Annotated in this window: 54 protein-coding genes, 1 tRNA gene and 1 pseudogene (2 of these 56 only partly in view); 29 read left to right on the plus strand and 27 right to left on the minus strand. The window is 63.6% G+C overall.

What is annotated here, in order from left to right:
- Window positions 1-260, plus strand: partial view of a tetratricopeptide repeat protein gene (locus QUH67_RS07180; RefSeq protein WP_300945983.1) — the final stretch only. It extends 841 nt beyond the left edge of the window; the window shows 260 of its 1,101 coding nt (coding positions 842-1,101); its start codon lies beyond the left edge, outside the window; it ends in the stop codon at window positions 258-260.
- Between the two features lie 233 nt (window positions 261-493).
- Here the strand turns inward: QUH67_RS07180 and QUH67_RS07185 are convergent.
- The 3 genes from QUH67_RS07185 to QUH67_RS07195 all read right to left on the minus strand — a co-directional run bounded on the left by QUH67_RS07185 (window position 494) and on the right by QUH67_RS07195 (window position 2,743).
- Window positions 494-568: transfer RNA gene (locus QUH67_RS07185), tRNA-Val, on the minus strand.
- 80 nt (window positions 569-648) lie between these two features.
- The gene (locus tag QUH67_RS07190; RefSeq protein ID WP_300945984.1) at window positions 649-1,926 is read right to left on the minus strand and encodes a coiled-coil domain-containing protein; all 1,278 of its coding nucleotides are present in this window, start codon (window positions 1,924-1,926) and stop codon (window positions 649-651) included.
- Window positions 1,927-2,059: 133 nt separating this feature from the next.
- Entirely contained in the window at window positions 2,060-2,743 is a 684-nt protein-coding gene (locus QUH67_RS07195) for a DUF1134 domain-containing protein (protein WP_300945985.1), read from the minus strand.
- 111 nt (window positions 2,744-2,854) lie between these two features.
- Here QUH67_RS07195 and QUH67_RS07200 point away from each other — a divergent pair, with 111 nt between their 5' ends.
- Window positions 2,855-3,361 carry a YHS domain-containing (seleno)protein gene (locus tag QUH67_RS07200; protein ID WP_300945986.1) on the plus strand — a complete coding sequence of 169 codons (507 nt, stop codon included), beginning with the start codon at window positions 2,855-2,857 and terminating at the stop codon, window positions 3,359-3,361.
- A 26-nt stretch (window positions 3,362-3,387) separates the two neighbouring features.
- On the opposite strand, the gene QUH67_RS07205 is transcribed toward QUH67_RS07200, so the two are convergent.
- Window positions 3,388-4,197 (minus strand): 3'(2'),5'-bisphosphate nucleotidase CysQ family protein, encoded by an 810-nt coding sequence (locus QUH67_RS07205; protein WP_300945987.1) that lies wholly within the window; start codon window positions 4,195-4,197, stop codon window positions 3,388-3,390.
- Between the two features lie 149 nt (window positions 4,198-4,346).
- Between QUH67_RS07205 and chpT the strand changes: the two genes are divergently transcribed.
- From chpT to QUH67_RS07235, 6 genes are all read left to right on the plus strand, one after another.
- Complete coding sequence (gene chpT / locus QUH67_RS07210) at window positions 4,347-4,994, plus strand: histidine phosphotransferase ChpT (protein ID WP_300945988.1); 648 nt, start codon at window positions 4,347-4,349, stop codon at window positions 4,992-4,994.
- A gap of 193 nt (window positions 4,995-5,187) precedes the next feature.
- A complete protein-coding gene (locus QUH67_RS07215; protein ID WP_300945989.1) occupies window positions 5,188-7,953 on the plus strand; it encodes a hybrid sensor histidine kinase/response regulator in 2,766 nt (921 codons plus the stop codon).
- Window positions 7,954-7,986: 33 nt separating this feature from the next.
- A complete protein-coding gene (locus QUH67_RS07220) occupies window positions 7,987-8,460 on the plus strand; it encodes a chemotaxis protein CheW (protein WP_300945990.1) in 474 nt (157 codons plus the stop codon).
- Window positions 8,461-8,517: 57 nt separating this feature from the next.
- Complete coding sequence (locus QUH67_RS07225) at window positions 8,518-8,883, plus strand: response regulator (protein ID WP_300945991.1); 366 nt, start codon at window positions 8,518-8,520, stop codon at window positions 8,881-8,883.
- Window positions 8,884-8,965: 82 nt separating this feature from the next.
- Window positions 8,966-10,141 (plus strand): protein-glutamate methylesterase/protein-glutamine glutaminase, encoded by a 1,176-nt coding sequence (locus QUH67_RS07230; RefSeq protein ID WP_300945992.1) that lies wholly within the window; start codon window positions 8,966-8,968, stop codon window positions 10,139-10,141.
- On the plus strand, window positions 10,138-11,028 hold the full coding sequence (locus tag QUH67_RS07235) for a CheR family methyltransferase (protein ID WP_300945993.1): 891 nt from the start codon (window positions 10,138-10,140) through the stop codon (window positions 11,026-11,028). The genes QUH67_RS07230 and QUH67_RS07235 overlap by 4 nt, the downstream gene beginning before the upstream one ends.
- 28 nt (window positions 11,029-11,056) lie before the next feature.
- Here the strand turns inward: QUH67_RS07235 and QUH67_RS07240 are convergent, their stop codons facing one another.
- From QUH67_RS07240 to ctrA, 5 genes are all read right to left on the minus strand, one after another.
- On the minus strand, window positions 11,057-12,214 hold the full coding sequence (locus QUH67_RS07240) for a glutathionylspermidine synthase family protein (RefSeq protein ID WP_300945994.1): 1,158 nt from the start codon (window positions 12,212-12,214) through the stop codon (window positions 11,057-11,059).
- Window positions 12,215-12,217: 3 nt separating this feature from the next.
- A complete protein-coding gene (locus QUH67_RS07245; RefSeq protein WP_300945995.1) occupies window positions 12,218-12,631 on the minus strand; it encodes a hypothetical protein in 414 nt (137 codons plus the stop codon).
- Window positions 12,632-12,633: 2 nt separating this feature from the next.
- Window positions 12,634-13,038, minus strand: a complete 405-nt coding sequence (locus QUH67_RS07250; protein ID WP_300945996.1) for a DUF350 domain-containing protein — start codon at window positions 13,036-13,038, stop codon at window positions 12,634-12,636.
- Between the two features lie 143 nt (window positions 13,039-13,181).
- Complete coding sequence (locus QUH67_RS07255; RefSeq protein ID WP_300945997.1) at window positions 13,182-13,988, minus strand: cytochrome P460 family protein; 807 nt, start codon at window positions 13,986-13,988, stop codon at window positions 13,182-13,184.
- A gap of 175 nt (window positions 13,989-14,163) precedes the next feature.
- Window positions 14,164-14,865: a response regulator transcription factor CtrA gene (gene ctrA / locus QUH67_RS07260; protein ID WP_008138878.1), complete on the minus strand. Its 702-nt coding sequence runs from the start codon at window positions 14,863-14,865 to the stop codon at window positions 14,164-14,166.
- 364 nt (window positions 14,866-15,229) lie between these two features.
- Here ctrA and fliI point away from each other — a divergent pair, with 364 nt between their 5' ends.
- The 4 genes from fliI (at window position 15,230) to QUH67_RS07280 (ending at window position 18,734) form a co-directional block, all read left to right on the plus strand.
- Window positions 15,230-16,555, plus strand: coding sequence for a flagellar protein export ATPase FliI (fliI, locus tag QUH67_RS07265; protein ID WP_300945998.1), 1,326 nt, complete (start codon window positions 15,230-15,232; stop codon window positions 16,553-16,555).
- Window positions 16,556-16,664: 109 nt separating this feature from the next.
- Window positions 16,665-17,081 (plus strand): flagellar export protein FliJ, encoded by a 417-nt coding sequence (fliJ, locus tag QUH67_RS07270; RefSeq protein WP_300945999.1) that lies wholly within the window; start codon window positions 16,665-16,667, stop codon window positions 17,079-17,081.
- A 184-nt stretch (window positions 17,082-17,265) separates the two neighbouring features.
- On the plus strand, window positions 17,266-17,811 hold the full coding sequence (locus tag QUH67_RS07275; RefSeq protein WP_300946000.1) for a sigma-70 family RNA polymerase sigma factor: 546 nt from the start codon (window positions 17,266-17,268) through the stop codon (window positions 17,809-17,811).
- 17 nt (window positions 17,812-17,828) lie between these two features.
- Window positions 17,829-18,734 carry an anti-sigma factor gene (locus QUH67_RS07280; RefSeq protein WP_300946001.1) on the plus strand — a complete coding sequence of 302 codons (906 nt, stop codon included), beginning with the start codon at window positions 17,829-17,831 and terminating at the stop codon, window positions 18,732-18,734.
- 104 nt (window positions 18,735-18,838) lie between these two features.
- On the opposite strand, the gene QUH67_RS07285 is transcribed toward QUH67_RS07280, so the two are convergent.
- On the minus strand, window positions 18,839-19,777 hold the full coding sequence (locus tag QUH67_RS07285; RefSeq protein WP_300946002.1) for an acetamidase/formamidase family protein: 939 nt from the start codon (window positions 19,775-19,777) through the stop codon (window positions 18,839-18,841).
- A gap of 139 nt (window positions 19,778-19,916) precedes the next feature.
- Between QUH67_RS07285 and QUH67_RS07290 the strand changes: the two genes are divergently transcribed.
- From QUH67_RS07290 to QUH67_RS07315, 6 genes are all read left to right on the plus strand, one after another.
- The gene (locus tag QUH67_RS07290) at window positions 19,917-20,330 is read left to right on the plus strand and encodes a transposase (protein ID WP_300946003.1); all 414 of its coding nucleotides are present in this window, start codon (window positions 19,917-19,919) and stop codon (window positions 20,328-20,330) included.
- Window positions 20,331-20,613: 283 nt separating this feature from the next.
- On the plus strand, window positions 20,614-21,657 hold the full coding sequence (locus tag QUH67_RS07295) for an ABC transporter substrate-binding protein (RefSeq protein ID WP_300946004.1): 1,044 nt from the start codon (window positions 20,614-20,616) through the stop codon (window positions 21,655-21,657).
- The gene (locus QUH67_RS07300; protein WP_300946005.1) at window positions 21,654-22,487 is read left to right on the plus strand and encodes an ABC transporter ATP-binding protein; all 834 of its coding nucleotides are present in this window, start codon (window positions 21,654-21,656) and stop codon (window positions 22,485-22,487) included. The genes QUH67_RS07295 and QUH67_RS07300 overlap by 4 nt, the downstream gene beginning before the upstream one ends.
- Window positions 22,484-23,335, plus strand: coding sequence for an ABC transporter permease (locus QUH67_RS07305; RefSeq protein ID WP_300946006.1), 852 nt, complete (start codon window positions 22,484-22,486; stop codon window positions 23,333-23,335). The genes QUH67_RS07300 and QUH67_RS07305 overlap by 4 nt, the downstream gene beginning before the upstream one ends.
- Window positions 23,336-23,433: 98 nt before the next feature.
- Window positions 23,434-24,357 carry an acetamidase/formamidase family protein gene (locus QUH67_RS07310; RefSeq protein WP_300946007.1) on the plus strand — a complete coding sequence of 308 codons (924 nt, stop codon included), beginning with the start codon at window positions 23,434-23,436 and terminating at the stop codon, window positions 24,355-24,357.
- A gap of 48 nt (window positions 24,358-24,405) precedes the next feature.
- Window positions 24,406-25,161, plus strand: a complete 756-nt coding sequence (locus QUH67_RS07315) for an SDR family NAD(P)-dependent oxidoreductase (RefSeq protein WP_300946008.1) — start codon at window positions 24,406-24,408, stop codon at window positions 25,159-25,161.
- 149 nt (window positions 25,162-25,310) lie between these two features.
- On the opposite strand, the gene QUH67_RS07320 is transcribed toward QUH67_RS07315, so the two are convergent.
- Together QUH67_RS07320 and flhA are read right to left on the minus strand one after the other, a co-directional pair.
- A complete protein-coding gene (locus QUH67_RS07320) occupies window positions 25,311-25,517 on the minus strand; it encodes a hypothetical protein (protein ID WP_300946009.1) in 207 nt (68 codons plus the stop codon).
- Window positions 25,518-25,846: 329 nt separating this feature from the next.
- Window positions 25,847-28,084: a flagellar biosynthesis protein FlhA gene (flhA, locus tag QUH67_RS07325; protein WP_300946010.1), complete on the minus strand. Its 2,238-nt coding sequence runs from the start codon at window positions 28,082-28,084 to the stop codon at window positions 25,847-25,849.
- Window positions 28,085-28,776: 692 nt separating this feature from the next.
- On the opposite strand from flhA, the gene QUH67_RS07330 reads away from it, so the two are divergent.
- Window positions 28,777-29,073: a hypothetical protein gene (locus QUH67_RS07330; RefSeq protein ID WP_300946011.1), complete on the plus strand. Its 297-nt coding sequence runs from the start codon at window positions 28,777-28,779 to the stop codon at window positions 29,071-29,073.
- A 398-nt stretch (window positions 29,074-29,471) separates the two neighbouring features.
- Here the strand turns inward: QUH67_RS07330 and QUH67_RS07335 are convergent, their stop codons facing one another.
- Window positions 29,472-29,921: a hypothetical protein gene (locus QUH67_RS07335; protein WP_300946012.1), complete on the minus strand. Its 450-nt coding sequence runs from the start codon at window positions 29,919-29,921 to the stop codon at window positions 29,472-29,474.
- A gap of 207 nt (window positions 29,922-30,128) precedes the next feature.
- Between QUH67_RS07335 and QUH67_RS07340 the strand changes: the two are divergent.
- A pseudogene (locus QUH67_RS07340) lies at window positions 30,129-30,419 on the plus strand (GNAT family N-acetyltransferase); the annotation flags it as partial.
- Between the two features lie 95 nt (window positions 30,420-30,514).
- Here the strand turns inward: QUH67_RS07340 and QUH67_RS07345 are convergent.
- Together QUH67_RS07345 and QUH67_RS07350 are read right to left on the minus strand one after the other, a co-directional pair.
- Complete coding sequence (locus tag QUH67_RS07345) at window positions 30,515-31,576, minus strand: AI-2E family transporter (protein ID WP_300946013.1); 1,062 nt, start codon at window positions 31,574-31,576, stop codon at window positions 30,515-30,517.
- Between the two features lie 240 nt (window positions 31,577-31,816).
- Window positions 31,817-32,266 (minus strand): cupredoxin domain-containing protein, encoded by a 450-nt coding sequence (locus QUH67_RS07350; protein WP_300946014.1) that lies wholly within the window; start codon window positions 32,264-32,266, stop codon window positions 31,817-31,819.
- Window positions 32,267-32,404: 138 nt separating this feature from the next.
- Between QUH67_RS07350 and QUH67_RS07355 the strand changes: the two genes are divergently transcribed.
- The gene (locus tag QUH67_RS07355) at window positions 32,405-33,640 is read left to right on the plus strand and encodes an MFS transporter (RefSeq protein ID WP_300946015.1); all 1,236 of its coding nucleotides are present in this window, start codon (window positions 32,405-32,407) and stop codon (window positions 33,638-33,640) included.
- Between the two features lie 142 nt (window positions 33,641-33,782).
- A complete protein-coding gene (locus tag QUH67_RS07360; RefSeq protein WP_300946016.1) occupies window positions 33,783-35,516 on the plus strand; it encodes a patatin-like phospholipase domain-containing protein in 1,734 nt (577 codons plus the stop codon).
- 111 nt (window positions 35,517-35,627) lie between these two features.
- Here QUH67_RS07360 and QUH67_RS07365 read toward each other — a convergent pair whose 3' ends face one another.
- The 4 genes from QUH67_RS07365 to QUH67_RS07380 form a co-directional block, all read right to left on the minus strand.
- Window positions 35,628-36,032, minus strand: coding sequence for a DUF4864 domain-containing protein (locus QUH67_RS07365; protein WP_300946017.1), 405 nt, complete (start codon window positions 36,030-36,032; stop codon window positions 35,628-35,630).
- 123 nt (window positions 36,033-36,155) lie between these two features.
- Window positions 36,156-36,383 carry a hypothetical protein gene (locus QUH67_RS07370; RefSeq protein WP_300946018.1) on the minus strand — a complete coding sequence of 76 codons (228 nt, stop codon included), beginning with the start codon at window positions 36,381-36,383 and terminating at the stop codon, window positions 36,156-36,158.
- 115 nt (window positions 36,384-36,498) lie between these two features.
- Window positions 36,499-37,377: a BKACE family enzyme gene (locus QUH67_RS07375; protein WP_300946020.1), complete on the minus strand. Its 879-nt coding sequence runs from the start codon at window positions 37,375-37,377 to the stop codon at window positions 36,499-36,501.
- 12 nt (window positions 37,378-37,389) lie between these two features.
- A complete protein-coding gene (locus tag QUH67_RS07380; protein WP_214492342.1) occupies window positions 37,390-37,938 on the minus strand; it encodes a cupin domain-containing protein in 549 nt (182 codons plus the stop codon).
- Between the two features lie 153 nt (window positions 37,939-38,091).
- Here QUH67_RS07380 and QUH67_RS07385 point away from each other — a divergent pair, with 153 nt between their 5' ends.
- Entirely contained in the window at window positions 38,092-39,420 is a 1,329-nt protein-coding gene (locus QUH67_RS07385) for an aspartate aminotransferase family protein (RefSeq protein ID WP_300946021.1), read from the plus strand.
- 156 nt (window positions 39,421-39,576) lie between these two features.
- Window positions 39,577-40,842, plus strand: a complete 1,266-nt coding sequence (locus QUH67_RS07390) for a D-amino acid dehydrogenase (RefSeq protein WP_300946022.1) — start codon at window positions 39,577-39,579, stop codon at window positions 40,840-40,842.
- A gap of 204 nt (window positions 40,843-41,046) precedes the next feature.
- Here the strand turns inward: QUH67_RS07390 and QUH67_RS07395 are convergent, their stop codons facing one another.
- The 5 genes from QUH67_RS07395 to QUH67_RS07415 all read right to left on the minus strand — a co-directional run bounded on the left by QUH67_RS07395 (window position 41,047) and on the right by QUH67_RS07415 (window position 47,465).
- Window positions 41,047-41,613, minus strand: a complete 567-nt coding sequence (locus tag QUH67_RS07395; RefSeq protein WP_300946023.1) for an SMI1/KNR4 family protein — start codon at window positions 41,611-41,613, stop codon at window positions 41,047-41,049.
- Between the two features lie 52 nt (window positions 41,614-41,665).
- Window positions 41,666-42,703, minus strand: a complete 1,038-nt coding sequence (locus QUH67_RS07400; protein ID WP_300946024.1) for a sugar ABC transporter substrate-binding protein — start codon at window positions 42,701-42,703, stop codon at window positions 41,666-41,668.
- Window positions 42,704-42,884: 181 nt separating this feature from the next.
- A complete protein-coding gene (locus QUH67_RS07405; protein ID WP_300946026.1) occupies window positions 42,885-44,384 on the minus strand; it encodes a sensor histidine kinase in 1,500 nt (499 codons plus the stop codon).
- An 85-nt stretch (window positions 44,385-44,469) separates the two neighbouring features.
- The gene (locus tag QUH67_RS07410; protein WP_300946028.1) at window positions 44,470-46,788 is read right to left on the minus strand and encodes a molybdopterin-dependent oxidoreductase; all 2,319 of its coding nucleotides are present in this window, start codon (window positions 46,786-46,788) and stop codon (window positions 44,470-44,472) included.
- Window positions 46,785-47,465 carry a cupin domain-containing protein gene (locus QUH67_RS07415; protein ID WP_300946029.1) on the minus strand — a complete coding sequence of 227 codons (681 nt, stop codon included), beginning with the start codon at window positions 47,463-47,465 and terminating at the stop codon, window positions 46,785-46,787. The genes QUH67_RS07410 and QUH67_RS07415 overlap by 4 nt, the downstream gene beginning before the upstream one ends.
- A gap of 164 nt (window positions 47,466-47,629) precedes the next feature.
- On the opposite strand from QUH67_RS07415, the gene QUH67_RS07420 reads away from it, so the two are divergent.
- Genes QUH67_RS07420 through QUH67_RS07435 form a run of 4 tightly spaced genes read left to right on the plus strand, consistent with a single transcriptional unit; the run spans window position 47,630 to window position 51,133 of the window.
- Complete coding sequence (locus tag QUH67_RS07420) at window positions 47,630-48,397, plus strand: ABC transporter substrate-binding protein (protein ID WP_300946030.1); 768 nt, start codon at window positions 47,630-47,632, stop codon at window positions 48,395-48,397.
- Window positions 48,398-48,448: 51 nt separating this feature from the next.
- A complete protein-coding gene (locus QUH67_RS07425) occupies window positions 48,449-49,102 on the plus strand; it encodes an amino acid ABC transporter permease (RefSeq protein WP_300946031.1) in 654 nt (217 codons plus the stop codon).
- Complete coding sequence (locus tag QUH67_RS07430) at window positions 49,099-49,830, plus strand: amino acid ABC transporter ATP-binding protein (protein WP_300946032.1); 732 nt, start codon at window positions 49,099-49,101, stop codon at window positions 49,828-49,830. The genes QUH67_RS07425 and QUH67_RS07430 overlap by 4 nt, the downstream gene beginning before the upstream one ends.
- Before the next feature lie 10 nt (window positions 49,831-49,840).
- A complete protein-coding gene (locus tag QUH67_RS07435) occupies window positions 49,841-51,133 on the plus strand; it encodes an NAD(P)/FAD-dependent oxidoreductase (RefSeq protein WP_300946033.1) in 1,293 nt (430 codons plus the stop codon).
- Here QUH67_RS07435 and QUH67_RS07440 read toward each other — a convergent pair whose 3' ends face one another.
- Together QUH67_RS07440 and QUH67_RS07445 are read right to left on the minus strand one after the other, a co-directional pair.
- Window positions 51,134-52,723: a gamma-glutamyltransferase gene (locus QUH67_RS07440; protein WP_300946034.1), complete on the minus strand. Its 1,590-nt coding sequence runs from the start codon at window positions 52,721-52,723 to the stop codon at window positions 51,134-51,136.
- Window positions 52,724-52,777: 54 nt separating this feature from the next.
- Window positions 52,778-53,629, minus strand: a complete 852-nt coding sequence (locus QUH67_RS07445) for an enoyl-CoA hydratase-related protein (RefSeq protein ID WP_300946035.1) — start codon at window positions 53,627-53,629, stop codon at window positions 52,778-52,780.
- 272 nt (window positions 53,630-53,901) lie between these two features.
- Here QUH67_RS07445 and QUH67_RS07450 point away from each other — a divergent pair, with 272 nt between their 5' ends.
- Window positions 53,902-55,554: a flavin-containing monooxygenase gene (locus QUH67_RS07450; protein WP_300946036.1), complete on the plus strand. Its 1,653-nt coding sequence runs from the start codon at window positions 53,902-53,904 to the stop codon at window positions 55,552-55,554.
- 4 nt (window positions 55,555-55,558) lie between these two features.
- Here the strand turns inward: QUH67_RS07450 and QUH67_RS07455 are convergent, their stop codons facing one another.
- A protein-coding gene (locus QUH67_RS07455) for an L-2-amino-thiazoline-4-carboxylic acid hydrolase (protein WP_300946037.1) crosses the window boundary here: on the minus strand, window positions 55,559-55,712 show its final stretch. Its footprint extends 200 nt past the window's final position; the window shows 154 of its 354 coding nt (coding positions 201-354); its start codon lies beyond the right edge, outside the window; its stop codon occupies window positions 55,559-55,561.

Raw genomic sequence — 55,712 nt, forward strand, 5'->3', positions numbered from 1 at the left:
ATCTCTCCAAGGGCGATTTCCGCCGCGCGATCGCGGACTTTGGCCAGGGACGGGTCCTATTGTGGTTCGTTACCATTGTGTTGCTGGCTGTGATTGGCTGGCTTTGGAGCCGAACAAGCGTGCGTGCGCGCGGACGGTGGTCCGGGCGGACAATGGTGGAGGTTTGCGAACAACAGATTGCCGACATGCAGCACAGGAACGCCGCCCTGGAGAGGATCGCGCTGGCTCTAGAGAAGCATTCGTTGGGTCAGCTGGGCTGACGAAGTGGTGCGAGGCCTTCTGGCCAAGGGCATGACGAGACCACGCTCGGCCCGATGATGACATCATGCGCCTGATTTGCCCGACGTTTCAAGGTCGTTTCGGAGAACGCCGGTCTCTACATCGGCACTTGATGGCTACTGTGCATGGGGTTGTTCCGCGGATTTTGATTTTGGACCGTCGGAAGAGCCCAACCGGGCGCTTGACGTCGATGATTGTCCGTTAGCGGGATGAATGGTGGACGCACAAGGGATCGAACCTTGGACCTCTCCCGTGTGAAGGGAACGCTCTCCCGCTGAGCTATGCGTCCGGGAACGGCGAACAATGCGGCCGTCAGAGCCCGCGATTTACGAAGTGCAGGCCGTCAGTGTCAAGCGATAAGGGCCGGAATCACGCCCCTTGCTGTCGGGCCCGCGAGGCGTGCGACTGAAGCGCGCGGATGCGTTCGGCGAGCGTCCCGCCGCCTTCGGGAATCGGCGCGCCGGCAATGTCGTTGGCGGGCTTGGCCGGGGTCTTTGGCACGGCCGGTTCCGCGGCCAGCATGGCCTCGATCGCGGAATTCGGGCCTTCGAGCTGCATCGCCAGCTTGGCGACCTCGGCGGCAATGTCGTTGATGCGCTCGCGCAGCAGCGCGTTTTCCATCCGCTCGGTCTGCCAGGAGCTTTCGGCCTGCTGCTGGATCGCGTTGATGTCGCGCTGCAGTTTGGCACGCTCGTCGCGGGCGATGCGAAGCTGCTCCTCGACGGCGGCCTTCTCGGCGCGCAATTTCTCGACGATCGGCGCTTTGCCGCCGTTCGTCGCCGTCAACTCCGCGTGCAGTTCGCGCACCGCGCGTTCGGCCTTTTCGTTGGTCTGCCTGAGCTGATTGTTTTCGTATTCGCGCTCGGCGAGGATCTTGCCTTGCGTCGCCAGCCGCGCCTCGAGGTCGTTGACGCGGCTGCCGAGCATCTCGGCTTCCTTGACCTGGACGATCAATTGCCGGTCGAGATCGGTGACGCGCTGGCTCAGGTTTTCGACGCGGCTGCGCGCCTCCGTCAGTTCCTGCGTCGCGCGCTCGGAATCGGCGCGCTCCTGGGCGAGGCGAGCCTGCGTCGTCGAAAATTCCTTTTCGGCGTCGCCGACGCGGCCCTTCAATTCCTCGATCTGCGTGCGCACCGCGACCAGCTCGACTTGCCGGCTGTCCGCCGTCATCGCGCGATCGTTCAGTTCCTGATTGATGCGGGCGAGTTCGCTCTGCTTGTCGGTCAGCGCCGCTTCCGCGTTGCGCAGCAGTTCGGTCTTGGCGGCAAATTCCTCCTCGGTGGCGCGCAGTTGCTCCTTCACCGCCTTCTCGCGCGCCTCCAGCGAAAAGATCGTGGCGTTCTTTTCGCCGAGTTCGATCTTCATGCGGTTGATCGCATCGCTCTTCTTGCCGAGTTCGGCGAGCTGGCTGGTGGTCTTGTTCCTGAGCTGCTCGACGTTCATTTCGAGCCGTCGCGCCGACATCGCGAATTCCGCGCGCAACTGGTCCTTGTCGGCCTGGATCTCGGCCATCGACAGCGGGGTGGCCGCCTCGAGCCGCCGCGTCGTCAGCCGCACCGCGCGGTTATGCACCAGCGGCACGATCATCAGACCGAACAGCATGGAGACCAGAAAACCGATCGCCAGGTACATGATCGGTTCGATCATGATTGGTCACTCCGCACGAGATGAGGATTCGTTAATCACAATGCCACGCCCGATCAGGCTTACGCCAGCCCATTGCCGCGTTAACCTGAATCGGGGCGGGAAGTGTTGCGCGCTGGTATCCGGCAACAGGAGTTCAGAACGGGTTCCAGGTCGCGCGCGGGGTATATTTGAGATAGCCGACATTGGCGCCGAGTCGCAGCCCGATGCCGGAGCGGATCGGGACCAGCACGATGTTGTTGGAGGTCAGCGCGGTCATGCCGAAGCCGCCGACGATGTAGGCGGATCCGTCGATGCCGACGAAGCGCTGATAGATCGCGTTGGTGGCAGGCAGGTTATAGACCAGCGTCATGGTGCGCGCGCCGTCGCCGCCCCAGTCGAAGCCGACTGACGGTCCCTGCCAGTAGACCCGCAGATCTCCGGCGTTCTTGGTGTAGAGCGTGCCTTCGCCATACCGCAGGCCTGCTACGAAAGCGCCCGAGCCTTCCTCGCCGAGCACATAGCCGTTGGGCAGACCCCATTGGCTGACCGCGCGCTCGATGATGGAGGCAAGGCCGCGCGAGACGTTGCCGAAGAATTTGTGCCCGGCCGAAACCAGTTCGCCGGGTTCGAAGGTGTCCGGGCCTGCCGGGCGCTGCGGCGGCGGATAGGCCCCAGGCGGCGGCGCCGGCTGGACGGGATACGCCGGCGGTTGGGCCGGGTAACCCGGTGGCGGCTGCTGCGCCGGATAGCCCGGCGACGGCTGCTGCGCCGAGGCCGGCACGGTCCAGCACATCAGCGCGGCAAACGTCACCGCGGCAAGGCGTGAAGCAAACGTCATGAAAGAACCCCTGGCATCGAATTCTGGCCGCCGCCTTAACCTGACGCCAACAAGCATGGCTCTAGGTTGCGCCCAGTGTCCCCTCGACTCGCAATGTTATCGGCACCAACTATGACGGTACAACGGCAGGAAAGATACGGCTGGTGCCCCGGAATAGCCGTTTTTGGCTTATTGGCAGGCTTTTTTCTCGCGCTCTGCCTCGATTCTGCCGTGTGGGCTGCGACCACCGAGCGGGTCGTGGTGAACCGCTATTCCGGCCTGGCCATCGAGGGTTTCGATCCCGTCGCCTACTTCACGGATTCCATCGCGGCCCAGGGGTCGCCCGATTTCGAGGCCCGCGAGGCCGGAGCCGTCTGGCGCTTCCGCAATCATGGAAACCGCGCCTCCTTCGTGGCGCATCCTGAAATCTATGGGCCGCAGTTCGGCGGCTACGATCCGGTCGATCTGGGGCGGGGGGTAACTTATGCGGGCAATCCGCGGTTCTGGCTGGTCGTGGCCCAGCGGCTCTATCTGTTCGGCCGCGAGGACAACCGCGATGCGTTCGCCGCCGAGCCGGCCCGTTTCCTGAAGGAGGCCACCGAGCGTTGGCCGGCCCTGGAGCGGGGATTGGCGCAGTAGCTTGCAGGCAACCGACCCTCTTAAATCTAAATCGCTTTCGGATCGCCCCAGGCGATGAATTCCGGAACCAGGAAGCCGTTGCGTCCGGAACCAAAAACCAGTGCCGCGCCGCTCGAATCCGTGATCCTGCCGCCGGCGGCGGTGACGACCGCATGGCCGGCAGCCACGTCCCATTCCGACGTGGGCGACAGCCGCGGGTAGATATCGACCGCTCCCTCGGCCACCCGGCCGAATTTCACCGCCGAGCCGAGTTCGCGGCGGACCGCGCCGGGTCTAGCCGCGATGAAGGCCTCGGTCCTAGCGTCGCCGTGCAGACGGCTGACAGCCACCATCCATGGCTGACCGCGCGGTGGGCAGGTTCGGGTGCGGATCGGCTCGATCTGCGGTTTACCCGTGCCGAGCGTCAACCGTTCCGCGCCGCGCCCGACAATGCCGCGCCAGATCAGGCCGAGCGCCGGCGCGCTGACGATGCCGAGCAGCGGCGCGCCCTCGGTCACCAGCGCCAGATTGACGGTGAATTCATCGCGGCCGGCGACGAACTCCTTGGTCCCGTCCAGCGGGTCGATCAGGAAGAAGCTTTCCGTATAGGGCAGGGGGGTCTGCGCGGCGCGCTCTTCCGACAGCGAAGGTATGTCGGGGGCAACCGTTGCAAGGCCTTCCGCGATGATCCGGTCGGCCGTCAGATCGGCCTCCGTGACCGGCGATCCATCGGTCTTGCCATCGACCTTCATGGCGGAGCGGTCGACGGCAAGGATGGCGGCGCCGGCCCTGATCACGATCTCGGTCAGCGGGTCGATCAGTGCGGCGGCGCGGTCGCCTGGACGTGCCTCATTCATGGGCTTGGCCTATTTGCTGTTCGTCCTGCCTTACCATTGCCGCCCCGTGCTGGCAGCAGGGGGCTGCGCAGTGTATCAAACCGATAAGCACGCATGATTCGTAACTGCCGCCAGCCATTGCGATCTCGGCGGCTTTCCAGGAACCCATGATGTCTGGCACTTCGTCTCCCGGTCCGGCTCCCGATGCCCTCGAACTCGCGGCGCTGTTGTGTTCGCGCGTCTGTCACGATCTCATCAGCCCGGTTGGCGCGATCGTCAATGGGCTTGAGGTCCTTGACGACAACCCGAAGCCTGAAGACCGCGATTTCGCGCTCGATCTGATCCGCAAGAGCGCCAAGACCGCTTCCGCCAGGTTGCAGTTCTGCCGCCTCGCGTTCGGCGCCGCGGGCTCGGCGGGTGCGCAGATCGATCTTGGCGACGCTCAGAACATGGCGCGCGGCCACATCGAGGACGGCAAGATCACCATTACCTGGAACCTGCCGCGCCTGCTGCTGCCGAAGAACCGCGTCAAGCTGCTGTTGAACATGCTGATCATCGCGCAGCAAACCATCCCGCGCGGCGGCACGCTGACGATCGATCCGATCGGCGACGGCGAGGCGATGAGTTTCCGCGTGACGTCGGCCGGCCTCAATGCCCGCGTGCCGCAGAACATCGCCGATCTCCTGAGCGTGAGCTCGACGGCCTCCGTCGATGCGCACGCGGTACAGCCTTACTATACGCGGCTGTTGGCGCAGGCCTGCGGGCTTACCGTGACGCTGGCGCCCGACGGAGAAAAGATAGTGGTTACCGCGGCATAGCGGCGCGGCAGCGCGTAGATATGGTTAACAATTGGTTGAAAACAGGCGGCAAAATCCATTTTCGCCCTTTATCTCTTTGTTGATCCCGTTCTTTTCCATTTGCGCAACCAATATTAAACGGTTTGCATAGAAGCTGGCTTCGTTCCGTAAGGCGCGTCGATGTCGCGTGCCACTGCGTGCGAAGGCCAGTTTCATGGATGACTTGTTGCGGGAATTCCTGACCGAGACCAGCGAGAGCCTGGATACGGTGGACAATCAGCTGGTGCGGTTCGAGCAGGACCCGAGCGACGCGAAGATTCTGGATAACATCTTCCGCCTGGTCCACACCATCAAGGGCACCTGCGGCTTCCTGGGACTGCCGCGGCTGGAAGCGCTGGCGCATGCCGGCGAGACGCTGATGGGTAAATTCCGCGACGGCATGCCGGTCAAGGCCGAAGCCGTGACGCTGATCCTGTCGAGCATCGACCGCATCAAGGAAATCCTCGCCGGCCTCGAAGCCACCGAGACCGAGCCCGAGGGGACCGACGAAGACCTGATCGAGAAGCTGCACGAGATGGCCGAAGGCGGCCACCATGAGGAAGCCGAGCCGGTTGCCGCGCCGGTCCCCGTCGTCGCCGCTCCGCCGGTGCAGCCCGTTGCTACGCCGGAAGTCGCCAAGGGCACGCTGGTGGACCAGGTTCTGGAACGCCCGCTGCGTCCGGGCGAAGTCTCGCTCGACGACCTCGAACGCGCCTTCCGCGAAACCGAGACCGAAGCCGCTCCGGCTCCCGCGCCCAAACCTGCGCCGGCGCCCGTCGCCAAACAGCCCGAGCCGGAAAGTGCCAAGCCGGCGGCGCCCGCCGCCAAGCCGGATGCGAAGACCAAGCCGGTCAAGCGCGCCGCCGCCGCCGATGCCGATGTGCAGGAAGCCGACAAGATTGCGAACCAGTCGATCCGCGTCAACGTCGACACGCTCGAACACCTGATGACCATGGTGTCCGAGCTGGTGCTGACGCGCAACCAGCTGCTGGAAATCTCCCGCCGCAACGAGGACACCGAGTTCAAGGTGCCGCTGCAGCGGCTCTCCAACGTCACCGCCGAGTTGCAGGAAGGCGTCATGAAGACGCGCATGCAGCCGATCGGCAATGCCTGGCAGAAGCTGCCGCGCATCGTCCGCGACCTCTCCGGCGAACTCGGCAAGCAGATCGAGCTCGAGATGCACGGCGCCGACACCGAACTCGATCGGCAGGTGCTCGACCTGATCAAGGATCCCCTGACGCACATGGTGCGCAACTCTGCCGACCACGGCCTGGAAACCCCGGCCGAGCGGCTGGCCTCCGGCAAGGGCGAGCAGGGCACCATCCGCCTGTCCGCCTATCACGAGGGCGGACACATCATCATCTGCATCGCCGACAACGGCCGCGGCCTCAACACCGAGCGGATCAAGGCCAAGGCCCTCCAGAACGGTCTCGTCAGCGAGGCTGAACTGGAGAAGATGACCGAGGCGCAGATCCACAAGTTCATCTTCGCGCCGGGCTTCTCCACCGCCGCCACCGTCACCTCGGTCTCCGGCCGCGGCGTCGGCATGGACGTGGTGCGCACCAATATCGACCAGATCGGCGGCACCATCGACATCAAGTCGGTGGCCGGCGAGGGGTCATCCGTCACCATCAAGATCCCGCTGACGCTCGCCATCGTCTCGGCGCTGATCGTGGAAGCCGCCGGCGACCGCTTTGCGATCCCGCAGCTCTCCGTGGTCGAACTGGTGCGGGCCCGCGCCAACTCCGAACACCGCATCGAGCGCATCAAGGACACCGCCGTATTGCGCCTGCGCAACAAGCTGCTGCCGCTGATGCACCTGAAGAAGCTCTTGAAGATCGACGATGGTTCTTCCAGCGATCCCGAGAACGGTTTCATCGTGGTGACGCAGGTCGGCAGCCAGACTTTCGGCATCGTGGTGGACGGCGTGTTCCACACCGAGGAAATCGTGGTCAAGCCGATGTCCACGAAGCTGCGGCACATCGACATGTTCTCCGGCAACACCATTCTGGGCGATGGCGCCGTGATCATGATCATCGATCCCAACGGCATTGCGAAAGCGCTCGGCGCCTCCGGCTCCTCGGCCCATGAGCTGGCCGATGACGCCTCCGCCGCGCATGCGATCGGCGGCGAACAGCTCACCTCGCTGCTGGTGTTCCGCGCCGGTTCGAACCAGCCCAAGGCGGTGCCGCTCGGTCTCGTCACCCGGTTGGAAGAGGTCGCCGCCGACAAGATCGAACTCAGCAACGGCCGCCACATGGTGCAGTACCGCGACCAGCTGATGCCGCTGGTGCAGATCGCCGGGGTCACCATCCAGACCCAGGGCTCGCAGCCGATCCTGGTGTTCGCCGATGACGGTCGTTCGATGGGGCTGGTGGTCGACGAGATCATCGACATCGTCGAGGAGCGGCTGCACATCGAGGTCGCCGGCCAGGCCGACGGCATTCTGGGTTCGGCCGTGATCAAGGGCCAGGCCACAGAAGTGATCGACGTCGGCCACTTCCTGCCGATGGCGTTCGCGGACTGGTTCTCGCGCAAGGAGATGCGGGCCTCGTCGACGGCGCAATCGGTGCTGCTGGTCGACGACTCGGCGTTCTTCCGCAACATGCTGGCGCCGGTGCTGAAGGCCGCCGGCTACAAGGTGCGGACGGCCGTCAACGCGCAGGAGGGCCTTGCTGCGCTGCGCTCGAACCACACCTTCGACGTGGTGCTGACCGACATCGAGATGCCCGACATGAACGGCTTCGAGTTCGCCGAGACCATTCGCACCGACCACAATCTGAGCAAGATGCCGATCATCGCGTTGTCCTCGCTGGTGTCGCCGGCGGCGATCGAGCGCGGCCGGCAGGCCGGCTTCCACGATTTTGTCGCCAAGTTCGACCGTCCCGGCCTGATCGCGGCGCTGAAGGAACAGACCGCCGAAACCAGGGAAGCGGCATAAGCGAGCTTGGCCACGGCATAAGGGTAGCATCACATGACAACAACGAAGACCGAGACCATCGAGGGCAGCGTGGCCGAATACGTCACCGCCATGATCGGCGGGCAATTGTTCGGCCTGCCGATCTCGCGGGTGCAGGACGTGTTCATGCCGGAGCGGCTGACGCGGGTGCCGCTGTCGTCGGCCGAGATCGCCGGCGTGCTCAATCTGCGCGGTCGCATCGTCACCGTCGTCGACATGCGCGCCCGGCTTGGTCTGCCGAAGAACGACGATGGCAAGCCGCCGATGGCGGTCGGCGTCGATCTGCGTGGCGAGTCCTATGGCCTGCTGATTGACCAGATCGGCGAGGTGCTGCGGTTGCCCGACGACGGCCGCGAGGAAAACCCCGTCAATCTCGATCCCCGCATGGCCAAGCTCGCCGGAGGCGTTCACCGTCTCGACGGCCAGCTCATGGTCATCCTCGACGTCGACCGCGTGCTCGAAATCGTGCCGGACCTGATGGCGGCGTAAGATCGAACCTGGAACGAAAACATCCCGCTTGGGATCTGGTGCAATTGGAGACCTGAAATGAGAACATGTCTGGTTGTCGATGACTCGAGCGTCATCAGGAAAGTCGCGCGCCGCATCCTCGAAGGCCTCGACTTTCAGATCGTGGAAGCCGAGGACGGCCAAAAGGCGCTTGAAGTCTGCAAGCGCGCCATGCCCGAGGCGGTTCTGCTCGACTGGAACATGCCGGTCATGGACGGCTACGAATTCCTTGGCAATCTGCGCCGCATGCCCGGCGGGGACGCGCCCAAGGTGGTGTTCTGCACCACCGAGAACGACGTCGCGCACATCGCGCGCGCGCTGCATGCCGGCGCCAACGAGTACATCATGAAGCCGTTCGACAAGGACATCGTCGCAGCGAAGTTCCAGGAAGTCGGCCTGCTCTGATATCGCGCAGGTGATCCCGGTGGCTCAACGGCCTTCGGCGTTGTCTTGTAGGTGTGCCGCTTGAGTCGGGTCGGGTGAACGAATGAGTGTTGCGTTAACGAAGTCGCCGCCGCCAGCCTCGACACGGCAAGACAAGCTGCGCGTCATGGTGGTCGACGACTCCGTCGTGATCCGCGGGATGATCTCGCGCTGGATCGATGCCGAGCCCGACATGGAGGTCTCGGCCTCCCTCCGTACCGGTCTCGACGCCGTCAACCAGCTTGACCGCGTCAAACCCGACGTTGCCGTGCTCGATATCGAAATGCCGGAACTGGACGGGATTTCGGCGCTGCCGCAATTGCTGGCGAAAAAGCGCGACCTCGTCATCATCATGGCGTCGACGCTGACCCGCCGCAATGCGGAGATCAGCTTCAAGGCGCTATCGCTCGGCGCATCCGACTACATCCCGAAGCCGGAAAGCACGCGCGAGGCGACTGCCGCCGAGACTTTCCACCACGATCTCATTCAGAAGATCCGTCATCTGGGTGCCAGGGCCCGCCGGCGCACGTCGCCGGCCCCGAGCCCGCCCGTTGCGCCGGCCCCAGAGCGGGCACGGGGAGTATCCGTGCCGGTCCAGCCGGCCGCCGTGCCGGTCGCGCATCTGCCGCTCGCGCGCCGGCCCTTTGGTGTCCTGGCGCCGCGCGTGCTGCTGATCGGCTCGTCGACCGGTGGCCCGCAGGCGCTGATGACGCTGGTTGCCGACATCGGTCCGGTGATCGATCGTTTCCCGGTGCTGATCACCCAGCACATGCCGCCGACCTTCACCACTATTCTCGCCGAGCATCTGGCGCGCGCCAGCCGCCGTCCGGCGCATGAGGCCGTCGATGGCGAGATCGTCAAGCCCGGCCGGATCTATCTCGCGCCCGGCGGTCGCCACATGCGCGTGGTGCGCCATGGCGCCGAAACCGCAATCGCTCTCGACGACGGGCCGCCGGTGAATTTCTGCAAGCCGGCGGTGGACCCGCTGTTCAATTCCGCCATCGACGTCTGGCAGGGCAGCATCATGTCGGTGATTCTGACCGGCATGGGCTCGGACGGCATGCGCGGCGGCAAGGAAATCGTGGCCGCCGGCGGTAGCGTGATTGCCCAGGACGAAGCCACGAGCGTGGTCTGGGGCATGCCGGGCGCCGCCGCCAACGCAGGGATTTGCGCGGCCGTGCTGCCGCTCAATCAGATCGCGCCAAAACTGGTTCGGTTGTTTTCGGGAGATCGTTCGTGACGCCGTCAGACTATGAGTATCTGCGTAAGCTTCTGAAAGAGCGCTCCGGCCTCGATCTTTCCGCCGACAAGCAATATCTGGTCGAAAGCCGGCTGCTGCCGCTCGCGCGCAAGTCCAGCCTGGCGGGGATTCCCGAACTCGTCGCCAAGATGAAGGGCAGCGCCGAGGCGCTGACCGCGGAGGTGGTCGAGGCGATGACCACCAATGAGACATTCTTCTTCCGCGACAAGATTCCGTTCGACCATCTGCGCGAGGCGGTGCTTCCGGCGCTGGCGCAGGCGCGCGCCGCCCGCCGCGCCCTGCGAATCTGGTGCGCGGCCTCCTCCACCGGACAGGAGCCGTACTCGATCGCGATGTGTCTGAAGGAAGCCGGGCCCCTGCTGTCGGGCTGGCGTACCGAGATCGTTGCCACCGATCTATCGCAGGCGGTGCTCGAGAAATCGAAGGCCGGCGTCTTCAGCCAGTTCGAGGTGCAGCGCGGGTTGCCGATCGGCCTTCTGGTGAAATATTTCACCCAGATCGGTGAACTCTGGCAGATCAATTCCGAAATCCGCAGCATGGTGCAGCACCGTCAGCTGAATCTGCTGCAGGACTTCTCCCATCTCGGCGTGTTCGACATCATCTTCTGCCGCAACGTGCTGATCTATTTTGACCAGAATGCCAAGGTCAACATCTTCGAGCGGCTGTCCCGGATGCTGGAGCCCGACGGTGTGCTGGCGCTGGGCGCTGCCGAATCCGTGGTCGGCATCACCAACACCTTCAAGCCCTATCCGGAGCGTCGCGGACTGTATCGTCCGAACATCGCGCCGGTGATACGGGTGGGAGCCGGGGTGGGTGCGTCGACGCTGGTGCCGCAAACGCTGAGGGCCGCTGCCGCGGCGCGCTGAGCGCGATCTTTGCCGCAAGCGGCTCGATCTACACGATCGCGTGCGGCAGGAAGCGCGAGGTGTTGCCGGTGATCGGGTTCTCGTCCTCGCGGATCGACAGGCCGCATGGCGTGTGATCGACCAGCCAGCTTCCGATCACTGCGTACTGATCGGAATTGCTGGGCAGCGGGGCGAGCGCCTGCCGGATATATCCTTCCGCCCCATAGGGCCCTTGCTGTTCCACCAGCGTGGTGCCGGCGCTGACCAGCGTAACGTTGGCGCCTTCGCGCGAATAAAGCGGCTTGCGCACGAAGGAGGAGCCGAGCGAAGCCGCCTTCGGATCGTCCTCGAAATAGGCCGGCAGCAGATTCGGATGTTTTGGAAACATCTCCCATAGCAGCGGTAGGATGCCCTTGTTGGAAAGGATCGCCTTCCAGGGCGGCTCGATCCAGCGTGTCGGCGCAGCCGCGAGCTTTGCGCCGAACGTATCCTGGAACATCCATTCCCATGGATAGAGCTTGAAGGCGAACTCGATCGCGCGGTCTTCGAGATCGACGAAGCGGCCATCGCCGGCGAGCCCGATGTCCTTGATATGCATCAGCGTGGTCTGCAGTCCAGCCTGGCTCGCCGTGTCCTGCAGATAGGCGAGCGTGCCGCCATCCTCGACATTGTCGGTCATCCCCGTGAGATGAAGGTGCTTGCCGCGGCCAAGTTTCTTCCAGGCCTCGATCAGCCGTTCATGGATTGAATTGAACTGATCGCCGCGCTTGGGGACGATCGCGCGCTCCATCGCCTGTTCGAGCCAGGTCCACTGGAACACCGCCGCTTCGAACAGCGAGGTCGGCGTGTCGGCGTTGTATTCAAGGAGCTTTGCCGGGCTCCAGCCGTCGTAGCTCAGGTCGAGCCGGCCGTAGAGACTGGGATCGCGGCGGCGCCAGCTCTCTGATATCAGCGGCCAGAATTGTTCGGGTATCTTCAGCCGGCGCAGATATTTTTCGTCGCGGACCGCCCGGCCGACCAGTTCGAGGCACATCGCTTCGATCTCGGCGGTGGGCGTCTCGAATCGCCGTTCGATCTCGTTGAGCGTGAAGGCATAGTAGGCCTGCTCGTCCCAATAGCGCTCGCCACCGATGGTGTGAAAACTGAAGCCCATGCTTTCGGCGGTAGCGCGCCAGTCATCGCGTTCGGGGCAGGGAATGCGCTGCATGAATCAGCCGCCGGAAAAGCCGACCGCGTGCCCGAACGAACCGAATCCGCCGCGCTGCGCGCTGTGCGAGGCGGAATCGGAAGTACCCGAGGATGAGTGGCCCGAGGACGAATCGCTCGAGTAGTAGCTGCTGCGCGACGAACTGCCGCCAGAGCCGCTGCTGTGGCTGCTCGAGGACGAACTGCGCGAGGAGCACTCGGTGCTGGTTTGCTGGTACGACGGTGCGCCCGGATTCGGCGACGGTTCGCAACTGCGGCTCGGCATCAGCACGTAGGCGGTGCTGCCGACCGCAACCGTCCCCATCAGCAGCAGCGCGACGTGGCCCGAGCGCTTGGCCGGCGGCGGGGCAGGGCGCGGCGATGCGGGTCCCGACACCGGCTTGCGCTTGCCGAACTCGTTGTTGGATTTGTCGGCCATGGTCAGTAGATCATGCTGGCGGCGTTGAGGGCGCCGGCGGCGAGCGATGAGAGCCCGAGCCAGATCGCGGCGGCCAGTTCGCCGGCGGCAATCCGCTCCGACAGTTTCGGCACCGGCACCCGGACCAGGAAGTAGACGATGATCTGTACGATCAGCGCGATGGCGGCCCAGATCAGGCAATCCCAGACATTGGCGGAATGGGCGATGGCCGAGACCAGCGGCAGCACGAAGCCGAGCAGGCTCAGGCCGAGAGCGATGGCCGCCGCCGGCTCGTTGGCGCGGATCAGGTCGAATTCATTATGCGCGGTGACGCGGGTATAGACGAAGAGATAGGCCACCACGGCGACAATTGCCGTGCAGAAATAGACCAGGAACGCCGGCAGCCCGGCGAGCGATTGCAGGATCATGGACGACGCCCCAACTCATGCGATCCGATGAGGTTCGCACGATTGATCAGTCGGCGGATAGGCGCGGGCGGTTCAATCCCAGACAAAAACCCCGCCATTTCGGGCGGGGTTCGCAATCTTAAATGGTCACCTGACGCGGTCTTCTATTCCTTGACCTCGATCTTGCCCTTCATCGCCGGGTGCAGGCCGCAGATGTAATCGTAGATCCCGGCATCGGCGAGGGTGAGCTTCGTGGTCTGGCCCTTCAGCGCGATCGAGGAGCGCTGTGCCTTGGCGCCCGTGATCGTCACCTGATGCGGCGAGGAATCGGTGTTGTGCCAGGTGATAGTCTGGCCCTTGCTGACGACGACGGTCTCGAGGCCGAACTTGAAGTCGGAAATCGAAACCACGCCGGGGCCGGGTGCCGGCTTCGCCATGGCGCCCTCGGACGTGCCTTTCAGGCCCGCCAGCGAAATTACAAAATCCTGCCCGGCATGGGGCTTGTGGCAGGTGAAGCAGGCGGTCAGGTTGGCCTTGTCGTTGACCTTCTTGTCCGGGCCGAACGCCTGGTATTCCCACTCGCCGTTCCGAATATCGTCCTTGTACTCGGTGCCCCAGCCCTCGCGCTTTTCCATCACGGTGTAGGCGACGAGGTCACCCTTCTGAAAGCGGCCGTTGCCGTCCTTGAGCGGCTCGCCGGCAGCATCGAGTTGCGCCTTGTATTGCACCAGCGTCAGCACCGTTCCGCTTGGGATCGGTTGACCCTTGCGCACCGCGTCGATCGCCGCCGGCGTCGCGTAGAGCTCGCGATACTGCTTGTTGTCGTAGCGGTCGACCGTGGCGTACAGCGCGCCCTTCTCGAAACCTTCCGGGAAGGCGACCTTGTCGCCGCCGGCGAGCGCCGAATAGCCGATCAGCGCGCCCGTTGCCGATCCGAGCGCAACAGCGGCAACCATGCTGACATTTCTCATGACTTCCCCCTCGTTTACAGACAATCCGGTCAGCTACGGAACCCCGCGGGGCGGGTTTCAGTCCGGGGGGACGCGAATTTATCGTGGATCAGGGTAGCCCAAACAAAAACCCCGCCATTTGCGGCGGGGTCCAGTCGGGAGGAGGAGCCTTTCGGCTCGCCGTAAAACCCTGGTGTCAGGCGGGAATGCGCTCTTCGTGCTCATGTGGCTCGCGCAGCACATAGCCGCGGCCCCACACGGTTTCGATGAAGTTGCGGCCTTCGGAGGCGTTCGCCAGCTTCTTGCGCAGCTTGCAGATGAAGACGTCGATGATCTTCAGCTCGGGCTCGTCCATGCCGCCATAGAGATGGTTGAGGAACATTTCCTTGGTCAAGGTCGTGCCCTTGCGGAGCGAGAGCAGCTCCAGCATCTGGTATTCCTTGCCGGTCAGATGTACCCGCTGGCCGCCGACTTCGACCGTCTTGGTGTCGAGGTTGACGACGAGGTCGCCAGTCTGGATGACCGACTGGGCATGACCCTTGGAACGGCGCACGATCGCGTGGATGCGGGCAACCAGTTCGTCCTTGTGGAAAGGCTTGGTCATGTAGTCATCGGCGCCGACGCCGAGGCCCTTGACCTTGTCCTCGATGCCGGCGAGGCCGGAGAGGATCAGGATCGGGGTCTTGATCTTGGAAACCCGGAGCTGCTTGAGCACGTCGTAACCGGACATGTCGGGCAGGTTAAGGTCGAGAAGGATAATATCGTAATCATAGAGCTTACCGAGGTCGACGCCCTCTTCCCCGAGGTCCGTCGTATAGACGTTGAAACTCTCGGATTTAAGCATCAACTCGATCGACTGCGCGACTGCGCTGTCATCTTCAATCAGCAAAACGCGCATGCCAGTCCCCTATAGTCCGCCGCTCGGGCGTCAGGTCGGCCGCACCTGCGGCACTCAAAACGCCTTTAACAACTGATTCGGATCCTGACAGACACATGGTTAACAAATCCTGATTCCCGATCGCAAGCTCTTTAAGTGCAATTTCTAACGAATCGCCCTAAGATGTTGCTCAGAAGCAGCTTTTCTCGACCGTGCCTACTCATGCTCCAGATTAAGAGCCGGGCCTAACCGACTCCAGCGTTCACCCTTCTTCTGACGGGCGCGCGCTCTCAGTCACCAAAGACAGTGACGCAATGATTAATGATGCGGGTAAACACGAGGTTAAGCGGCGGCGGCTAATGCGTGGAAACTTAAGGTTTTCGCAATGAAGGCCCTGGCGGAGCAGATCGGCGACATCGACGGCGTCAATATATATGGCCGTGTTGTGGGCGTACGCGGGTTGATGGTTGAGATCGCGGGGCCGATTCATGCGATGTCGGTCGGGGCCCGCATCGTGATCGATACCGGGGGCAATCGATTCATTCCGGCCGAGGTGATCGGTTTTTCCGGCAGCAATGCTGTCGTAATGCCGTTCGGCGGGCTGGACGGTGTCAGGCGCGGCTGCCGCGCGGTCATCGCCACCGCGGCCAGCCAGGTGCGGCCGTCGCCGGCCTGGCTCGGCCGTGTCATCAACGCGATGGGGGAGCCGATCGACGGCAAGGGGCCGCTGGCGCAGGGGCCATCGCCGATGCCCTACCGGGCCTCGCCGCCGCCGGCGCATTCGCGCAAGCGCGTCGGCGCTCCGCTCGATCTCGGCGTCCGCGCGCTCAACACGTTCCTGACCTGCTGCCGCGGCCAGCGGCTCGGCATCTTCGCCGGTTCCGGCGTCGGTAAATCGGTGCTGCTGTCGATGCTGGCGCGCAACGTCGATGCCGACATCACCGTCATCGGCCTGATCGGCGAACGCGGCCGCGAGGTGCAGGAATTCCTCCAGGAGGATCTCGGCGACGAAGGTCTGGCGCGTTCCGTGGTGGTGGTGGCGACCTCGGATGAGCCCGCCCTGATGCGGCGGCAGGCGGCCTACCTGACGCTGGCGATATCAGAGTATTTCCGCGACGAGGACAAGGACGTGCTGTGCCTGATGGATTCGGTCACGCGCTTTGCGATGGCGCAGCGCGAGATCGGGCTGTCGGCGGGCGAGCCGCCGACAGCCAAGGGGTATACGCCGACCGTCTTCACCGAATTGCCGAAACTGCTGGAGCGGGCCGGGCCGGGCACCGGGGTGGGCACCATCACCGGGATTTTCACGGTGCTGGTCGATGGCGACGACCACAACGAGCCGATTGCGGATGCGGTGCGCGGCATCCTCGACGGCCACGTCGTGATGCAGCGCTCGATCGCAGAGCGCGGCCGTTTCCCTGCCATCAACATCCTCAAATCGGTCTCCCGCACCATGCCGCGGGCGGCCAATCCTCAATTCTTGCCCGTGATCATGCGGGGCCGCCAAGTGATGGCGACCTACGCCGACATGGAGGAACTGATCCGGCTCGGCGCCTATCGGGCGGGGTCGAGCCCGGAGGTCGACGAAGCGATCCGGCTGCACGAGCCGCTGGAGGCCTTCCTGCGCCAGGCCAAGGATGAAAAATCGACCCTGAATGACGGTTACGGCCAGTTGGCCCATATCCTCGGTAATTTGGAAACGGAACGCTAACTTTGTCAGGCCATCATCCTCGGCACATGATTAATGATGCCGGCGGGGTCCCCCCGGGGAGCCGGTACTGTCCCGCGTTCAGATTGGGACTTCTGGGGAGTATGAGTCGATGAAGTCACGAGAAACGCTGATCCGCCTGAAGAAATTTCAGGTCGACGAGAAGCGCCGCAGGGTTACCCAGATCGAAGGCATGATCGCCGACTTCCAGCGCATGTCGGTCGATCTCGAGCGCGAAATCCAGACCGAGCAGGACAGGGCCGGGATCAACGATCCCTCCCATTTCGCCTACCCGACCTACGCCAAGGCCGCAATCCAGCGCCGCGAAAACCTGACCCGTTCCGCGGACGAACTGCGTATCCAGCTCGAAGACGCCAAGGGCCTGTTGGGCGAAGCGTTCGAGGAGCTGAAGAAGGTGGAATTGCTCGACGAACGCGACCAGGCGCGCGAACGCGCCGAGGAAAGCGCCCGCGAACAGGCGGACATGGATTCAATCGGCCTGATGCGCGCCCGTCTCGGCGTTGCCTGAGACCTCAAGCATCCATCGGTCGCAATAATCGAAATCCCGGGCCGCAAGGTTCGGGATTTTTTTCCTTTCCGGGTCGTCTGGAACCGGCGACTTGGTGGCCCCTTTGACGCAGGGTATGCTACGAAACTTCCCGATTGCTCCGGCGTAAGCACGCGATGGAGGATCGCGATTTGAGGGACTCTGAATGCTGACGCCAGCGGAGCTGGTCTGGCTGATTGCCGCGGTTGCGAAGGGGGACGAGGCCGCTTTCGAGCGGCTTTACGCTGCCACGCGCGCGAAACTCTTCGGCGTCGTTCTCCGTATCTTGCGCCGTCAGGACCTCGCGGAGGAGGTCATTCAGGAGGCTTACGTCAAGATCTGGAACAGCGCCGGACAGTTCAATCCGGCGCTTGCTTCACCGATCACATGGATGGCATCGATCGCGCGCAACCGGGCGATCGATGTCGTGCGCAAGAAGAGCGAAGTCTCGATCGAGGAGGAGCCGTCCGCAATGGAAGTCGCGGCCGATTCACCCGATCCGCTGGCACGGCGCGAGATGACGGAAGAGTTGAAGCGGTTGCTGGAATGCGTCGGCCGGCTCGAACCGGATCGGCAGAAGCTGGTGCTCCTGGCCTACTACAACGGCTGGAGCCGCGAGCAGCTTGCCGCCAAGTTCGAGACGCCGGTGAACACGGTGAAGACATGGCTGCGCCGCAGCATGATGGAAATCAGGGAGTGTCTCGGGCTTTGATGCCCGGATCTTGAACGATGGCCCATAGCGAAGACCATATCGCGCTCGCCGCGGAATATGCGCTCGGTACCCTCGATGCCGATGAGCGCACACAGGTCGAAACCATGATGGCCGTCGATACCGAATTCGCTGCGATCGTGCAGGCCTGGGAATACCGGCTCGGTGCCTTGAACCAGATGGTCGGCTCGATCGAGCCGCGGCCGGTCGTGTGGGAAAACATCAAGGCCGCGATCGGGCAATCCGCCGGACAGCAGGTGCCATTGGTGTTGCCCAAAGCGCCGCCGGCCGAACCCGTGGTCGAGCCCGTGACGGCAGAACCCGCGGCGCAGCCCGCGGCAGCGTCCCCGGTGACCGTGGACACTGCGAACGACAATTTTAACATCATCCAGCTGACCGGTCGGGTGCGCCGTTTGCGCAGCATCGCGACGGTCGCCACCGCGCTTGCCGCGGCTCTGGTCGGAATGCTGGCGGTGCAGGTCTATCGGCCGGAAGCGTTGCCGGAAGCCCTGCGGCCGAAGCCGCGTATCCAGACGGTCGAGGTCAGGGTTCCCGCGCCATCGCCGGTACCGTCGGCGCAATATGTCGCGCTGCTGCAGGGAAGCCCCGGTGCACCCGCTTTCATCCTGACCGTCGATGCCGCCACCAAGAATTTCACCGTTCGCAAGGTCGGTGCCGATGCCGAGCGCGGCAAGAGTTTTGAACTGTGGCTGATCTCCGACCGCCTGCCGCAGCCGCGCTCGCTCGGCGTGATCGGCGGCAGCGATTTCACCGCGCGCCCGGTGCTCGCCGGTTTCGACGCCGGCACGATCAACACCGCGACCTACGCGGTGACCGTGGAGCCTGCCGGCGGATCGCCGACCGGTCAGCCCACCTCGGCGCCGGTCTATACCGGCAAGCTGATCGAGACGGTGCCGGCGCGCTGATCCAGGCTGGCCACCGCTTCCAGGGCGTTTGTGTTCCGCGCTGACTCAGAATCGGGCGCCAATATCTCGTTAAACGCCTTCTCGATGTGACGCGGCGTCCGTTCTCACAAATGAGATTTTGCCAACAGCATGTGAATGCCCTTGTTGCCGTCAACCAATTGGGTCACGCGCAAATTGCCCGCGAGCGAGCAGAGCATATAGGCCTCATTGCGTGTCAGATTGGTTCGCGCGCAGACATGCTTCACCATTTCGCGCACGGCCTGTTTGGCGGCATCATCGAGATCCTCGTCCAGGCCGATCGACATCAGATGCGTTGCGCTTTCGGCAAACGGCCACTTGATATCCATGTCCTTGCGAACCGTCAGGCGAAACGTACCCGTGACGCCGGTCTCGAGCGCGGTGATGCAGACTTCACCGTCGCCCTGAACGGCGTGGCCGTCGCCTGCGAAGAACAGCGCGCCCTCGTTGAAGACGGGCAGATATAACGTTGAGCCGGCGCGCAGTTCCTTGTTGTCCATGTTGCCGCCGAACGCCCGCGGTACCGGCGAGCCGCATCGGCCCCAGGCGGGCGGCGGCGCGGTCGCTACAATTCCAAAGAACGGATCGAGCGGAATTTCGGTCCCCCATGGCATCGTGCAAACATTGCGTGAGCGGTCGATTGCGGGATGAATGGTCTCATAGTCGGTAAACTCGTCCGGAAGTGTCCCGAGCAGAGGGAGTATGGAAACGAATCCCCAATCCTGCCGAACCTTCACATCGAGAATGTCGATCTGAAGTGCATCGCCGATCTGCGCGCCTTTGACGTAAACCGGGCCGGTGATGAAGTGGGGACCGGGTCCGGGAGGGAGCGTTTCCAGCGCTTTCAGATAATCGGCGGGCACACGGCTCAGGTCCTCGGGAAGGGTTTCTCTTCCGCCGGCGGGAAAACTGTGTAGCGTGACGGTGTCGCCGGAATTTACGGTCAGGATAGGCGGGGTCGCGCTGTCAAGATATCCCCAAACCATGTTTTCGGGGGCGGAAGAGATTTCGTGTCGTCTGGCCATGCAGCACTCCAACCCGGCGGGCCAGAGCAGACCAGAGGTCGCGGGCGACGGCAAGGGAAGATGCGGACGGATTGCGGCGTCAACAATCGTTCTTGTGGGCCTCAATTGCGCTGAATTCGCTCGCGCTCAGATTTGAAGTTTGGCAGGCTGGCTTCACGTCGCGAAATCCGTTCAGGAGGCTTGGATGAGACGTTCTCGTTTCACTGAAAGCGAAATTCTTCATCTGCTTTATGAGGCCAGCGCTGGCGTGCCGATTGCGGAAATCTGCGACACCGCTGGCGTATCGCTGCGCACATTTTACCGATGGAAGCGGAGCTTCGGAGGACTGAGTACCGCGGATGTGCCGAAGATAAAGGAACTGGAGTTCGAAAACGCCCGGCTGCGGGGATTGGTGCGAAATCTCACGGAGCGGCTTCGGCAGGAGCAGGAGGCCCGAAAGGCGGCTCCCGTTCACGACAAGGAACGTGAGCGGCGGCGTGCGATCGGGATTGCCGCCGAGAAGTGCGGCGGCGCCGTGACCGGGCGGTTTGCGTCCGTGCGCGTCAATCCCTGATCGCTGCGTCACTCTTTGATCGCTTTTTGTTTGGGCAGCATAACGTCAAAAATGACATTATGCTTTTGCAGATGATGCCGGTTTGCTCACTTCGCCTTTAAAGCGGGCACCTAATTCTCAACAACGATGCAGGGCGATGGATCTATGCGTCGCAGCTGTGACGCAATTGAACACGGTGCACCGAACGCGAACATCCGCTGATCGCTATTGTTTCTTGCCGATTGTTGGCCGGGCCGCCTAGCTTTACGCGTCGCCGTCCATTCATTCAGTGAGGAACCGGAGCATGACAGATCACGTCCGCCACTTTGTCGACATCGGCTCCCGCGTCAGCCGCCGTCATTTCCTTTCCGCGTCCGCGACGATCGCAGCGGGTGTTGCGCTGGGACCGCTCGCTGCGTCCAGGACAGCGGCCGCTGCAGGTTTGAAGGATGTTCGGTTCAGCGAAGCCGTTCATAACCTCGGCTACATCAACCTGTATGTCGGCATGCATGCCAAGATATTCGAGAAGAACGGCCTCAACATGAAAGTGAGCGCCGCCGGCGGCGACACGCAGACATTCGCCGCTGTACTCGGTGGATCGGCGGATTTCGCGATCGGCGATGCCACCATGGCGCAGATTTCGCGCGAGAACGGTGGGCCGGGCGTCGTCGTCGGGACCGTCGTGCAGCGGGCGCATTATTTCGGCGTGTCGAAAACACTGAAGCCGATCACGGATCCCAAGGAGTTCAAAGGGCTGAAGATCGTTACCTCGCCCGAGCCGAACACGAATTATAGCGTTGCCAAGCGGCTGCTGGAGAAGGCCGGGCTCAAGGTCGGCGTCGATGCGACGATCATTCCGGTCAATCCCGGAACCGAAATCGCCGCCATGCTGGCCGGGCAGGCGGACATTGCCATCGCCTACCAGCCCAGCGTCGCGGCGGCCGAAGCGCAGGGCGCCAAGGTGGTTTTCGATTTTTCGACCTATATCGGGCCGTTCTGCAACACCGGCATCATGGTGCTCCCGAGCACGATCCAGAAGAGCCCTGACATGGTGCAGGCGCTGGTGACCTCGTTTGAAGAGGCGTCCCGCAAGACCTACGCGGATCCGGCGTTCGCCAAGGAAGTCGCCCGCAAGGAGTTTCCGGATTTGCCGGGCGATGTCGTCGACAAGGCGATCGATGCCCAACTGAAATACCTGATCCCGGCCCAGTCCGTCGTGACCAAGCAGGATCAATGGAAGAATCTGATGGAGATGCAGGTCTATCTGGGCAATGCGAAGGGATCGGTTCCGTTCGATCAGATCATCGATAACTCGTTTGCCGACAAGGCGGTCGCCAGCCTGAAATGATGTCGGAGGCAAGCCGTGATGCCGCCTCGACGGTTGTTGGCACCGGGGCGAGACCGTCCGAGGTCTTTCCGCTGGTCGTCGACCGGGTGTCCAAGAGCTATGACGTCGATGGCAAGATCGTGCCTGTCATCGGCGATCTCAGCCTGTCGCTGGACAAGGGCGAGATCGTCAGCATCGTCGGTCCGTCGGGTTGCGGAAAAACCACGCTGCTGAACACGCTGTGCGGATTGATCGCGCCGGATGCCGGTCGTATCAGATGGTACGGCCGCGAGCTGTCCGGTCAGCCGCAGAACGTCGGCTACATGCTGCAGAAGGACCTGCTGCTGCCGTGGCGTACCGCGCTCGACAACGTCATGCTGGGCCTGGAAATACGCGGTGTCGCCGCCAGCGAAGCGCACGATCGCAGCCGGGCGATGCTGGATCGACTGGGGCTTCATGGTTTTGCGGATCATTATCCTTCCACGCTGTCCGGCGGCATGCGTCAGCGCGTGGCGCTGGCGCGCACGCTGGTGAATGAGCCCGCTGTTCTGCTGTTCGACGAGCCGTTCGCGTCGCTGGATTTCCAGAACAAGTTGCTGATCGAAGGCGATACGGCAAAGCTGGTGCGCGAAGGTGGCCGGTCGCTGCTGCTGATCACGCACGATATCGAGGAAGCCGTATCGCTGGCCGACCGCGTCATCGTTCTTTCGAAGCGCCCGACCCGGGTCAAGGCTGTCTACGACATCGATCTCGGCGGCGACCGAACCGACATGATGGCGGCACGCGATAGCGATAATTTCAGCAGTTACGTTCGGCAGATATGGGCCGATCTCGATGTCGTGCTGCAATGAAGGCGGACACGAGGGACGAGATCAGGCCGGACATTCGGGCTGGCGCCAATCCGGAAAAGCCACGGGGCAGTTCCCGATGGACGAAGCTGCGTGCGACATTGCTGATCCTGGCGACGCAGGTCGTGCTGCTGGCCTTGCTGCTCGGCTTCTGGGAACGCGCCACGGCCACCGACAAGCAGGCCGCCTTCATGTTCGGATCGCCGTCGGCGATCCTGGGCTTTCTCGCCCAGATGTCTCGCGACGGGAGCCTGTGGCGCGATACCTATGTCACCGGGCTCGAGACGCTGCTTGGATTTGCCATCGGGAATTTTTTTGGCACGTTGATCGGGTTGCTGCTCTGGTATTCCCGCTTCGTGTCACGTGTCGTCGAACCGTTCGTCATCGCGCTCGGATCGATTCCGATCATCGCGCTCGCGCCCATCATCATCATCTGGTTCGGGACCGGGCTCATCTCCAAAGTCGCGATGTCAACGTTGTCGGTGATCATCGTCGCGCTGGTGACGTCCTACAAGGGCGCGACCGGCGTGGACCCCGACCAGATCAACCTCATGAGGACGCTGGGCGCGTCCAAGTTTCAGATTTTTCGAAAGCTCGTCGTGCCGGCATCGCTCACCGACATCTTCGCCGGACTGAAGTTGACGGTCGGCTTTGCGCTGATCGGGGCGATCGTCGGCGAATTCATGTCGTCCTCCGAGGGGTTGGGGCACGCCATCTTCAAGGCCGGCTCGCTTTACGTCATTCCGAAGGTGTTCGCAGCGCTGGTCGCGACCATCGCGCTGGCGTTGCTGTTGACGTTCCTCGTCGGACGGATCGAGCGCCTTTTGATGCCCTGGCGCCGGATTCGGTAGAGCATGATCCGGAAAAGTGGGTACCGGTTTCTCCGAAAAGTTCATGCTCACATCAAAGAAATAGAGCCGCATCAGTATTCAAGCAGGAGAGGATGAACATGTCGAAGCGTGTCAGCAAGGCCGGAAACATCAAGTACGCGCTCTCCGGGAACGACAAGTTCGTGGCGAGCGTCGAGCCTGGCGAGACATTCGTCGTCGAATGCGCGATCAACGCCAACGACGGTACGATCCGTCATCTCGGCCAGCAGTTGACGGAAGCGGACGTCACCATGCCCTTCGTCAACGGGGCAACGGGACCGATCGAAGTCCGCGGTGCAAAGGCCGGCGACATGCTCAAGGTCGAGATCCTCAAAATGGAGCTCGACAATCTTGGCTTCACGGCACTCTGGCCGGGTATCGGCATGTTTCCGGATTGGGTGCGGCGCAAGGAATTCGGCATCCAGACCCGTGTCGTCGAGGTCAAGGACGATCTCGTTCACTGGAACGAGCATGTCAAGCTGCCCGTGAAGCCGATGATCGGCGTCATCGGCGTTGCGCCGGTTCATGGCGCGGTTCTGACCGTCGACAACGGCACGCACGGCGGCAATCTCGATGTTCAGGAGATCACCACCGGAAACACCGTGATGCTGCGCGTCAACGCGGAGGGCGCCCATCTGTTTCTCGGCGATTGCCATGCGATCCAGGGGGACGGAGAGGCCAATGGCATGGGCGCGATCGAGATCGCGGCAACGCTCACCGTCAAGGTCTCCTTGCAGAAGGCGCCGTCGCGGCTGAATCATCCGCGCATCGAAACGCCGACGCATATCTGCACGCTGGGTTGCGCCAAGCCCCTGGAAGACGCGATGCGGCTGGCCTTCGAGGAGATGATCTACTGGCTTGAGGAAGAATACAAAATACCGGCATCGGAAGGCTACATGCTGCTGGGGCAGATTGCGGAGGCGAGATGCACCCAGGTGGTCAATCCGAAGTACACCTACATCTGCAAGGTCAACAAGAGCGTCATTGCGAAGTATTTCGGCTGACGGTTTCGCTTGTGATAACTGCGCGTCGACCAACGAGGGGAGTAAGACATGGATCTCGGGCTGAAGGGAAAGAACATTCTTGTCACCGGCGGAAGCAAGGGGATCGGACTGGCGGTTGCTTCCCTGTTTGCGCAGGAAGGCGCCAACGTCGCCATCTGTGCGCGGAATGCCGATGAGGTCGCCGCGGTCGTGGCGTCGCTGGCGGAAAAGGGCGTCAAGGCCTGGGGAAGTGCGGTCGATGTCGCGGATCCGGCAGCGCTGAAAGCGTGGGTTGACGACGCTGCCGGGCAACTCGGCGGGATCGACGCGCTGGTCTGCAATGTCAGCGCATTGGCGGTCGGCGACAGTGCGGAGACCTGGGAAAAGTCATTTCGCGTCGACATGATGCACACGGTCAACTCGGTTGCCGCAGCGCTTCCGTACATCGAGCGCTCGAAGTCCGGTTCGGTCGTCATCATTTCCAGTGTTTCGGGCTTTGAAATCGACTTTGCAGCGGGGTCGTACGGCGCCTTCAAGGCGGCGTTGATTCACTACAGCAAGGGATTGAGCCATCAGCTCATCGGCAAGGGCATTCGCGTCAACACGGTGTCTCCCGGAAATACCTATTTCGACGGTGGCATCTGGCAGAATATCGAGCGCAACATGCCCGAGCTGTTCAAGACGGCGATGTCGCTGAACCCGACGGCGCGAATGGGAACGGCGGAAGAGGTTGCTGCGGGCGTGGTTTTCCTGACCAGTCCAGTGGCCAGCCGTATCTCGGGAACCAATCTGATTATCGACGGTGCGCTGACGAAAGCTGTCTAGCCCGCGCAGCGGGCGACACCCCCAAAAAGAAAACGCCCGTGGGGAGCGGGCGTTTCCGTAGTCAACTTGGGGGTAGTTGGGGTCTTAAATATCCACGTGGCGACTTTGGGGGGCTTTAAAGGGGCCGCGTGAATTCCGTAAATTCTTCTTTAGCGTACGACAGAATTGCCTGAACTGGTAATCACGACCGGCTTACCGGCCTTCACGACAGGCGTGCTGGCGGTCTGCATCAAACCGTCATCCGAGCTGGTGCGCGCGGAGATGCCGAAGCCGGCGACCACGATAGCCGCCACCAACGCCACCACGACGATCTTGAGATGGGTGGTGCGATCTGCGCTGTAGATCGAATGGTTCATGGAAGCCTCCTGCCGCCTTCCGCCCTGCAAATTAGTGAATGTCGTTTGCAGGCTGGTTCAATGTCTCGCGTCAGGAAACGTGGGATTCCCGGCTTTCGTTCCCAATAGGCGATCACAAGGCGGTGAAAAGACTTGAACGGCCGCGAGCAGAAGGGCTCGATCTATCCCGAAAAATGGATAATTCGTAAGATATTACAGTGCGTTAATTTGTCTTTGAGCGCGCGGTCCGGAAGCCGCACCCAATTGATGCGATGTTAACAAATCGGTTGCCTGTGGCGAAAAGGCTGCGGCGTCTCGTCGCTGATTTGCCGGCGGGGCGGCGCCCGGGCCTAGACGCTGCCGACCGTCTTCAGCCGCGCGCGGGGATGGATTTCGGCCTGCGACAGAACGGTGGTCTGGGAACGGAATCGTTCGACGAGCGAGCGGACGAACGGGCGGATCGCGGCAGAGGTGACCAGCACCGGCGCTTCGCCCTCGCGGGCGGCCTGTTCGAAGGCATTGCGCACCGAGGTCATGAACTCCGAAAGCTTTGAAGGCTGCATGGCGAGGCTGCGGTCCTCGCCGGTACCGATGATCGATTCGGCAAACGCCTGCTCCCAGCGCGCCGACAACGCGATCAGCGGCAGATAGCCGTTGTAGGTGGTGTTCTGCGCGCAGATCTGCCGCGCCAGCCGGGCGCGGACGTGCTCGACCATGGTGGCAGGGTGGCGTGAGAAGGCGAGCGCGTCGGCGATGCCTTCGAGAATGGTGGAGAGATCCCGGATCGAGATCCGCTCGGCCAGCAGCAACTGCAGCACGCGCTGGATGCCGGAGACCGTAACCGAACTCGGCACGATGTCCTTGACCAGTTCGCCCTGTTCCTTCGGCAGGTCCTTCAGGAGCTTCTGTACCTCGCCATAGGACAGCAGGTCGCTCATGTTGTTCTTGAGCAACTCGGTCAGATGCGTCGACAGCACGGTCGCGGCATCCACCACCGTGTAGCCCTTCAGCGACGCCTCTTCCTTCAGCGCGGCGTCGACCCAGGTCGCAGGGAGGCCGAACGTCGGCTCGATGGTATGGATGCCGGGCACGCCGACCTGGTTGCCGGCGGGGTCCATGACCATGAACTGGTTCGGCCAGATCTTGCCCGAGCCGGCGTCCACTTCCTTGATCTTGATGACGTAAGTGTTGGCCTCGAGCTGGACGTTGTCGAGGATACGCACGGCCGGCATCACAAAGCCCATTTCGATCGCGAGCGAGCGGCGCAGCGCCTTGATCTGCTCGGTCAGGCGGTCGGTGCCGTCCGGGCCGTTGACCAGCGGCAGCAGCGCATAGCCAAGTTCGATCTTGAGGTCGTCGATTTTCAGCGCGGCGGCGATCGGCTCTTCGGCCGCTGCGGCGGCGGCGGCCGCGGCAACGTCCGGCGCGGCGGCTTCGGCAGCTTCCGCCGCCTTGGTGACGCGGTTGTGGTTGCGCGCCTTGAAGGCCAGCGCAGCGGCGCCGCCGCCTAGCGCCAGGAAGGGAAGCATCGGAATACCCGGCAGCAGCGCCAGCACCAGCATGACGCCGGCCGACATGCCGAGCGCCTGCGGATAACCCGACAACTGCTTCATCATCGCCTTGTCGGCCGAACCGGTAATGCCGGCCTTCGACACCAGCAGGCCCGCCGCGGTGGAGACGATCAGCGCCGGCACCTGGGTGACCAGGCCGTCGCCGACCGTCAGGATGGTGTAGCTGCGGGCGGCGTCGGCAAAGCTCATGCCTTGCTGGGCAACGCCGATGATGATGCCGCCGATGACGTTGATGAAAACGATCAAAAGGCCCGCGATGGCGTCGCCGCGGACGAATTTCGAGGCGCCGTCCATGGCGCCGAAGAAGCCGCTTTCGTCTTCCAGTTCCTTGCGGCGCGCCTTTGCGGTCTTTTCGTCGATCAGGCCGGCGGAGAGATCGGCGTCGATCGCCATCTGCTTGCCGGGCATCGAGTCCAGCTGGAAGCGGGCGGCGACTTCGGCGATGCGGCCCGAACCCTTGGTGATGACGACGAAGTTCACGATCACCAGGATCGCGAAAACGATGATGCCGATGACAAAATTGCCGGACATCACGAAGTTGCCGAAAGCCTCGATGACGTGGCCGGCGGCGGCCGTGCCCTCATGGCCGTGCGACAGGATCAGCCGGGTCGAGGCCATGTTCAGCGACAGCCGCAGCATGGTCGAGATCAGCAGCACGGTCGGAAACGCCGAGAATTCGAGCGGCGCCTGGATGAACAGTGACGTCATCAGGATCAGGATCGAGACCGTGATCGAGATCGCCAGAAACAGGTCGAGCACGATTGCGGGCAGCGGCAGGATCAGCACCACCAGGATGGTGAGGACGCCGAAGGCGAGGAACAGATCGCCGCGCTTTAAGATATCGCCGATTTCGCTGAGGCTCGGAAACTTGTTGCCGGCGCCTGCGCCGCCTTGACCCGCCGTGACATCGACCATGGTAGCCGCTTCCCCCCGCGATCGACGCCCGCGGGCGCCAAACGTCTGCGCGGCGGCCGAAGGGCCACCGGTCCGAAAGTGAGGCACCGCACTTGCGTCCACGGGGTTCCTCCCGTTCTAACGCGGCCGACGACACTCGACTTCACCCGGCAATTCTTGCCGGGTGTATGGTTAGCAAAGGGTTAACGGGGGTGGTTTGGGGCAAATAAGCCGCATATCGACGTGCTAGCGGCCGGTTTTGGCGTCAGTCCGGGCGGCACGCCCCCATCGGTAAAGTTCCATTGGCGTTCCGCTCATCGCTGCCAATAACCTTGTGAACAAGCTGTGGACAATTGCCCTAGTTTCGACCCATTTTAAACTCTAAGCTCATGAAGTTACGTAGTTTTTTTGTTCCCTTTAGTTTTGCGTAGGGTGCTTCTGTGAAAAGATTTCGGCCGATCCTGGCGGGGGCTGACGTCGTTTGTGTTCTAGCAATTGCGTTGTCCTGCGCCGCGGCTCCGGCGGAGGCGAAGCAATGCTTCACTGAGCGGCCATCGAATGCGCAATCCCATTGGTCCTATCGCCTGATCGACGGCCGAAAGTGCTGGTACGAGGGCAGGCCGGGATTCTCAAAATCATTGCTGCATTGGCCGGCGGCTCAAACCGCCCAGAAGAGCCCCCGCCGCGAGTCGGAATCGAGCCCCGCGAGCAAGTTCAATCCGCTGGATGCGCAGGCATCCATTTCAGAAAATTCCGATACGCAGCCGAAGGCAAAGCCTGAAATCGCCGGGCGTGCGCCGGCGTCCAACGGCACCTTGACCGCGGATGATCTGCGTGCGTGGGGAAGCAACAAGACCGCGATGCTGGCTGAGCCGGTCCTGACGATCATGGATCGCTGGCCTGATCAAGAATTGCAGCAACAACGCGCCGTGCCGGCGCCGGCGGCGCAGTCGTCATCCACGAACGGTGGCCGGACGGCCTTGATGGTGATCATCCTGATCATGGCATTGTCGGCGGTGCTGATGACGACCTTGAGGAAGAAGGCCGGCACGTGGCGACTGCCCTTCTGGCCGACCAGGACGTCCCGAAAAGGGACCGCAGCCTGGTACTGACGCAGCAGACCTGATTCGCCGCCCGGTCTGCCTTGCGGCGCTTCGCGAAGTTCATGCCGCAGATATATCCGAAGGTCATGGCTCGGCCCGAGCGTGGCGCCGGGATAGCTGCCGCCGAACGTGGGTTCGTTCTCCACCACAAGAACGTCGGCGCCAAAATGATGCGCCGTGATCGCTGTCTTCAGCCCCGCTGCGCCCGGAGCCGATGACCAGCACGTCGCATGATATGGCTTCCATTTGTCCCCGCTCCCCCTGGGTAGCGTGAAAGCGAAACCCACCATCCTGTCGAATGGAATAGATGATGGGTCTCCATTTCTCGAATCCCGTGTGCGGAGGCATGAAGGTATCGCTTTCGCTCCACCCCTCCGACGGGAGGCGGGCTGCCGCTGTCGGCGGCCTCAATCGCAGTAGGACCACCCGCCATAGCCATCGTCGCAGCGTGCCCGCGCGCGAGCACGATAGGGCACGGGCAGCGGCGGCCGCGGCGCATATTCGTAGTCATAGTCCTGCGCGTAGCGTTCACGGGGGTAATAGGATTCCTGAGCGTAGTAACGCTCGGAATAGGCGGGCGCCCGGTTGACATAGACAGGCCGTGCGGCGTAGCCGGCTCCGTAGTCGCCATACACGGCCGCCGGCGCGCGGTAGGCAGGATCCACGCCGTACGTTGGCTGACGATATCCATAGCCGGGTTCCGCGTGCGGCCGATGAGTCTGGCCGGAGCGCACATAGACGTTCGCGGCTGGCGCATAGATTCCGCCGGGCGCGACGTAAACGGATGACAGGTCGCTGGCGGCGCCGGCCGCCGAGTACAGGATACAGCAAGCCAGCGTGAGCGATGTTCGGTACATGAGTGACGCCTCCAACTATGCAGCCCCGCAGCCAGCATGGGTTAATTTTCGCTAAACAATGCACAGCACGCAATGATATTTTGCGCGAGGAAGTGTGCCATTTCTGGACTGTGCATATCGTCACGTTGCGAATTTCACTCACGCGATTTGTTCATAATCGCAATTCGCAAGGTGGCGGCCGAAGCGATGCATTCGAGGATCGTCGTCATGAACACCTTCACGATACGATCGATGCGGCCGGAGGAAATTTCACTGGCCGTCGGCTGGCTGCAGCGGAAGGCTGGAATCCCGGCGTCGCGGATGCTTCGCGCTTTGCGTCCGTCGATCCCTAAGGTTTTCTGATCGGCGAACTTGGCGGCGCGCCGGCCGCGACCCGTCTCCTGCGTCAACTACGATGCGCGCTTTGCCTTTCTCGGCTTCTACACCGTGCGCGCGGATCTGAGCGGCAGCAGCCTTGGTGTGCGGATATCGAACGCGGCGATCGCGCATGCCGGCGCGCTGTTCGAGACCGCGCGGATGTACACCGGCGCGATTGCGCCGCTGCGGCTGGATCGGGTGTTCGGCGTGACGACTTTTGAACGGGGTTAGATGTGCTACGGGCCGGTGACGTCCGGCTCCTGCCGCGACGTTACGAAAATTTGCCAGCTCACCATGAACATCGCGGCGATGACCGGACCGATGACAAAGCCGTTGAGGCCGAATACTTCGATGCCGCCGAGCGTGGAGATCAGCACCACGTAGTCCGGCAGTCGCGAGCCCTTGCCGACCAGGAAGGGCCGCAGCAGATTGTCCACCAGCCCGATAACGAGCACGCCATAGACGATCAAGCCGATGCCCTGCCAGATCGCGCCGGTGGCCAAGAAGTAGATCGCGACCGGAAGCCAGACCAGCGTGGCGCCGATCGCGGGGATCAGCGACAGGAACGCCATCAGCACCGCCCATAGCAACGCGGCATGGATGCCGAGGAACCAGAACGCGATGCCGCCGAGCATGCCTTGCGCCATCGCGACGAGGATGCCGCCTTTTACCGTCGCGCGAACCACGTCGGCGAACCGGGTGAACAGCGCGGCCTTCTGCTCGCCGCGCAGCGGAATGGCTTCCCTGATCGCTCCCGCCAGCGTCTTGCCGTCACGCAACAGGAAGAACAGCAAGTACAGCATGATGCCGAGGCGGATCACGAACTCGAACGTGTTCATCCCGATGCTCAGCGCCTGCGGCGCGAGAATCTGCCCGCCCGTCATCAGGCCCGAGGCGAGCTTTTCGCGCAGCGCCGACAGGTCGGTCAGATTGAACCGCGCGATCAATCCGGTGGCCCAGGCCGGCAACGCGTCGAGGATCCGCTGCAGGTAGCTGCCGGGATTGTATTCGCCCGACTGCATCTTCGCGAACAGGCCTGACGCTTCCTGCGCCAGCGAGGTCGCGACGATGGCGAGCGGCAGGATGACGATGGCGATAATGATCAGGACGGTGACCGCGGACGCGAGGCTCGGTCTGTCCGGCATCGATTGCAGCAGCCTGCGATGCACCGGCGCGAACAGCACCGCCACGACGACCGCCCACAAAACGGCGCCGTAGAACGGGTACAGCACCCACGCGAACGCCACGGTGACGACCATGAGCAGCAGCAGAAAACCCCGATGTTCGATCACTTGCACGTCCCGTTCGTTGGCTTGCATTGCGGCTGCGTCGCCGGATGACGGTCCCGGCGTTGTCCAATGCCTTGTCGCATGGTGCTGACGGGTTTTGCGGGGTCCATCGTTGGGCAGGCCCGCAGGCCGTCCCTGTTTGGCTCTGCCTTATCCTACGACTGCGGCGCAATGTCGAGTTGTCGGATGCGCTCGTTTGGTGCGGCGAGGCGGCCGCGCTTCGCGTTTACGGTCCTGTCAGTCGTTCGCTCACTTTACCACGATCTGGCCGATCATGCCGCCGTCGCGATGTCCGGGGATCAGACACGAATATTCGAACGTGCCGGCCTTGGTGAATTTCCAGACGATCTCGGCCGATTTCGCCGGCGCCAGCCTAACGCCGTTCGGTTCGTCGTGTTCCATCTGCGGATTTTTCTTCATCTCCTCGGCGTGCTTCAGGTTCTCGTCCGTGGTGGCGAGCAGGAATTCGTGCTCTTCCTTGCCGACGTTGCGGATCACAAAGCGGATCTGCTCGCCGCGCTTTACCTGGATTTGCGAAGGCGCATAGGCCATCTCGCTCATTTCAACTTGAATCGTGCGCGCAGGCTTTTTGGGATTGCCGGGCTCGCCCGCCGCAAAGCTGTGGTGGGCGTGCTGATCGTGGCTGCTCGCCGCCAGCGGCCATGCCGCCAAGGCGGCAAGTGCGAGGAGGGTGGTCATGCGTTTCTTCATCGGATGTTCCTTCTCTCAAGGGGATGCAGCTTAAGCGCTGGGGCGCTGTCCCACCACATCTGCATGCCCAATATCGCGGCAATATGGCTTGACCTTGCGCAATTTGCCGCCGAAGTTGCGTGTGCCGTGGCAATTTCCTCTGAACTCACCCGAGATTCCGACCTGTTTATTCCCGACTCGCGCCGGGCGTGGCTGCGGCTTGCCGTCGCGGTGCTGATCGGTTCGCTCGGCAGCGTTGGCATGTGGTCGGTGGTGGTGGCGCTTCCCGCGGTGCAGACCGAGTTCGCCGCCAGCCGCGGCACCGCTTCGCTGGCCTTCACCATGGTGATGCTGGGATTCGGCTCCGGCGGCGTGCTGACCGGCAAGATCACCGACCGCTACGGCATCGTCACCGCGATCGGACTCGGCATCGGCATTTTGGGGCTCGGCTATGTCGTCGCCGGCATGTCATCCTCGATCTGGCAGTTCATCCTGGTGCACTTCGCGATCGGGCTGTCCTCGTCGGCCACCTTTGGGCCGTTGATGGCGGAGGCTTCGCACTGGTTCGACCGCTACCGGGGACTGGCGGTCGCCATCGCCGCCAGCGGCAACTACATCGGCGGCACGATCTGGCCGCCCCTGGTGAATTTCGGCATGGAGCGGATGGGCTGGCGTACCAGCCATATCGTGGTCGGCATTTTCACCGCGGTGGCGATGACGCTGGCGCTGATCGGCTTGCGCATGCTGATGGGGGCGGGCGCGCGGCGCGATCACGTCAACGCGCCGCCGCCGCGCGTCGATCTGCGGCTTTCCACCAATGCGCTGACCGCGATCCTCGGGCTCGCCAGCATCGCCTGCTGCGTGGCGATGGCGATGCCGCAGGTTCACATCGTCGCCTATTGCGGCGATCTCGGCTATGGCGTGGCGCGCGGCGCGGAGATGTTGTCGCTGATGCTGGGCTTCGGCATCATCAGCCGCATCGGAAGCGGTTTTCTCGCCGACAAGATCGGCGGCATTCGCACGCTGCTGATCGGCTCGGTGGCACAAGGCACTGCGCTGCTGTTCTACCTGTTCTTCGACGGCCTGACCTCGCTCTACATCATCTCGGCGATGTTCGGCCTGTTCCAGGGCGGCATCGTGCCGAGCTACGCGATCATCGTGCGCGAGGCGATGCCGGCCTCGGAGGCCGCGACCCGCGTCGGCATCGTGATCTTCGCTTCGGTGTTCGGCATGTCGTTCGGCGGCTGGATCTCGGGCTTTATCTTCGACGCCACCGGCTCCTATGCCGCCGCCTTCGCCAACGGGATGGCGTGGAACGCGCTCAACGTCGCGATCATGCTGCTGCTGTTGATGCGCGCGCGGCAGCGGCTGGCGATGGCGTAAGGCCATACCGGCGCAACGCTTTCCGTCAAGCTTCCCCGACCAGGGCAAGCGGCCGACCGCGATGCAGCGACGCGGAGCGCGTCATTCTACTTGAGATTGATCGAGCCGCGTAGCACCATACGCCTTTTCCGTGGAGGTGATCATGGCAGACCAGGCATCGCGATACGGGAAGCCCGAGAAAACCTGCGACATCGTGATGAAAGGCGGGATCACGAGCGGGGTGGTCTATCCGCTTGCACTGGCAACCCTGGCCGAGAAGTATCGATTTTCAAACATCGGGGGTACGTCGGCCGGAGCCATTGCTGCTGCGGCGGCGGCCGCGGCGGAGTATGGGCGTCATACTCCGGGTGCCGGGTTTGACCGGCTGGCCAAGATCCCAAACGAGGTGGGGCCGGGCTTGCTCTCTATGTTTCAACCGGTGCCGTCGCTAAGGCCGCTGTTCAATGTATTCATCGCCGCTCTCAAATCGGGGTGGAGACGGCGCGTCGCGGTAATCTGGTCCGCGATTCGCGGATATTGGTCGAGCGCCTTGTTTGGTCTCGCACCGGGCGTCGCCGTCGCTTGGTGGTATGGCGGCGATGTCGGTTTCATGGCGTTCGGCGCGTTGCTTGCGCTAACCGGCCTGGTCGTCGCGATCGTCCGGCGGCTGCTGAAAGCCGCCCAGGTCGAACTCCCCGCCAGCGACTTTGGCCTTTGTCCCGGAATCAGCCAGCCCTATTCGTCGCGCGAAGGGTTCACCGACTGGCTCGCACGGCTCATCAATGAGGCCGCAGGACGGAAGACGACGGACGACCCGCTGACCTTCGGCGATTTGTCTGCCGAGCATGACGGCCGGCCGGTCATTCGGCTGGCGATGATGACGACCAGCCTGATGGAGCAACGCCCTTACACGTTGCCCTTCCCGGAGAGCGAGCACCGCTTCGTGTTTGCAAAGAGCGAGTGGGCGCGAATTTTTCCGCGCTGGATCATGGAATTTCTCACCCGCAAATGCACCCCTCTCGAAGGGCACCCCGATGGTTCCGTCGAGTACTACTACTTTCCCGATCCGGCACGACTTCCCCTCGTTGTCGGCGCCCGGATGAGCCTGAGCTTTCCGTTCCTGATATCCGCGGTGCCATTGTGGCGCAAAGACTTCACGCTGGTCGACGTGACCGAACAACAAAAGCTGCGACGATGCCTGTTCAGCGACGGCGGACTGTCAAGCAATTTTCCGATTCATTTCTTTGATCGCCTCCTGCCGAACAATCCGACATTCGCCATCTCCCTAGATGACTACTACGAGAAGCGAAGCCAGGGCCGCGACCGCGTCTGGCTGCCGAAAGACGCCCGCGGTGGAATCCTGTTGCCGGTTCAACCGATCGACGGCCTGAGCGGATTTGCGATGCGGCTGGTGATGTCGGCCAAGGACTGGCAGGACAATCTGCAGAGCACGCTTCCTGGATACCGTGAGCGCATCGCGCATGTCGTCCTCAAGCCGGAGGAGGGCGGACTTAATCTGACCATGGACGAAGCAACCATACGGCAACTCGTGAAATTCGGCGAACGGGCAGGTGAGAAACTCAAGGACGAATTCGACCTCGATGCCCATCGCTGGCGGCGCTTCCTGGTTGCCATGGCGCGGATGGAGGAAACCCTCGACGACGTCGCGCGGGCCCATCAGGACTTGCCGGATGGTTCTGAAGGATTTGCGCGCTTCCTCGCCCGATACGCCGGGGTTGCAACCTCCTACCAGCAGAAACCACCGATGCTCGCCGAGATAGTGAAGCGGGCGACCGAACTGGCTGCCTTAGGAATGAGCTGGCAAGCAAAGCCCAATATTCGCGATGGCGATTTGCCAAGGCCCGGTACCAATCTCCGGATCACGCCGAAATACTGACGGCGGCCGGCAAGCCTTGGCGTTAGCAAGCCTTGGCGACGGCGATGGCGACGGCGATTCGCCGCCTGTCGTCCGCCATGGACTGCGGTGCGGCAGGTGTGGTGGCGCCGACTAAACCGCCTGTCCCGCCTTCAGCAGCGAGCATCCCGTGATCTTCAGGCTGCCGTCGCTCTGCTGCTCCAGCGTATACATCGCCTCCCAGGCCTCGCCATTGTCGTCGACGATATGGACACGTTGCGCGATCCGGCCGCCGGCTGAGCGTGCCTCGCCGAATTCGAAACTCTTGTGGCGGTGGATCGGCGGATAGGCCTGCTGCACCATCTGCAGGAAGATGTCGGCCTGCGGAAACAATTGCTTGATCTCGGGCGCGGCATGCGAATAGGCCGCCGCGGCATCGCCACGAGCCAGCGCCTGTTCCTGCTCGCGGATCACGTTCTGCGCGGCAGCGACATCGTCGGCCAAGGCGGGCGCGGCGAGGCCGAAGACAAAGACGAAAAGCAGGACGATGGCACGCATGGGGCTACTCCGGTGTCGATGCCCATGAGATACGTTCTACATCGCAACCGGTTTCCTCGCCGCGCCCTTGCCCCGCCGGGAAGCGTTGTCAAAGCAGGGCGGACAGGGTCACTGACGGATTCATCAAGCCCGGCCGCGTGTCGGGCTTTCGTCCAGCGCAAAATCGGCAGTGGAACGCGGTGCCTGAATGTCGCCGTTACGACGGCCATCCTGCAGCGCCTTTTCCGCCTCGAGGGCCACCATGCCGAGCAGGTAGGTCAGAAACGGCAGTTCAGCCTCCTCCGCCAGATCGCGGAGTTGCTTGGACGTGAGGCCGACATGCGAAATAACGTTCAGCTTTCTGCCGTCCATAACTGCCCCGTGAGTGACTGAAATCAGTGTCTGAAATCGCGGGGACCATAGGTGCTAAATTATGCTTCGGGCATCCGGGATACTACTGGAACAAGCGGGCGATTGCGTGGCAACGTTATGAACTGTCGTCTGCCAGCGTCTGTCGCATTTCAGCAGGCGAGGCCGGCTCGGCGCCGTGCTCGCGCACCATCCGCACCGCCTCTTCGACCATTTCGAGGTTGCTCGTCCTTGCACCGAGTGGCGCATCCTCCAGGCCGACGCGAATATGGCCGCCACGTGCAACCGTTTCGGCGATCAGGGGCCGAATATCGGCGCTGACGCCCGCGATCATCCAGGGCGCGCCGGGCGCTTCTTCCTCCAGAAGCGCCAGATAGGCCGAGAGCGCATACGGTTTGGGCGGAAAGCCGACCGCGATCTGGTTGCAGAACATGAGGCGATAGATCGGAATCCGTGTACCGGCCGCGCGGGCCAGCGCTGCGCCGGCGCGCAGGAAGCCGGGTTCGTAGATCGCGAAATCCGGGTGGAGCCTGTGCCGCACGGCAAAGTCGAGCACATAGCGGATATGATTCTCGGGGTTCATGTAGGTGCCGGCCGGCTTCGCCGCTGATGTGGTGGATGTCAGCGTGAAGTTGACGCTGCCGGGATCCACCAGCGCGAATTCGAGCAGGCCGCGCTCGGCCAGCGCTTCGATATGGGCGTAGCGCGCGCGTATGTCGGCAAGGCCTGCGTCGCCGTCCGTCATGAATGCCGGGTAGGAGGGATAGACGGGGACATCGACCTGGTTGCGAATGCCTTCGATGATGCGCGCATACACCTGCCAATCGTGGGTCTGCGGGCCGCCGCCGTCATAAGCGTGGACGTGAACGATGGTGGCGCCGGCGCGCGCGCAGGCGACGCCCTCGGCCACGATCGTCTCGACCGTATCGGGAATGCCGAATTGAAACCTGCGGCTCCAGGCGCCATTCAGCGCCGCCTCGATCCAGACCTTGCGCATGATGTCGTCTCCTCAAAACGTCGGCGGCGTGCAGGCCGAGATCACTTCGCACGGCTTGCCGCCGACGCAGCGGAAGCGATGCGGGCGGCGGCTCTCGAAATAATAGGCGTCGCCGGGATCGAGGATGCGGCGCTCGTCGTCGACGGTCACCTCCAGTCGGCCCGAGACCACGATGCCGCCTTCCTCGCCGTCATGGGTCAGCGGCACGCGGCCGGTGTCGCTGCCGGGCTCATAGCGTTCCTTCAGGATTTGCAGGCTCCGGCCGAACAGGTTATCGCCGACTTGGCGGAACGAGATCGGCTTCTTGCCGATCTCGGTCAATTCGTCGGCGCGATAAAACGCCTTGCGCGGCCGCTCCGGCTCGATGGCGAAGAACTCGGCGAGCCCCATCGGCAGGCCGTCGAGGATGCGCTTGAGCGCGCCGACACTTGGGTTCATCTGGTTCGATTCGATCAGCGAGATCGTCGAATTGGTGACGCCGGACCGCTTCGCGAGCTCGCGCTGCGACAGCTTGTGCCGGGCGCGAACGAAGCGGAGTCGCCCACCGATATCGACGCTCATCGGGAAATCCCTGTTGCAGGTGTTTCGGATCGAACAAATATGCCCTGACACACTTAACAAAATCAATGGGTTGCAGGACCCAAGAAAAGGACTTGTTGCGCCTTTTCGAGCGTGGCCCCGTGGGATCTTCAGCCGCCAGCCCAGGAGCCGCCCGTGACCATTCATCAGAAGCCGAACACCCTGCAAACCGACTCGTTCTGGATGCCGTTCACGGCCAACCGGCAGTTCAAGAAGGCGCCGCGGCTGTTCGCTTCCGCCGAGGGCATGCACTACACCACGGTCGACGGCCGCAAGGTGATCGACGCGTCGGCCGGCCTCTGGTGCGTCAACGCCGGCCATGGCCGCCGCCAGATCGCCACCGCCGTCGAGCGCAGCCTGACCAACCTCGACTTTGCGCCGTCGTTCAACATGGGCCATCCGGCGGCGTTCGATTTCGCCGAGCGGCTTGCCGAGATCGCGCCAAAGGGGCTCGACCGCATCTTCTTCACCAATTCCGGCTCCGAGTCGGTCGACACCGCGCTGAAGATCGCACTCGCCTATCAGCGCGCCATCGGACAGGCCACGCGGACGCGCCTGATCGGCCGCGAGCGCGGCTATCACGGCGTCGGTTTCGGCGGCATGTCGGTCGGCGGCATGGTGGCGAACCGCCGTGCGTTTGCGACCCATCTTCCCGGCGTCGATCACATTCGCCACACCCACGACCTCACCCGCAACGCCTTTGCAAAGGACCAGCCGGATCACGGCGCCGAACTCGCCGACGATGTCGAGCGGATGGTGGCACTGCATGGTGCCGATACCATCGCCGCCGTCATCGTCGAGCCGGTGCCGGGTTCGACCGCCGTGCTGCCGCCGCCGAAGGGCTATCTGCAGCGGCTGCGCGAGCTGTGCACCAAGCACGGCATCCTGCTGATCTTCGACGAGGTCATCACCGGCTTCGGTCGCCTCGGCGCGCCGTTCGCGGCAAATTATTTTGGCGTCACGCCGGACATGATGACGACCGCCAAGGGCATTACCAACGGCACGGTGCCCTGCGGCGCGGTGTTCGCCAGCCGCCAGATCCACGACGCGCTGATGAACGGCCCGGAGGGGACGATTGAGCTGTTCCACGGCTACACCTATTCGGCGCATCCGACCGCCTGCGCGGCGGGCCTCGCCACGCTCGACATCTACAAGGATGAAGGGCTTTTGACGCGCGGCGCGTCGATGGCCGAGTACTGGCGCGATGCGCTGCATTCGCTGAAAGGTCTGCCGAACGTGGTTGATATCCGCAACGTCGGCCTGATGGGCGCCGTCGAGGTTGCCCCGCGCAAGGAAGGGGTCGGCGCACGCGGCTATGATGTGATGGTCGATTGCTTCAACAACGGACTTTATCTGCGCATGAGCGGCGATTCCTTTGCGCTGTCGCCGCCCCTGATCGTCGAGAAGAGCCATATCGACGATATCGTTTCGATCCTCGGCGACGCCATCAAGCGCGTGGCCTGATCCTTGCTCTCCGAGTTTCGGTTCTGAATCAGAACCGAAACTCGAGCTGTTGTTTTGACGCGTTTTCTTCACGCGAACCGGTACCCACTTCGCTTGAAAACGCTACAGGAGCAACATAGGCCGCGGAAAATTCCCGCGGCGGATGTGTGAGGAATCGTGAAGACAATCGTTCTCGGCAGTGGCGTCATCGGCGTCACCACGGCCTATTATTTGGCGCGCGCCGGCCATGAGGTGACGGTCGTCGACCGTCAGGCAGAGCCTGCGCAGGAAACTTCGTTCGCCAATGCCGGCGAGGTGTCGCCCGGCTACTCGTCGCCGTGGGCTGGCCCCGGCGTGCCGGTGAAGGCCATCAAGTGGCTGTTGATGCGCCACGGCCCGCTGGTGATCTGGCCCAAGCTCGATCCTGTGATGTGGTGGTGGATGCTCAAGCTGCTGCGCAACTGCACGGCAGAACGTTACGCCATCAACAAGAGCCGGATGATTCCGATCGCGGAATACAGCCGCGATTGCCTGCGCGCGCTGCGGGCCGAGACCGGCATCACTTATGACGAGCGCAGCCAGGGCACGTTGCAGCTGTTCCGCAAGCAGAAGCAGCTCGACGGCACCGCCGACGATATCGCGGTGCTCAAGCAGTACGGCGTGCCGTATGAAGTGCTCGATCCCGCCGGCTGCATCGCTGCGGAGCCGGGGCTGGCCACCTCGGCCGTCAAGTTCGTCGGCGGGCTCAGGCTGCCGCAGGACGAGACCGGCGATTGCCACATGTTCACGCAGGCGCTTGCCAAAGAAGCAGCCAAGCTCGGCGTGCAGTTCAAGTTCAATACCGGGATCGAGCGGCTGGAGACGGAGGGCGACAGGATCACCGGCGTCGTCACCAGCGCGGGGCTGTTGCACGCCGATGCCTATGTCGCGGCGCTCGGAAGCTGGTCGCCGCGGATGCTCAAGCCGATCGGCATTTCCGTGCCGGTCTATCCCATCAAAGGCTATTCGATCACGGTGCCGATCGCCGGTGCCAATGGCGCGCCGGTATCGACCGTGATGGACGAGAGCTACAAGGTAGCGATCACGCGGCTCGGCGATCGCATCCGTGTCGGCGGCACGGCGGAAATCTCGGGCTATTCGTCGAGTCTCGACGCGGCGCGGCGCGCGACGCTCGAGCACTCCCTGACCGACATGTTTCCGCAGGGCGGTGATTTGAGCAAGGCGACGTTCTGGTGCGGCCTGCGCCCGATGACGCCCGACGGCCCGCCGATCATCGGCGCGACGCGCTACAGCAATCTGCACCTCAACACCGGCCACGGCACGCTGGGTTGGACCATGGCGTGCGGCTCCGGAAGGGTGCTGGCGGACCTGATGTCGGGGCGGAAGCCGGATATCGACGTGAGCGAACTCGTGGTGAGCCGGTACGAGCAGCGGTTCGGGTGAGAGCACCGGCGCCTGCCGCCGTCATTGCGAGTGCAGCGACTTGTCCGCCATAGCTCGAAGAGCGATGGCGGAGGCAATCCATCGTGCAGCATAGCGGATGAATGGATTTCGTCGTCGCGTTGGTCCCCGCAATGATGGCGGAGGTGCTGCTTCGAAGCTTGTCGCGCGGTGTGTCGCAACCGTTGCATCACAGCTTACTCTGCCTCAACGCATTGCGCGTCGAGCCGACAGTATCCGTGCCACGGGTCCTTCCGGGCCGTACATTGCATCCCAAAGATCGACGCCTGATGCCCATGCTGTGATCCACTGTTCGAAGCTGGGAGATTCCTCGAAGAAGGAATCGCCCCAATCGTCTCCATCGTGCACGTTGGGGTCAAAAACACGCATTCGAAAATTCGGGTCCGCACAGTCTACGCAGGAGTAAATCGCGCATCCCCAGTGGCTGACGGGCAACAATCGCTCTGGCCAATTCCAATTTGGTTCGTCGGTACTGCCACCTCGGAACAATTCGTAAATTGCTGGTCCGGTCTTGCCTGAATCATCCGGTACTCCGTTTGTTATACCGATGAGTCCGTAACCGGGCCCGAAACCTCCGTTGCTGACTTCCTGGTAGATTCGCTTCATCAGAGGCGGCAGTGCGAAGCCGAGCCGCATCTCATCGGATGCGAAGTCAGGCGGTTCGCTTGGAATCAATCCCGAGCGCCAGGGCTCCCCGAGGTCGGTAATTTTCTTCTCCAAGCGTTGTCGGATTGCAGAGATAATGTCGTCCATTAGCCGGTTCTCTTCCCAATAGCCGGTACGATCACCGGTTCGGGTGATGCCGCTACTTCCGCTCCGACGACCACGGAAAATTCACATACTGATCGCGGCTGTCATAACAAATGTTGCCGTACATTTTTAAGTAAGCCGCGCGCCGCGCCGGATCGGCCCAGACGCCAGCGGGATTGGCGAGATCGGCCTCGTATTGCGCGATGTTCGCTGCCGTCAGCGGGCTCGGCAAAATATCCATCGCCTGCGGAATGCTCTTGCCCTCGAGCCAGTCGGCGGCGTGCTGGCCCATGGCGTAGCCGAAAACCGGCGAGGCCAGGCTGATGCTGATCCGGTAGGGCGAGTTGCCCTTCTTGATTTCCGACACCGCCTCCGGTTCGCCGTCGATGCCGCCGAGAAACTGGTTGGGTCGCGTCTTGCCGGCGGCGCGCAGCGCGGCCAGCGCACCGAGCACCACATTGTCAGCGCCGAGCACGACGTCGACGTCAGGATTGGCGAGCAGGATGGTTCGCATCGTCGCATAACCGCCGTCCTTGCTGACCGGATGGGGCGAGATGTCGGCCACGATGCTGGCGCCTGGAATGTCGCGCAGCGAATCCCGCAGCGCGACGAAACGCGGCGCCAGGAATTCCAGGCTGTCCTGGGTCAGCAGCACGACCTTGGCCTTGCCGCCGAGCGTCCCCTTGATATGCGCGCTCGCCGCGTCGCCCAACACCTTGCCGGTGAGATATTGCGGAGCATTCAACAGCGAGGTGGCGGGTGGCGCCACGACCGTGCCGACATAGCCGCCGGACCAGATGACGTCCTGCAGGCGTCGGCCAAGGGACGCTGAGTCGACTGCCGATGCAACGACGCCGCCGGTCCTGGCGGCGACGAGCGATCGGACGTCCTCTGCCTGTTTGGCTGCGTCGCTATCGGCGACGAGAACGCGATGTTGCAGGCCACGATCCTTCGCGGCGGCCGCCAATCCCTGATTGACGCCCTGCATGAACTCGCGCCGCGTGTCCTGCGAAAATGCCAGCGCCTTTTGGAGGCCCGGTGGCGGTGTGCAGGCGGGAGCGGTGGGATCGAACGGCGGCAAGGTCCTGGGCATCGTAATGCCTGATGGCCCGCCCTGTGCCGTCGCCGGCACGGAGCCGACGATCGCGCCCGACGCAAGAACGGCAACGCCCAGCCAAATGACCCGCGGCCCTGGTGTGTTACCCTGTAACATACTGCCCCCAGCGTCCAGGCTGCTTCCGGCCGGACCGGCTTCCGTTATCCGGGCTTTCGGATCAGGCGGCAATAGTCTCTGATGTCGCGAGCGCCCGCGGCATCGTCAGGCGAAATGTTGTGCCGCGGCCGAGTTCGCTCGCCACGCTGATCTCGCCGCCGAGGTTGCGGACGGCGACAAGGACATGGGCGAGGCCGATGCCGTCGCCCGGCTGGTCCTGCGTTCCCGCACGCTTGAACAGGTCGAACACGCGCTCCTGGTCGCGTTCCGCAATGCCGCGGCCGTTGTCGGCAACTTCGATTTCGACACGATCGCCGGCGATCGGGCGTGCCCGCACCTTGATATGCAACGGGCGGTCCTTGGACCGATACTTGACGGCGTTGTCGAGCAGATTGCCGAGGATCAGGTCCAGCGAGAAGCGATCGCTCTCTATCCTGGGGACGGCAAGATCGATGTCGATCTTGCCGTCGGCCTCGGACAATTGATGCTGGATCGCCGCCGCGCCGGCGGTGACGATCTCCCGTAGATCGATGGTCTCGGCTTTCAACGGCCGCCGACCTTCGCGCGCGAGCTTGAGGACGGCGTTGATGAGCCGCTCCATCTTGTCGCTCGAGGAGCGAATATATCCGATCGCTTCGGGCAGCAGTTCGGTGGCGGCGGCGCGCGCTTCCTGCAGGTCCGGATCGTCGGCGCTGCTCGCGGCACTGGAGCGGTCGACCAGCAGGCGCAGGCTCGCCAGGCTGTCCTCGAGCTCGGCGGTGAAGCCGACAATGCTGACCAGCGGCGCGCGCAGGTCGTGCGAGATGATCTGGACGAAGCGCTGGATGTCGGCGTTGGCGCGCGCCAGGTCGGCGGTGCGGGCTTCGACGCGTTTCTCGAGCCCGGCATTCAGCACGCTCACCTCGGTCCGCGCGCCCCGCAGTTCGCGCGTGTAGCGCACCACGGTGACCGCGGCGATCCCGATCACGATGACGATCACGATGCCGCTGACGATCGAGAACAGCCGAAGCAGGGTTGCGTTCGCCTTCTGCTCGGCGACACTGGTCGTCAGGCGCACGTCGGTGGCGCTGATGATGCCGGCGAAGAAGATGTTGGCTTCGTCCATCAGCGTCTTGCCGCGATTGGTTCGGACTCGCGCCAGCGCCTCCGCATCGCGGTAGTCGCGCTTCATGTCGATGGTCATGTCCATCTCGGCAAACTTGTCCTTGATGACGGTCGTAAGGCGCTTCAGCGACGCATCCAGGCCCTCATAGGAGGCCAGCAGGCGGTTCACCGCCGCCAACTGCCGCTCGGCCAGCGTCTTGGCCGGGCCGTAGGATGCGAGATAGACCTCGTTGCCGGTGTACAGGAACCCGCGTTGGCTGGATTCGGCGGTCTGCAGGGCGTTGCGCAGATCGACGGCGGCGCTGCGCGCGTCGCGGGCCGCGATCACCTCGTTGAAATAGACCTGGGCGCGTTCGCCGAGCCAGAACGTCATGCCGACGATGCCGAGCAGCGCCAGAAACCCGACCAGCAACAGGGCCGTGGTGGATTGGACGAAGAAACGACTGGAAATGGGCATGCCTTTAGGACTGCCCGAATTTCAGGCGGCGCGCTAGCGGATTTGCGTTAGTTCCGGCCGCCGCGCCGCGTCTCCGGAACCCGCCTCATTGCTGATCGGGGGGATCGAAGGCGTGGATGGCAGGCGGGATTCCTTGAAACCTTTCGCACTCCACCACGGTCACCTGGCCGCAGCAGCCTTGCGCCAACCGCGAGGTGCCGATATCGCGCGTCAGCACGTTCGGATTGCCGTGGATGCACAGCGGTTGTTCCGCCGTGCCTTGCTCCGGATCGTACCAGGCGCCGGTGGACAGCTGCACCACGCCGGCCATGACGGCGTCGGAGACGACGGCGCCGGCCAGGCACGCGCCCCGATCGTTGAACAGGCGGACGATGTCGCCATCGGCGATGCCGCGGCGCGCCGCGTCAGTGGGGTTGAGGCGGACCGGTTCGCGGCCGGCAATTTTCATGGACTGGCTATAGGCGCCGAAATCGAGCTGGCTGTGCAGCCGCGTCGCCGGCTGGTTGGCGATCAGCGTGAGAGGGTGACGCGCGGTCGCAGGCTCGGTCGAGGGCAGCCAGGCCGGATGCGGCGGGCAATCGTCATAGCCAAAACCCGCGATGGCCGTCGAATGGATCTCGATCTTGCCGCTCGGCGTCGGCAGTTTGTTCTTGTCAGGATCGTTGCGAAAGGCACGTAGCAGGCCGCCGTCATCGGGAGCCGGCGGCAGCGCGAGTTCGCCGCGCCGCCAGAATTCCTCGAAGTCAGGCGCGTCGCAACCCGCGTCGGCGAGCGCACGCCGCGTCGGCTCATAGAGATGGGCCAGCCACTGCCGGCTGTCGCGTCCCTCCGCAAAGGCCTGCTCGACGCCCATGCGCTGCGACAGCGCGGCAAAAATATCGAAATCGTCGCGCGCTTCGCCGACCGGCTCGACCGCCTTCTTCATCGCGACCAGCCTTTGATCGGTGGCGGCGGCGCCGATGTCGTCGCGTTCCAGCGTCATGGTGGCCGGCAGCACGATGTCGGCGAATTTCGCCATCGGTGTCCACGCGTTTTCGTGCACAACGATGGTTTCGGGAACGTTGAAGGCGCGGCGCAGCCGGTTGATGTCCTGGTGATGATGGAACGGATTGCCGCCTGCCCAATAGACCAGCTTGATATCAGGGTAGCGCATCGTGCGGCCGTTGTAGTCGAACGACTTGCCTGGGTTGAGCAGCATGTCGCTGATGCGAGCCACCGGGATGAAGTCGCCGACGCCGTTCTTGCCCTGCGGCAGCGTTGGAATCGGAAGGCCGTGGGGGCGGCGGCCGGTGTGGCCAAGCGCGCCCAGCGCGTAATTATAGCCGCCGCCGGGCAGGCCGATCTGGCCGAGCATGGCCGCGAGCACCGCGCCCATCCACACCGGCTGTTCGCCATATTGCGCGCGCTGCAGCGAATGCGAGACCGTGATCAGGGTGCGTCCGTGGGGCAGGCGGCGGGCGAGGCCGATGATCGTGGTCGCGGAAATGCCGGCGATATCGGCGGCCCATGCTGCGTCCTTTGGCGTGCCGTCGTCGCGGCCGAGCAGATAACGTTCGAAGATGTCGAAACCGGTGCAATAGCGCGCGACGAAATCGCGGTCCCAGAGGTTCTCGACCAGTAATGTGTGCGCGAGCGCCAGCATCAGCGCCACGTCGGTGCCGACCTTGATCGGCAGCCATCGCGCACCGGCCACCTCCGGCATGTCGTCGCGCAGCGGCGAGACGCCGTAGAACACGGCGCCGCGCTGTACGGCCCGTTGCATCGCGTCGCGCTCGATGTGCCGGCTGACGCCGCCGCTGGCAACTTCGGAATTTTTCAGCGCCATGCCGCCGAACGCGAGCACCGTATCGGTATGTTCGGCGACCTGATCCCAGGTCACGTTGTGGCGCGAGAGCGCTTCGTAATTGCCGAGGATGTGCGGCAGGATCACGGCCGAGGCGCCGGCGCTGTAGCTGTTCACCGAGCGCACATAGCCGCCGAACGCCGTGTTGAGGAAGCGATGCACCTGGCTCTGCGCGTGGTGAAACCGTCCGGCGCTGGACCAGCCATAGGAACCGCCGAATACGGCACCCGCGCCATGCTCGGTTCGGACCCGTGACAGTTCGCCCGCAAGCAGATCGAGCACTTCGTCCCAAGGGCACGCGACGAATGGCTGGTCAAAGGTGCGCTCGGCTTTGCTGCGGTCCAGCCATGCCTTGCGCACCATCGGCCGTTGGATGCGGGCCTTGTGCCGCATCGCCGTGGTAAAATTCTGCAGGATCGAGGAGGGCGCTGGATCTTCTGCGTAAGGCTGGATCTCCAGCGTCGCGCCGTTCCATCGCGCCGAAAACGCGCCCCAATGCGCGCTGTGCGGGCTCCAGTCCTCCCGGGCTTGATCCGTTTCCTGTCCGAGACTGTCGCTCATGTCACCGCCGTCACGCAATTCACCCACAGCACCACCGCTTTGGCATCTTCCGACGGATTTGAAAAGCGGTGGGGGCGACGGCTGGCAAAGCGGAAACTGTCCCCTTGCTTGAGCGACCAGGTTTCGGCGTCGACCGTCAGCGTCATCTCGCCTTCCAGCACCAGGCCGGCCTCCTCGCCGTCGTGCGTGTACAGCTCGTCGCCCGTGCTGCCGCCGGGCTCGAGGTGCACCAGAAACAGATTGAGGCGGTTTTCCGTTCCCGCCGGGCTCAGCAATTGCTTGGAGATGCCGGTGCGCCACAGCTTCAACTCGGCGCGCTGCAACCGGCGTGTCACGACGCCGCCGGAAGCGGGATCGCTTGGCCGGGAGCCGAACAGCGCGGCAATGCCGACGCCGAGTACATCCGCCAGCGTCGCCAGCACGCGAAGCGAGGGGGACGACAGCCCGCGCTCGATCTGGCTGAGAAAGCCGATCGACAGCTCCGTACGATCGGCGATCGTCTCCAGCGAGAGTTTGTGTTGATGCCGCAGGTCGCGTATGCGCCGGCCGACGGCGAGGTCCATCGCGAGCTCGTCCACTTTCGCTGATGTCCTTGCCTTCGGCCTCGCCGTTGTCCTTTTTGCCGGCCTTGGTTTGGCCTTGGCCGCCGGCTTCCCTATGCGTCTGCCTTCGCTCACGTCAGACCTGCTTCCTTCATGTGCATGAAAACTGCTTGCAATGCCCGGGCAGTTGTGACCACAATTTCATATTGATGAAAATAGACCTGAACGGTGCCGCTCGCAACGCTTTGGTCTGACAAGGGCGGGCAGGCCCGTACGGCAGTCAATTCAGGAGTGATGCGATGGCTCTGAAGCGTTTCTTTCAGGCTGCGTTGGCGGCGGTGGTTATCGCAGCCGCGGCGCCGGCAACCGCGCAGCAGTTGATGAAAGTCGGTTCGACGCCGACGGGTATCCCCTTCACCTTCCTCGACACCAAGACCAATACCATACAGGGCATCATGGTCGACCTCATCACCGAGATCGGCAAGGATGCCGGCTTCCAGGTCCAGATCGAGCCGATGCAATTCTCCGCGCTGGTGCCGTCGCTGACCTCCAGCAAGATCGACATCATCTCGGCCGCGATGTTCGCCACGGCCGCGCGCAAAGAGGTGATCGACTTCTCCGACGCCGTCTACACCTATGGCGAGGGGCTCGTGGTGCCCAAGACCGACGCCAAAAAATACGCTTCGCAGGAAGACCTCAAGGGCGAGACCGTGGGCGCCCAGGTCGGGACGGCCTTTGTCGACGCGTTGAAGAAGACGGGGCTGTTCGGCGAGGTCAAGGTCTACGACACCATCCCCGACATCCTGCGCGACGTGAATGCGGGCCGCCTCAAGGCCGGTTTTGCCGACTACCCGATCCTCGCCTACAACCTCAAGCAAGGCAATTTCGCCGAGGTGCGCCTGGTCGATTCCTACAAGCCGGTCACCGTGGGCACCGTCGCGATCGGCGTGCGCAAGAGTGATACGGAACTGCTGGCGAAGATCAACGCCTCGCTCGCCAAGCTGAAGGCCAGCGGCGCCATCGCCAAAATTCTCGAGAAATGGGGACAGAAGGCCGACGCCTCCTGATGTCGTGAAGCGCGACACAACATTATCTCAGCAGGACGCAACCCCGAGCCGATGCAGAAGTTTCTCAGCGACGCCGTCGAGTTCTTCCCGATCCTGCTGCAGGGCGTCTGGCTGACGATCGTCGTGACCATCGGCTCGCTGGCGCTGTCGACCGTGCTCGGGCTGTTCTGGGCGCTGTTGCGGGTGTCCGGCATCGGCGTGCTCGCCAGCCTGAGCGCCGGACTGATCAATGTCATTCGCGGCATCCCGATCATCGTGCTGCTGTTCTATCTGTATTTCGTGATGCCGGATTTCGGCGTCGCATTGACGGCCCTGCAGGCCTCGATCCTCGGGCTTGGCGTCGCCTATTCCGCCTACCAGTCGGAAAACTTCCGCGCCGGCATCGAGGCCATCGACAAGGGCCAGATCGAGGCGGCGCAGAGCATCGGCATGGGCTGGTGGCTCACCATGCGCCGGGTGGTGCTGCCGCAGGCGGTCAAGATCGTGCTGCCGCCCTACGGCAACATCATGATCATGATGCTGAAGGATTCCTCGCAGGCCTCGACGATCACGGTCGCCGAGCTCGCGCTGCAGGGCAAGCTGATCGCGTCCTCCACCTTCAAGAACACCAGCGTGTTCACGATGGTGGCGCTGATGTATCTGACCATGAGCATTCCGCTCATCCTGCTGGTTCGGCATTTCGAGAAGAAGGCCAGCCGGAAATGATCAAGCTCGACGATGTTCACAAGAGCTTTGGCACGGTCGAGGTGCTCAAGGGAATCTCCGCGTCGATTGCGAAGCGCGAGGTCGTCTGCATCATCGGCCCGTCGGGCTCCGGCAAGTCGACCATCCTGCGCTGCATCAACGGGCTTGAAAGCTATGACCGCGGCGACATCCGTATCGAGGATATTAGCGTCGATCGCAACGCACCCTCGATCGTTTCGGTCCGCACCCAGGTCTCGATGGTGTTCCAGCGCTTCAACCTGTTTCCGCACCGCACCGCGCTGGAGAACGTCATCGAGGGGCCGATCTATGTGAAGAAGGAGCCGCGCGCCGAGGCGCTGGAGCGCGGCCTCGCGCTGCTGGAGCGGGTGGGGCTGGCCGAGAAGGCCGATGTCTATCCGCCGCAACTGTCGGGCGGACAGCAGCAGCGCGTCGCGATTGCCCGGGCGCTCGCCATGCAGCCGAAGGCGATATTGTTCGACGAGCCGACCTCCGCGCTCGATCCCGAACTGGTCGGCGACGTCCTGGGCGTCATGCGCAAGCTCGCCGACGACGGCATGACCATGGTCGTCGTCACCCATGAAATGGGATTTGCCAGGGACGTGGCCGATCGCGTGCTGTTCATCGACGGCGGCGTGATCGTCGAGCAGGGGCCGGCCAAATCGCTTCTCAACCAACCGCAGCATCCGCGCACGCAGGACTTTTTGCGGCGCGTACTGCATCCACTCTGAGTTTGCCAATATGAACGCGCCTGTCCATCTGCCCCTGCGGCCAAGCCTTTACGCCGATACGGCGGTTGCGCCGGCAGCGACGCCGCCGCTGCACGCCGACAGGAAGGTCTCGGTTGCGATCGTCGGCGGTGGTTTTACGGGACTGTCCACCGCGCTGCATCTGGCCGAGCAGGGCGTCGATGTGACCGTGCTGGAAGCGCAGCAGCCGGGCTGGGGCGCATCGGGCAACAATGGGGGCCAGGTCAATCCAGGCCTCAAGCATGACCCCGACCAGATCGAGGCCGATTTCGGCGCCGAGCTCGGCGGCCGCATGATCGCCTTCGCCTACGGCACGACGAACTACACGTTCGATCTGATCCGCCGCTATCAGATCCCCTGCGAGGCCCGGCAAAACGGGACGCTGCGCGCGGCCTACAATGAAGCGAGCGCGGCGGCAATCGAAAGCACCGCGAAGCAGTGCATCCGGCGCGGCATGCCGGTGGAGTTCCTGGGCCGCGAGCAGATGCAGGAGATGACCGGCAGCGACCGCTATCTCTGCGCCATGCTGGACAAGCGCGGCGGCGACCTGCATCCGCTGAGCTATGCGCGCGGCCTGGCGCGCGCGGCGATCGCGGCCGGCGCCACCGTCCATGGCGAGACGCCGGCGCTTTCCCTGTCACGCGAAGGGGGCGGTTGGCGCATCGCGACGCCGCGAGGAATCGTGCACGCTGAAAAAGTGCTGCTGGCGACCAATGGCTTTACGGACGATCTATGGCCGGGCCTGCGCCGCACCATCGTGCCGGTGTTCTCGTCGATCGCCGCCACTGCGCCACTGCCGGAAGAGGTGGCGCGCGCGATCATGCCGACGCGCTCCGTGTTGTACGAGAGCGGCCACATCACGGTCTATTACCGCATCGATGCACATAATCGCCTGCTGATGGGTGGACGCGGGCCGATGCGCTGGATCAGCAAGCCGTCGGATGTCGCCTATCTCATCCGCTACGCCGAACGGCTATGGCCGGGCGTGAAGGGCGCCACCTGGACCCACGGCTGGAACAGCCGGCTCGCGATCACGCCCGATCACTACCCCCATGTGCACGAACCCGCGGAGAATCTCCTGATCTCGCTCGGCTGCAACGGCCGTGGCGTTGCGCTCTCCACTGCAATGGGCGGGCAACTCGCGCAACGTCTCGCCGGCGGCCGGGATGCACAGATCGACATGCCCGTTACCGCCATCAAGCCGATGCCGTTTCATGCCTTCTGGCCGGTGGGCGTCACCGCCGCGGTGCTGGCGGGCAGGGTGCGGGACCGGCTGGGGATGTAGTCACCCCTCCGCCACCGCCTCGCTCCACGGCTGGAACACCTCGGTCGCACCGCTGTTCGTGTCACCATCGCGCAGCACGATGCTGGGGCAGGCGAACTTCATCGGCAGGGTCTGGATACGGGCCTCCTCGTAATCGAATTGGGCGCTGAGCGCGTCGCGCGCGGGCATTGGCAGGCGCACGTCGCCGATGACGACCGCGCCTTCGCTGGCGTCGATGCGGGGCTGATGGATCGTCGCGTCGAGATCCATGCCGTAATCCATGACAAAGGACACGAGCTGGCTCACCGCGGGCAGGATGCGCCGGCCGCCGGAGGCGCCGATCGCGGCGCGCCGCCCGTCGCTCGCCTGTGTCAGCACCGGCGTGTAGTTGGTGAGGCAGCGCTTGCCCGGCGCCAGCGAGTTCGGCGTGCCCGGCGTCGGGTCGAACCACATGATGCCGTTGTTCATGGTGAGACCGGTCTGGCCGGACACGAATCTGGAGCCGAAGCTCGACAGCAGCGTCTGCGTCACCGCTGCCATGTTGCCGTCGCGGTCGACGACCGAGAAGTGCGTCGTGCAGGCCGGCGCCAGCGCATCCGCGCCAAGCGAACGCCGGCCGTCCTGGTCGCCCATGTCCTTCAGCCGTTCGCGGTAGGCCGCCTGCAGTGCCGAAGCATACGCGACGTAGGCGGCGGCATCGGGCGTGCCCCGCGCGGGCTTCAGATGTTCCTGCAGCAGGCCGAGCGTGCGCGACAGCGTCGGGCCCGCGGTGAGTTCGGGTGTCGCAAACACCTTGCCGCCGCGATAGGGGATCACCAGCGGCTCGCGCAAATGAGCGCGGAATGCCGCAAGGTCCTCGACCGACAGCGCGCCACCGGCCGCCTGAATGTCGGAGGCCAGGTTCTTCGCCAGATCGCCTTCATAGAAGTCGCGTGGGCCGGCGCTGGCGAGCTGCGCCATCGTCGCCTGGAGCCGCTCCTGCGGCATCCGGACCTTTGCCTTGATGCCCCATGGCGCATTCGGCGGCAGGCCATCCATGAGATAGGCCGCCGCACTCGCGGGATAACGCCGCAGATCCACGGCCGCGCTCGAAATCATCAGCGTGGTCCACCAGTCGACTGCAAGGCCCTCGCCGGCGAGCGCGATGCTCGGCGAGACCAGTTCCTTCCACGGCAGTTTTGCGTGACGGCGATGCGCTTCCTCCATGCCCGCCACCACGCCGGGCACCGCGATCGCGCCGGGGCCGTGGATATTGCGGTCGTCCTTGACGCGGGGCCAGGGGAAAATGTCGGAGGCGGCGCCGCCGGTCAGCGGATAGTCCTCGGGCCGCAGGCTCAACGGCGCGCGCATGCCGTAGTCGATCACCTCATAGCGGTCCTCGCGCGCCCGGTAGAGCACCATCGCGCCGCCGCCGCCGGCCCCGCTCATCCAAGGCTCCAGCACGCCGAGCGCAAACGTGGTCGCGATGACAGCATCGACGCAGTCGCCGCCGGCCGCCAGCACCTCGGCGCCGACCCGCGCCGCCTTGCCCGATTGCGCGGCGACGATGCCGCCTTTGGAGGTGACGGCGGGTTTGCGGAACGTTTGCGTATCGGAGAACTGGTCGCGCATGGAATGGCTTTCGCTTGCTGTGGGAGTTTGTGGGTAGAGGCGTGGTCGGGCGGTCTAGGCGTTGTCCCACCACGGATATTGGCTTGGCATGTCCTGCGACACTTTTCCTGGAAATAACGGCGGCCGCTTTTCGAGAAAAGCCTGCACGCCTTCGCGCACGTCGGCATGGCTGCCGCGCTCGATCGACATCGGCTTGTCGATGCCCAACAGCTCGAACGGGGCGGGCGCCCCGGCGAAGCGCCACAGCATTTGCCGCGTCAGCGCGATCGCGACGGGAGAAGTCGCCTCCGTCATCTCGCGGGCGATCTCCTTCGCGCGATCGAGAAGCTCTGCCGGCTCGACGACCTCGGAGACGAGCCCGCCCGCCTTGGCTTCGTCCGCATCGAACGTCCGCCCCGATAGGCACCAGCGCAACGATTGCGGCAGCCCCACCAGCTTTGGCAGAAACCAGGCGCTGCCGGCTTCCGGCACCAGGCCGCGGCGGGCAAAGATGAAGCCGATCTTGGCACCGCGGGCCGCGATCCGCACATCCATCGGCAGGGTCATGGTGATGCCGACGCCCACGGCCGGTCCATTGATCGCCGCGATCGACGGTTTCCGGCAGTTGAAGATCGCCTCGATAAAGCGCCCACCGCCCGGCTTGGCACTGGCGAATACGCCGGCGCCATGCTTGCCTGAGGTATCGAAGCTCGCCGCGCCGCCCGAGACGTCGGCGCCGGCGCAGAAGGCACGGCCCGCGCCGGTCACGATGATGGCGCGGACATTGTCGTCGCCATCGGCACGCTCGAACGCATCTGTGATCTCGGCGCCCATCTGCCCGGTGTAGGCGTTCAGCTTGTCGGGCCGGTTGAGCGTGACGGTCATGATCGCGCCGTCGAGATCGCAGGTGATATGCTCGTAGCTCACAGGATCGCCCTCCCGGCCTTGTTCCGCCGCCGTCATTACACCCTAAAAATCCCGGGCGAGCCATGACAGAAAAACATGCAAGGGAGCCACATTCGTTCGTCGTCGCGTTCGGCGACAGGCAGCCGGGAGTGGCCTGAAGCCGACCGCTTTCAAACAATGTTTGAGCGCCGGCTTCCTCGCTCACCCCGGCATCCTGACACAAGTGCGCAGCGCGAATAATCCGCTATAGTCGCCCCAACGTCGACCAACAAACAATATCGGGGAGGCCGCACATGACCGACGGCATCAAGTCGCACTACGAGGTCGTCGTCGTTGGTGCCGGCGTCTCCGGCATCTACCAGATCAAGCGGCTGGCCGATCTCGGAATTGATGCCCTGGTGCTGGATGCCGCGCCCGATCTCGGCGGAACCTGGTACTGGAATCGCTATCCGGGCGCGCGGTTTGATTCCGAAAGCTACACCTACGGCTATTCGTTCTCGAAGGAGCTGCTGAACGAGTGGCACTGGAAGGAGCGCTTTTCGTCGCAGCCGGAGAATCTGCGCTATCTCAACTACGTCGCCGACAAGTTCGACCTGCGAAAGTACATGCGGTTCAACCGCAAGGTCGCGGCCGCCATGTTCGACGAGACGAGCAATCAATGGAAGCTCCGGCTCGACGATGGCTTCGAGCTGACCTGCCGCTTCGTCATTCTCGCGGTAGGCCTGCTGGCGGTGCCGACGCTGCCACGGCTGCAAGGCATGGAGACGTTCAAGGGCCGTTCGTTCCACACCTTCTACTGGCCGCACGAGCCGGTTGACCTGGCCGGCAAGAAGGTCGGTATCATCGGCACCGGCGCCACGGCGATCCAGATCATCGGCGAGATCGCCGACAAGGTCGGTGACCTGACCGTGTTCCAGCGCCGACCGAACTGGAGCGCGCCGCTCAACAACAGCCCGATCTCGGACGCCGAGATGGCTGACATTCGCGCGCGCTACGACGAGATTTTTGCCGCCTGCACCCGCAGCCCCGGCGGTTTCGAGCACGAGCCGGACCGGCGCGGCTTCTACGAGGTCACGCCCGAGGAGCGGATCGCGCTGTGGGACAAGCTCTATGACGAGCCCGGCTTCGGCATCTGGCTGAGCAATTTTCGCGAGATATTTACCGACGAGGCGGCCAACGCAGAGTTCTCCGCCTACATCGCCGGCCGCATCCGCCAGCGCGTCAAGGACCCGGTGACCGCGGAGAAGCTGATCCCGAAGGATCATGGCTTCGGCGTGCAGCGCGTGCCGCTGGAGACCCATTACTTCGAGGCCTACAACCGCGACAATGTGCATCTCGTCGACCTCAGCGAGACGCCGCTCGAGCGCATCACCGAGACCGGCCTGCGCACCAGCGTGCGCGACTACGAGCTCGATATTATCATCTATTCCACCGGCTTCGACGCCATCACCGGTTCCTTCGATGCGATCGACATCACCGGCGTCGGCGGGATCAAGCTCGCCGATCAGTGGCGCGACGGGCCTTCGACCTTTCTCGGCATGATGGTCCACGGCTTTCCGAATTTGCTGATGCCGACCGGGCCGCAGAGCGGTTCGGCCTCGACGAATTTTCCGCGCGGCATCGAGAACGGCGTCGGCTGGTGCATGGGCCTGCTCGAACACATCCGGCGGCACGGCTACACGCGCGCCGAACCCACGGCCGAGGCGCAGGCGCGCTGGACCGCGCACGTCACCAAGATGTACGCCATCATGCTGATGCGCAAAGCCAAGTCGTGGTTCACCGGCTACAATTCCAACGTTCCCGGCCACGAATACGGCAAGACGCGCTATCTGGTGTACAATGGCGGCACGCCGAAATACGTCGCCGCGATCACCGACGTGGCGCAGAAAGGCTACGAAGGCGTCGTGTTCGACGCCGATGCAAGGGCTGTGGCCGCCGCGGAATAGCCACTCATGTCCCCGGTGCGAATTGGTAGCGAAACGTGCAACTCGGCGCGCCCTGCATCAGTGTCTGCCCGCGCGCCAGCCCGACCTCGCCGCCGCTGGCCGCGACGATGTCGAAATTGGTGGCGCAGATCAATAGCGCGCCGAGCTCCGGCTCGCCG

The organism is Bradyrhizobium roseum, from assembly GCF_030413175.1.
Lineage (GTDB): Bacteria > Pseudomonadota > Alphaproteobacteria > Rhizobiales > Xanthobacteraceae > Bradyrhizobium > Bradyrhizobium roseum.

Coding starts and splice junctions, on each gene's coding strand:
- QUH67_RS07410 (WP_300946028.1), bottom strand. CDS start 46,788: ATGAGCGACAGTCTCGGACAGGAAACGGATCAAGCCCGGGAGGACTGG.
- QUH67_RS07320 (WP_300946009.1), bottom strand. CDS start 25,517: ATGAACCATTCGATCTACAGCGCAGATCGCACCACCCATCTCAAGATC.
- QUH67_RS07230 (WP_300945992.1), top strand. CDS start 8,966: ATGAGTGTTGCGTTAACGAAGTCGCCGCCGCCAGCCTCGACACGGCAA.
- QUH67_RS07215 (WP_300945989.1), top strand. CDS start 5,188: ATGGATGACTTGTTGCGGGAATTCCTGACCGAGACCAGCGAGAGCCTG.
- QUH67_RS07255 (WP_300945997.1), bottom strand. CDS start 13,988: ATGAGAAATGTCAGCATGGTTGCCGCTGTTGCGCTCGGATCGGCAACG.
- QUH67_RS07315 (WP_300946008.1), top strand. CDS start 24,406: ATGGATCTCGGGCTGAAGGGAAAGAACATTCTTGTCACCGGCGGAAGC.
- QUH67_RS07435 (WP_300946033.1), top strand. CDS start 49,841: ATGAACGCGCCTGTCCATCTGCCCCTGCGGCCAAGCCTTTACGCCGAT.
- QUH67_RS07190 (WP_300945984.1), bottom strand. CDS start 1,926: ATGATCGAACCGATCATGTACCTGGCGATCGGTTTTCTGGTCTCCATG.
- QUH67_RS07395 (WP_300946023.1), bottom strand. CDS start 41,613: ATGGACGACATTATCTCTGCAATCCGACAACGCTTGGAGAAGAAAATT.
- QUH67_RS07370 (WP_300946018.1), bottom strand. CDS start 36,383: ATGGACGGCAGAAAGCTGAACGTTATTTCGCATGTCGGCCTCACGTCC.
- ctrA (WP_008138878.1), bottom strand. CDS start 14,865: ATGCGCGTTTTGCTGATTGAAGATGACAGCGCAGTCGCGCAGTCGATC.
- QUH67_RS07365 (WP_300946017.1), bottom strand. CDS start 36,032: ATGCGTGCCATCGTCCTGCTTTTCGTCTTTGTCTTCGGCCTCGCCGCG.
- QUH67_RS07305 (WP_300946006.1), top strand. CDS start 22,484: ATGAAGGCGGACACGAGGGACGAGATCAGGCCGGACATTCGGGCTGGC.
- QUH67_RS07300 (WP_300946005.1), top strand. CDS start 21,654: ATGATGTCGGAGGCAAGCCGTGATGCCGCCTCGACGGTTGTTGGCACC.
- QUH67_RS07280 (WP_300946001.1), top strand. CDS start 17,829: ATGGCCCATAGCGAAGACCATATCGCGCTCGCCGCGGAATATGCGCTC.
- QUH67_RS07225 (WP_300945991.1), top strand. CDS start 8,518: ATGAGAACATGTCTGGTTGTCGATGACTCGAGCGTCATCAGGAAAGTC.
- fliJ (WP_300945999.1), top strand. CDS start 16,665: ATGAAGTCACGAGAAACGCTGATCCGCCTGAAGAAATTTCAGGTCGAC.
- QUH67_RS07310 (WP_300946007.1), top strand. CDS start 23,434: ATGTCGAAGCGTGTCAGCAAGGCCGGAAACATCAAGTACGCGCTCTCC.
- QUH67_RS07425 (WP_300946031.1), top strand. CDS start 48,449: ATGCAGAAGTTTCTCAGCGACGCCGTCGAGTTCTTCCCGATCCTGCTG.
- QUH67_RS07250 (WP_300945996.1), bottom strand. CDS start 13,038: ATGATCCTGCAATCGCTCGCCGGGCTGCCGGCGTTCCTGGTCTATTTC.
- QUH67_RS07360 (WP_300946016.1), top strand. CDS start 33,783: ATGGCAGACCAGGCATCGCGATACGGGAAGCCCGAGAAAACCTGCGAC.
- QUH67_RS07450 (WP_300946036.1), top strand. CDS start 53,902: ATGACCGACGGCATCAAGTCGCACTACGAGGTCGTCGTCGTTGGTGCC.
- QUH67_RS07440 (WP_300946034.1), bottom strand. CDS start 52,723: ATGCGCGACCAGTTCTCCGATACGCAAACGTTCCGCAAACCCGCCGTC.
- QUH67_RS07240 (WP_300945994.1), bottom strand. CDS start 12,214: ATGCAGCGCATTCCCTGCCCCGAACGCGATGACTGGCGCGCTACCGCC.
- QUH67_RS07205 (WP_300945987.1), bottom strand. CDS start 4,197: ATGAATGAGGCACGTCCAGGCGACCGCGCCGCCGCACTGATCGACCCG.
- QUH67_RS07400 (WP_300946024.1), bottom strand. CDS start 42,703: ATGCCCAGGACCTTGCCGCCGTTCGATCCCACCGCTCCCGCCTGCACA.
- QUH67_RS07380 (WP_214492342.1), bottom strand. CDS start 37,938: ATGAGCGTCGATATCGGTGGGCGACTCCGCTTCGTTCGCGCCCGGCAC.
- QUH67_RS07375 (WP_300946020.1), bottom strand. CDS start 37,377: ATGCGCAAGGTCTGGATCGAGGCGGCGCTGAATGGCGCCTGGAGCCGC.
- QUH67_RS07200 (WP_300945986.1), top strand. CDS start 2,855: ATGACGGTACAACGGCAGGAAAGATACGGCTGGTGCCCCGGAATAGCC.
- QUH67_RS07295 (WP_300946004.1), top strand. CDS start 20,614: ATGACAGATCACGTCCGCCACTTTGTCGACATCGGCTCCCGCGTCAGC.
- QUH67_RS07420 (WP_300946030.1), top strand. CDS start 47,630: ATGGCTCTGAAGCGTTTCTTTCAGGCTGCGTTGGCGGCGGTGGTTATC.
- QUH67_RS07335 (WP_300946012.1), bottom strand. CDS start 29,921: ATGTACCGAACATCGCTCACGCTGGCTTGCTGTATCCTGTACTCGGCG.
- QUH67_RS07430 (WP_300946032.1), top strand. CDS start 49,099: ATGATCAAGCTCGACGATGTTCACAAGAGCTTTGGCACGGTCGAGGTG.
- QUH67_RS07350 (WP_300946014.1), bottom strand. CDS start 32,266: ATGACCACCCTCCTCGCACTTGCCGCCTTGGCGGCATGGCCGCTGGCG.
- chpT (WP_300945988.1), top strand. CDS start 4,347: ATGTCTGGCACTTCGTCTCCCGGTCCGGCTCCCGATGCCCTCGAACTC.
- fliI (WP_300945998.1), top strand. CDS start 15,230: ATGAAGGCCCTGGCGGAGCAGATCGGCGACATCGACGGCGTCAATATA.
- QUH67_RS07220 (WP_300945990.1), top strand. CDS start 7,987: ATGACAACAACGAAGACCGAGACCATCGAGGGCAGCGTGGCCGAATAC.
- QUH67_RS07195 (WP_300945985.1), bottom strand. CDS start 2,743: ATGACGTTTGCTTCACGCCTTGCCGCGGTGACGTTTGCCGCGCTGATG.
- QUH67_RS07285 (WP_300946002.1), bottom strand. CDS start 19,777: ATGGCCAGACGACACGAAATCTCTTCCGCCCCCGAAAACATGGTTTGG.
- QUH67_RS07405 (WP_300946026.1), bottom strand. CDS start 44,384: ATGCCCATTTCCAGTCGTTTCTTCGTCCAATCCACCACGGCCCTGTTG.
- QUH67_RS07245 (WP_300945995.1), bottom strand. CDS start 12,631: ATGGCCGACAAATCCAACAACGAGTTCGGCAAGCGCAAGCCGGTGTCG.
- QUH67_RS07275 (WP_300946000.1), top strand. CDS start 17,266: ATGCTGACGCCAGCGGAGCTGGTCTGGCTGATTGCCGCGGTTGCGAAG.